The following is a 56,335-nucleotide window of genomic DNA, read 5'->3' on the forward strand; positions in this document are numbered from 1 at the left end:
GGGCCCCGGGTGATGCGGCCCCGGGGGACGCGCTGTGGGCGCTGACCGAGCTGGAGCGGCGCGCACCCGGCGCGGTCCTGATGGCAGGCAGCGTCGACGTCCCGGACGCCGGGCCCGTGCGCTGGCAGTACGGCCTGTCCGGGGACGCGCTGCGTGACACCGACTGGACCGAGCTCGCCGGCACCCTCGACGCGCTGGCCCACCCGGCGCGGCTGAGCATCCTGCAGCTCGTGCTCAACGGCGTGCGCACCACCGCGGAGCTGCTCGAACAGGAGTCCGTCGGGACGACCGGGCAGCTCCATCACCACCTGCGCCAGCTCGTCGCCGCGGGCTGGCTCGCCTCCGCCCGCCGCGGTCACTACGAGGTGCCCGCTGCCCGCGTCGTCCCGCTGCTCGTGACCGTTCTCGCCGCCCGGCGCTGAAGGAGCCCGTCATGGCCGACCGACCCGTCACGTCCGATCCCGCCGAGCCCGACCAGGGGGCCGTTCCCGAGCACGATCCCGTGACCGGGAACGGTGCCGATCCCGGGACCGGCGTCGACGCGTCCGGGGCCGGTCCGGCCGCCGGCCGGGGCCGCGTGACCAGCCTCGGCGCCGTGCTCGCCGCCGTGGCCGCATTGGCCGGGCTGCTCGCCGGGACACTGTTCGGTCCGCAGCACCAGGTGCTCGGCCCGCAGATCTCCGGTGACGTGGCCCTGGCCGAGCGGGTGCGCGCCGTCGTCGGGGACCGGGGCGGGTTCCGTGCCCTCGCGGTCGCCGAGGTCACCCCGGACGGGATCACCACGGCCGGGCTCGGGAACTCCGGCCCCGGCCGCGACGGCCCGCCGCCCGCCCCGGACGCCCGGTTCGAGCTCGGCTCGATCACCAAGACGTTCACCGCCGCGCTGTTCGCCGACGCGATCCGCCGCGGTGAGGTCCGTGCCGACGACCCCCTGGCGCGGCATCTCCCGGATCTGGCGGGGACCCCGGCGGGCGGAGTCACGCTCGCCTCGCTGGCCCAGCACCGCTCCGGCCTGCCGCCGCTCGGGGCGACCGCCGCCGTGCAGAGCCTGCTCGCCGGCGTGCTGAACGACAACCCGTACGCCTCGACGACCACCGCGCAGCTCGTCGAGGACGCCCGCGCCGCCCCCGTGGACGCCGCGCAGCCGCCGACCTACTCCAACTTCGGCGTCTCGCTGCTGGGCACCGCGCTGACCCGGGCGGCCGGGGCGCCGGACTACCCGGCCCTGGTCGCGCAGCGGATCACCGGCCCGACCGGGATGGCCGCGACGTCGTTCGGGCCCGGCGACGCCGACGTCCCGCAGGCCGCGCTGCCGGGCTTCCTCGCCAACGGCACGCCCGCGCCGCGCTGGAACGGGGAGGGCTACCTGCCCTCGGGCAACGCCACCTTCACCACGATCGGCGACACCGCCCGCTGGGCGCAGGCCCAGCTCACCGGAACCGCCCCCGGGAACGAGGCACTGACCCCGACCGCCGACGACGAGCCCGGCGCACGGATCGGCTGGATCTGGGTCACCAGCGAGGAGACGGGCCCGGACGGGGCGCGGCACCCGATGGTCTGGCACAACGGCGGCACCGGCGGTTTCCGGACGATGCTCGCCCTCGACCGGGAGCAGCGGCGCGCGGTGGTCGTGCTCGGCAACACGACCACCGACGTCGACGACATCGCCCCCGCCCTGCTGTGGGGCACGCCGCTGCCGTCCCGCCCGGTGCTCGACACCGTCCCGGCGTGGGTCGCGTTCGCCGTCGCCCTGCTGTTCTCGGCGACGGCGCTGTGGCGGGCACTGCGCCGGACCACCCTGCTGCCGATCGCCGAGGCACTGGTTCTCGCGCTCGCCGGGCTCGTCCTGCTGTGGCTGCGCGGGCCCTGGGCCGACGTCGGCGGCTGGGCCTACGGGGTGGTGCTCGCCCCGGCGGCCGCCGCACTCGCGGTCACGCTGCTGCGGGCACGCGGCCTGCGCACGAGACCGGAACGACGCGTCCTCGCGGCGTGGGGAGGACCGGTCGTCGCGGTGCTGTTCCTGGTGGTGACCGTCGCGATGGCCTGACCGGACCTCAGGCCTTGCGCAGCCGGTCCAGCACGGCGTCGAGCACGGTCCGGACGTCCGGCGCCGCCATGACCCCGACCGCGGGCAGGTCCGCGGCGTCCGGTGCCGTCAGCTGCGGCACGGTCGCCCCGCGGGCCGGCCCGAACCCGGTGTCGACGGCCAGCGGGATCGGCCGGGCCACCAGCGAGTTCGGCTCGACGCACTCCAGCAGCGCGACGGCGTCGTGCAGGGCGACGGCGTCGTGGCCGTAGCGGGAGCGGTAGACGGCCCGCACCGGCTCGATCATCGCGGCGAGCTCGGCGCACACCGGGTCGGCGTCGGCGAGCGCGCGCAGCCAGTCCGGCCCGGCGGAGCAGGCCAGCGTCGTCTCCAGCGGGACCAGCGCCACCGGGACCCGGTCCTGGGTGAGCACCCGCTGCGCGGCCTCCGGGTCGGCGTGGATGTTGAACTCGGCGGCGCCGGTGACGTTGCCGCCGCCGATCGACCCGCCCATGACGACGATCCGCTCGATCCGGTCGGCCAGGTGCGGGTAGGTCGCGAGCAGCAGCGCGGTGTCGGTGAGCGGCCCGATCGAGGCGATCGTGACCGGCAGCGTCGTCTCCTCCAGGACCTGCGCCATCAGCGCGATCCCGGACCCGGGCCGCGGCGCGACCGGGTCCGCAAGCCCGGCGGCCCGGCCGCCGAGCCCGTCCTCGCCGTGCACGAGCGTGGCGCGCCGGTCGAGCCGGTGCACCAGCGGCCGGTCGGCGCCGATCCCGAGCGGCACGTCGGTGCGCCCGGTCAGGGCAAGCAGCCGTCCGGCGTTGCCGAGGGTGTGGTCGAGGTCGACGTTGCCGTAGGAGGCGACGACGGCGCGGACGTCGGCCTCGGTGCTGCGCAGCGCCAGGACGAGCGCGACGGCGTCGTCGACGCCAGGGTCGGTGTCGATGATCAACGGTCGGGGCACGGGCGCAGCGTAACGGTCCTACTCGCTGCGGGTGGGCTCGTCGTCGTCCTCGGTGTCGAGCTCGCGGGCGGCGGCCGTGGTCGCCCCGGCGTCGTTCGTGGTGCCGCCGGGGCGCGGGTTGCCGGCGTGGTCGAGGCTCTCGCGCACCGTGTCCGCTCCGGAGGCCGCACCGGATCCGCCGGTCAGCTCGTCGGTGCCGACCTCGGTGCCGCCGTCGGGGGCGGGGGAGTGCGGGGTCTCGCTCATGCGGATCGCTCCTCGGTTCGGGATGGGGGGCGGGACGGACCGGGATCACCCGGTCCGGTCACGAGGTACCCGTCACGGCCGCGCCGACACCCGGGCCTATCGTCCCCGTCGTGCGAGCCCGACCCGAGCGCGATCCCGAGCAGGCGCGGCTGTTCGGCTGGACGTCGCTGCGCTGGATCCTGCGCCACCGCGCGATCACCCCCTGGTACCTCAAGCGGTACTGGCGGCTGCTGGTGCTGCGGATCCGGCATCCGCACGTCGTGCTGCGCGGGATGGTGTTCCTCGGCAAGGGCGTGACGCTGGAGGCCCGCCCCGGCTTCGGGCGCCTGGAGATCGGCCGCTGGGTGCACATCGGCGACGGCACCGCGCTGCGCTGCCACGAGGGCTCGATGCGGATCGGCGACAAGGTCGTCTTCGGCCGGGACAACACCTTCAACTGCTACCTCGACGTCGAGGTGGGCGCGACGACGCTGGTCGCGGACTGGGTCTACGTCACCGACTTCGACCACCGCACCGAGGACGTGCACCGCCCGATCAAGGACCAGGGCATCGTGAAGTCGCCGGTGCGGATCGGTGAGGGCTGCTGGCTCGGGGTGAAGACCTCGGTGCTGCGCGGTGCCCGGATCGGCGACGGCGTCGTGCTCGGTGCGCACGCGGTGGCTCGCGGCGACGTCCCGGCGTACACGATCGCCGTCGGCGCCCCGGCCCGGGTGGTGCGCGACCGGCGCGCCGACTACGAGGCCGCCGCCGCGGAGCGGGCGGCCGTCGCGGACATGGCCCGCAAGGCGGACAAGGCCCTCAAGGAGCGGCTCGACCGGGTCTGAGCCGCGGCGCTCGCTGCTGCCGGTCGGGTCACCGCTCCCGGTCGAACAGGTTCCCGGTCGGGATCTTGGGCCGGGCGAGCTCCTGCGGCCCGCCGGTGCGGGCCTCGGCGTAGATCCGGGCGGTGCGTTCGGCGATCACCGGCCAGGCGAAGTCGGTGCGCAGCCGGGCCTTCGCCACCCGGGCGCGCCGTGCGGCGCCGCGCGGGTCGGCCAGTGCGCGGTCGACGGCGTCGGCGATCCCCGCGACGTCGCCGGGGGCGAAGCCGATCCCGGTCTCGCCGTCGCGCACGACCTCGCCGAGCCCGCCTGCGGTGGAGGCCACCAGGGTCGCGCCGACCGCGGCCGCCTCCAGCGCGACGATCCCGAACGGCTCGTAGCGGCTCGGCAGCACGACGGCGTCGGCGGCGCGCAGCAGCGCGCCCAGCTCGGCGTCGGGCAGGTGGCCGAGGAACCGCACCGAGGTCTTCACCCGGTGCTCCGCGGCGCAGTGGGCCAGCATGTCGCGCTGGGTGCCGGTCCCGGCGACGAACAGCTGCGTGCCGCGGTGGCGGCGCCGGATCCGCGGCAGCGCGGCGATGAGGTCCTGGACGCCCTTCTCGTACTCCAGGCGGCCGAAGTAGACCAGGCGGGGGCCGGGGGTCGCGGGCAGCGGGGAGGACCTCCGCGCGCGCCATCGCCGCAGGTCGATGCCGTTGTGCACGACGTGCACCCGTTCCGGGGCGAGGTCGTAGAGCGCGCACACCTCGGCGCGCATCGCCGACGAGCAGGTGATCACCTCGTCGGCCCGGTTCGCCAGCCACCACTCGGTGGAGTGCACCTGGCGGTTCATCGGGCCGGGCAGCCAGCCGGTGTGCCGGCCGGCCTCGGTGGCGTGCAGCGTCGCGACCAGCGGGACGCCGAGCACGTCGGCCAGCGCGATCGCCGGGTGCGCGACCAGCCAGTCGTGGGCGTGCACGACGTCCGGGCGCCAGCCGGGCAGCACCGCGGACAGTGCGTGGCGCAGCAGCCCGTGGCCCATCCCGAGCGTCCAGGCGACCATGTCGGTGGCGAAGTCCAGGTGCGGCGGGTCCTCGGCGACGCGCAGCACGCGCACGCCGTCCACGGTCTCGTCGACGGTGGGGTGGGTGCCTGCGTCGGTGCCGGTGGGGGCACGGGAGAGCACGACGACCTCGTGTCCCGCGGCGACGAGCTCGCGGGCCAGGGCGTGCACGTGCCGCCCCAGCCCCCCGACGACGACCGGCGGGAACTCCCAGCTGATCATCAGCACCCGCATCGCACGATCCTGGCAAACAGCGGAGCTCCCGGGATCCGCGGGGTGCACCGGGGTCACGGGTGCGCCAGGTCCCGGGCGTCGATCCCGCCGAAGGTCGGCACCCGCGCGTCGGCCCAGTGCCCGGTCCGCCGTGCGGCCCTGCGGCGGCGCCCGTCGCGCAGCAGCCCGGCCAGCTCAGCGACGCGGCCTGCGTGCGTGGCGAACCGGGAGCGGGCGTACTCCGCGGCGGAGTCCTTGCTGACCATGAACGCCCAGTCGCTGGACAGTGCGTGCAGTGCCTGGTCGACGAGCAGGTCGGCCAGCGGGTCCCGCGCGTCGCGGCGCAGCGCGGGCCCCGAGCCGGGGACGACGGCGTCGACGGCGGAGAGCAGGTCGTCCTGCACGGTCGCGTTGCCCGCCACGAACTCCGCGACCTGCGGCCCGGCCCACACCCGCCAGTCCTTGCCCGAGCCCCACGAGCACTCCGGCAGGGTCACCGGCTCGCCGACCAGGCCGTCGTCGATCGCGCCGCGCAGGGTGCGCACCGACACACCGGCCTCGGGCAGCCGCCGCAGCACCTCGCCCAGCCAGGCGGGGCCCTCGTGCCACCAGTGCCCGAACAGCTCGGTGTCGAACGCGGCCACGGTCAGCGCCGGGCGCCCGTGCGTCGCACGCAGGTCCCGCAGCCGGGCGACGACGGTGTCGACGAAGTCCGCGGCGTCGCGCCGCACCGCGCGGTCCGCGAGCTCCGGGTCGTAGGGCTTCTTGTCGTGGCTCGGGACGCGGCGGCCGGTCACCCGGGCCGGTTTGAGCCCGGAGTCGTGGTCCCAGGTGTGGAAGTCGCGGTACTCGGCCGAGCCGGGGTAGCCCTTGCGCGGTGACCACACCCGGTAGGTGACGTCGAGGTCGCGGCCCACACACACCACGCCGGAGTCGCCGACCGGGCGGGCCAGCGCGGTGTCCCCGCGCAGCGCCGGGCCGTCGACGAGGAACCGCGACACCCCGGCGGCGGCGTAGCCGGTCTCCATACCGGGCGCGTAGCCGCACTCCGGCGCCCAGATCCCGGCCGGGCGCGAGCCCAGGCGCAGGGCGTGGTCGTCGAGCCCGGCGCGCAGCGAGAACGCCCGCACCCGCGGCGTCAGCAGCGGCTGGAACGGGTGCGCCGCAGGGCCGCCGAGCAGCTCGACGGCGCCGGAGTCGCGCAGCCCGCGCAGCACCGGCGACGCGCCATGGCACCAGTGCGCCTCGAACTCCGCGGTGGCCGCGGCCGCGACCCGGTGCTCGTGCGCGGCCAGGTCCGGCAGCCGGTCCGCGGCCGAGCGGGCGCGCAGCGACCAGCCACCCAGCCAGTCGTGCACCCCGCGCAGGCAGTGCGGGTCGTCGAGCTGCGCGGCCAGCACCGGGGTGATGCCCAGCGTCGCCAGCTCGCCGCGGCCCTCGGCGGCCAGCTCGCGCAGCGTCGCCACCACCGGCAGGTACGACGCCGCCCAGGACTGGTAGAGCCACTCCTCGCCGACCGGCCAGCGTCCGTGGTGGGCCAGCAGCGGCAGGTGCGAGTGCAGGACCAGGCAGAACGTGCCCTCGGAGGTCACCTGGTGGCCGTCACGAGCAGGTCGAGGGAGTCGTCGAGGGTGTGGCCGGGCTCGTCGCCGTACAGCTCGAAGTCCGCGGCGCGCACGGCGGCGACGTCGGTGACCAGAGCCTCCGGCCAGGCCTCGCCGGACAGCGCGAGCCGGGTCTGCTCGGCGATCAGCCCGCCGTGACGCTCGTCCATCTCACGCAGCCGCGGGCCGTGGTGCAGCCCCTGCACGACGACGTCGCCGAACCCGGCGTCGCGGACCAGCCCGGCCAGCTCCCCGGGGTCGAGCTCGCGGGTGTGGAACGGGTTGAGCGGGGTGTCGCTGTCCGGGGTGAAGGTGATCCGGTTCGGCGTCGACACGATCAGCCGCCCACCCGGGCGCAGCACCCGGCGGCACTCGGTCAGGAACCGCTCCTGGTCCCACAGGTGCTCGATGACCTGCAGCGACACCACGACGTCGATCGACTCGTCGGGGACCGGCAGCGTCACCAGGTTGGCCCGGGACACCTCCACCCGCGGGTAGCGGGCGCGGACGTGGGCGACGGTCTGCTCGTCGTAGTCGAGGGCCTGCACCGAGCGGGCGACGCCGGCGAGCAGGTCCGCGCCGTAGCCCTCACCACAGCCGGCCTCGAGCACGTCCGCGTCCGCGCACGCGTCGGTGATCGCGTCGTAGACGACCTCGTGGCGGCGGAACCAGTAGTTCTCGTGGTCGATGCCGGGGATGGTGCGCTCACCGGTGAGGGGCAGGTTGCTGGACACCCGCCGACCTCATCACGACGACCGCACGGCGCGCACATCGCCCCGGACGCGTCGATTCCGCGCCAACGGGTAACCCGGCGAATCACTCACCGTGGCCGGAAGGAGCCGATCATGAGCGAACGGACGGAGGACGACGAGACGTTGTCGCTCAACATCACCGGGCGGAACGGGTCGTGGATCGTGTCCGGCGTGGTCGGCGACGAGCCGGTCGAGCCGCGTGCGATGGACGACGAGGCCCTCGGCGAGGTGCTGTCCCTGGTCGTCGCCCCGGAGGAGGACCTCGAAGCGGCGGACGGCCACCGGAACTGATCGTCACCGGAACCGAGGTTCACCGGCACCCCGTGCCGTGACCGGCGGGCATGATCGGGGCATGACCACCGCGACCGTCGTCGGATCGGGGCCGAACGGGCTGGTCGCCGCGGCTCTGCTGGCCCGCGCGGGCGTCGACGTCACCGTGCTGGAGGCCGCGGACGTCCCGGGCGGCGGCTGCCGCACGGTCGAGGCGATCCTGCCCGGGCTGCGGCACGACCACTGCGCGGCGGTGCACCCGATGGCCGTCGGCTCCCCGGCGCTGACCGGGCTGGGCCTGGAGCGGCACGGGCTGCGCTGGCGGTTCCCCGAGGTCGACTGCGCCCACCCCCTCGACGACGGCGACGCCGGTGTCCTGGTCCGCTCGGTGCGCGAGACGGCCGAGGGCCTGGGCCCGGACGGGCGTGCCTGGACGGCTCTGTTCGGCGCACCCGCCGCGCACTGGGACTCCCTGCAGAGCTCCGTGCTCGGCCCGCCGCTGCGCGTGCCCCGCCACCCGCTCGCGATGGCCCGCTTCGGCGCGGTCGCCGCCCCGCCCGCCGAGCTGCTGGCCCGCGCGCTGCGCACCCCGCGCGGGCGGGCGCTGTTCCTCGGGACGGCCGCGCACGCGTTCCACCCGCTGGACCGGCCGCTGTCCTCGGCGATCGCGGCCGGGCTGCTCGCGGCCGGGCACCGGCACGGCTGGGGCGTCGCCGAGGGCGGCACCGGTGCGCTGGTCGACGCGCTGCTGGCCGTGCTCGCCGAGGCCGGAGCCCGGGTCGAGACCGGGGTGGTGGTGACCTCGGCGGACGCGCTGCCGCCCGCGGACGTCACGATCTGGGACGTCGCACCGGACCGGCTGCCGGACCTGCTCGGGCACCGGCTCCCGCCGCGGGTCGCGCGGGCCTACCGGCGGTTCCGGTTCGGCCCGGCCGTGTTCAAGGTCGACTACGCGGTGCACGGCGGCGTGCCCTGGACCGCCGATCCGGTCCGCCGCGCCGGCACCGTGCACGTCGCCGGGCCCGCCGAGCACGTCGCGTACGTCGAACGCGAGGTGCACCGCGGTCGGATGCCGGAACGCCCGTTCGTGCTGGTCGGGCAGCAGTACCTGGCCGACCCGACGCGCTCGGCCGGTGACGTCCACCCGGTCTACGCCTACGCCCACGTCCCGAACGGGTACGCCGGCGATCCGCGGGTCACCACCGAGCTGGTCACCGCGCAGATCGAACGGTTCGCCCCCGGCTTCCGGGAGCGCATTGCCGGCACCGCGGTCACCGGACCGCAGGACTTCGCCGCCAACCTCAACTTCGCGGGCGGCAACATCCTGACCGGCGCCAAGGACGTCCGGCAGCTCGTGTTCGGGCCGCGCACGACCCTGCAGCCCTACGACACCGGCGCACCCGGGCACTACCTGTGCTCGGCGGCCACCCCGCCGGGCCCGGGCGCGCACGGCATGGGCGGCGCGCACGCCGCGGACCGCGCCCTGCGATACCTGCGGCGCTGATGGGACCCGCTCAGGACTGGGCGGCGGGCTCCCCGGTCACACTCACGACCCCGCCCACGTCCTGGCGCAGCCAGGCCAGCACGGTCGCGTCGTCGAGGGTCAGCGGCACCTCCGGCCCGCCCCACCCCATCCGGGTGGTCGGCCGGAACGCCAGTGCGTCCTCGAGCATGATCGCCAGGCCCTCGGTGGCGCGGACGGTCACTCCGCCGTGTGTCACCGTCCGGCTGCCCGGCACGTTCTCGTCGGCATGCGCTCCCGTGCTCAGGACATATCCCGTCCCGAGTCGGTCGTCGAACCCCGTCACCTGCACGACGGCTCCCTCCTGCCGGTGCCTGGGCCGTCGACCGTAGCGAAGTCCGCGGTCCGGCGAGGCGCCGCGCAGTGTGACCTGATGCGCGCGTGGCGTGATGGTCCCCGCACCCGGGTAGGCGGGTGAGTACGGTCACGGTTCAGTTGGTTTGCCCGATGGCTACTCGCTGGTAACAATCAACGTCACAACGACCCGACGTGCCGGAACGGCATGCCGGCTGGCAAAGTCGTCGCCGATCCGACGGGCGCGACGCCGCGACCCGCCCCTGCCGGGGACAGCGAGCGGCGCAGGCCCCGTCACGGTGACGCGAGGCGGTCCCGGGACCCGGTTCCGGTCCGCCACAACGGACGATGCGGCACGCATGCGGTGCGTGCCCCACGGCAGGGAGGTCGAAGAGGTCCCATGAAGATCCTCGCACTCGTGAAGCAGGTCGCGGACACGTACTCGGAGCGGAAGCTGTCCGACTCCGACCACACCCTCGACCGTGAAGGCACCGACTCGGTGATCGACGAGATCAACGAGCGCGCCGTCGAGCAGGCCCTCCAGCTGAAGGAGGCCAACGACGGCTCCGAGGTCGTCGTGGTCACCATGGGCCCGGACAGCGCGACCGACGCGATCCGCAAGGCCCTGTCGATGGGCGCGGACTCCGCGGTGCACCTCTCCGACGAGGCCATCCACGGCTCGTGCGCGGTGCAGACCGCGAAGGCGCTGACCAAGGTCATCGGCACCCAGGACGGCTGGGACCTGATCATCGCCGGTAACTCCGCCTCCGACGGCCAGATCGCCGCGGTCCCCGCGATGATCGCCGACCTGCTCGGTGTCCCGGCCCTGACCTGGGCGAACGAGATCTCGGTCGACGGCACGACGGTCACCGCCAAGCGCGAGACCGACGACGGCGTCACGAACCTGACCGCCGAGCTCCCCGCGGTCGTGTCGGTGGGTGAGAAGGCCACCGAGCCGCGCTACCCCTCGTTCAAGGGGATCATGGCGGCGAAGAAGAAGCCGGTGGAGACGCTCGACCTGGCCGGCGCCGGGATCGACCCCTCCGAGGTGGGTCTGGCGAACGCGCTGACCTCGGTCACCTCCTCGGCGCCGAAGCCGCCGAAGCAGGCAGGCGAGAAGGTCACCGACGAGGGCGACGGCGGCGCGAAGATCGCCGAGTTCCTGGTCGGCCAGAAGCTGATCTGACGTACGTCGACGAACAGACCACCACTTTTCTTTCAGGAGAGATCCATGGCTGAGGTTCTGGTCCTCGTCGACCACGTCGACGGTGACATCAAGAAGACCACCTACGAGATGCTGACCGCCGCCAAGGCGCTCGGCGAGCCGTCGGCCGTCGTCGTCGGCCCGGCCGGTGTCGCCGACAAGCTGGCCGACGGTCTGGCCGAGCACGGCGCCGAGAAGATCTACGTCGCCGAGACCGACTCGACCGACTTCCTCGCTCCCGAGGTCGGCGTGCTCGAGTCGCTGGTGAACAGCGTGAACCCGGCCGCGGTGCTGGTCGTCGCGGCCGCCAACGGCAAGGAGATCGGCGGCCGGCTGGCCGTCCGGACGAACTCGGGCCTGCTGTCCGACGTCGTCGGCGTCACCGCCGACGGGGTGCAGCACTCGCTGTTCGGTGGCTCCTACACCGCCGAGGCGAAGTCGAACACCGAGCACCCGGTCATCACCGTGCGCCCGGGCTCGGTCGAGATCGCCGCGTCGGCCGGTGCCGGTGCCCGCGAGACCGTCGAGGTCCCGGCCGCGGCAGGCCGCGACTCGGTCGTCACCGGCCGGGAGCCGATCGAGGGCGGGTCGCGTCCGGAGCTGACCGAGGCGACCGTGATCGTCTCCGGTGGCCGCGGTGTCGGCTCGGCCGACGACTTCACCGTCGTCGAGGGCCTGGCCGACTCCCTCGGTGCCGCCGTCGGCGCCTCGCGTGCCGCGGTGGACTCCGGCTACTACCCGCCGCAGTTCCAGGTCGGCCAGACCGGCAAGTCCGTGTCGCCGCAGCTCTACATCGCCCTCGGCATCTCCGGCGCGATCCAGCACCGCGCCGGCATGCAGACGTCGAAGACGATCGTCGCGGTGAACAAGGACGAGGAGGCGCCGATCTTCGAGATCGCCGACTACGGCATCGTCGGCGACCTGTTCAAGGTCGCGCCGCAGCTGCAGGACGAGGTCGCCAAGCGCAAGGGCTGAGCCCACGCGCGGTGACTCCGCGATCACCCCCGGCGACGCCCGGGTGCCTTCCGGCACCCGGGCGTCGTCGTGTGTGGGGGGCCTGTTCACCTGCTCCTACCTGCGACGACACGTGTTCGGGGCCGTTCACCCCGATGCCACCGACACGTCGACGCGGCACCGTCGCGGTGTCGCACCCGGCCGGTACCAACGGCACCCGTGACCCAGGTGATCGTCTCGACCCCGGAGACCGCGGCCAAGCGGTACTCCCTGCTGCTCACGACCGACGCCGACGACGTCGCCGCGGCGCAGGCGCTGCGGTACCGGGTGTTCGCCGGAGAGATCGGCGCGCACATCGACACGCCCGTCCCCGGCCTCGACATCGACCGGTTCGACGAGTTCTGCGACCACCTCGTCGTCCGGGAGGACGCCACGGGGGAGATCGTCGGGACCTACCGGATGCTCCCGCCCGAGCGCGCCCGCGCGGCCGGTGCGCTCTACACCGACGGCGAGTTCGACCTGAGCCGGCTGGACCCGCTGCGCGACTCGCTGGTCGAGACCGGCCGATCCTGCGTGCACCCCGACCACCGCGCCGGCTCCGTCGTCGGGCTGGTCTGGGCGGGCCTGGCCCGCTACATGCTGCTGTCGGGCAACCGCTGGCTGATCGGCTGCGCCAGCGTCCCGCTCGCCGACGGCGGAGTGCAGGCCGCGGGCGTGCGGGAGCGGGTGCTCGCCAAGCACCTCGCCCCCGCCGAGTACCGGACCACCCCGCACCGCCCGTGGGACGCCTCGGACGCGCCCAAGCACCGCACCTCGACGGTCCCGCCGCTGCTGCGCGGCTACCTGCGCCTGGGCACCTGGGTGTGCGGCGAGCCCGCGCACGACCCGGACTTCGGCGTCGCCGACTTCCCGGTGCTGCTCGGCCTGGACCACATCGACCAGCGCTACCTGCGGTTCTTCCTCGGTGAGGGCTCCGGCGCGCCGGGGGTCCCCGCATGACGCTCCCGGCGTTCCGGCGCCCGGCGCCGCACCGGGCGGCCCGGGCGGCGCTGCGGACCCCGGTTCCGGGATCCGCCCCGTCCGCCGCCGACACCGGCGTCGCGGCCGGGGCCACCGCCGACGCCGAGCTCGCCGGGCCCGGCACCGGGCTCGCCACCCCGGGGCCCACCGCCGGGGCCGTCACCCCCGCGGACGAGGTGCCGGCGGTCGCCGGGCCGTCTCCCGCCGGGGGCGTGCTGCCCCCGCCCGCCGCTGCGGCCCAGGCCGCTCCGGCGTCCTCGGCGCCGCCCTGCGCGGCGCCGGAGATCGGGCACCCGACCCACCCCGTCGACCCGCCGGCGTCGCAGCGCCCGGGCGGGCCGTGGGCCATCTGGTCGCCCTGCACCCCCGACACCTGCCTGCCGCCGCGCGCGAGCACCGGACGGCTGCGGATGCTGCGCCGCACCACCGTCCTGCTCGCGGTGCTGTTCGCGGGCACCGCGCTCATCCCACCGGCCGCGCTCGCCGGCCCGCGGCTGCTCTCCCCGCTGCTGCGCAGGCTGCACGCCGCGGTCCTGAGCGCAGCGGGCGTGCGGCTGGTCGTCCGCGGCGGCCCGCTGGCCCCCGCCGACGGGCGCGGCGCGCTGGTGGTCTCCGACCACACGTCCTGGCTGGACGTCCCGGCCCTCGGCACGCTCGGCCCGCTCACCATGCTGGCCAAGCGCGAGGTGCGGGACTGGCCGCTGATCGGCGTGCTGGCCGCCCGGATCGGCACGCTGTTCGTGCACCGCGAGGGGTTGTCCCGGCTTCCCGCGACCGTCGCGCAGACCGCGGACGCGCTGCGGGCGGGCACGCTCGTCGGAGTGTTCCCCGAGGCCACCACCTGGTGCGGCGCCGTCGGCGGCGACTACCGGCGCGCCCCGTTCCAGGCCGCGATCGACGCCGGCGTCCCGGTCCGCCCGGTCACCGTCACGATCACCACCCCCGACGGGAGGCCCAGCACGGCGGCGGCGTTCGTCGGCGACCAGACCCTGGGCGACACCGTCGGGCGGGTGCTGCGGCTGCCCGGGCTGGTGTGCACGGTGACCGTCGGGGAGCTCGTCGAGCCCTCCGACCCGGCCGCCGCGGACCGCCGGACGCTGGCCCGTACGGCCCGTGACCGGGTCCGGCACGGGCGCTGACGCCCGGGTCGGCGGCCGGAACCCCGGTGGACGGACTATCCTGGCCGTCGATGACGTACCTGGACCACGCGGCGACCACTCCGATGGTGCCCGCCGCCGTCGACGCCCTCAGCGAGGCGCTGAGCCGTACCGGCAACGCGTCGTCGCTGCACTCCTCGGGCCGTCGCGCCCGCCGCGAGGTCGAGGAGTCGCGCGAGCGCATCGCCGCGGCCGTCGGCGCGCGCCCGTCCGAGGTCCTGTTCACCACCGGCGGCACCGAGAGCGACAACCTCGCGGTCAAGGGCATGTTCTGGGCCCGCCGCGCCGCCGACCCGCGCCGGAACCGGGTGCTGGTCTCCGCGACCGAGCACCACGCGGTCATCGACGCCGCGGAGTGGCTGGCCACCCACGAGGGCGCCCGGCTGCGCATCCTCGAGGTCGACGAGGCCGGCCGCGTCCGCCCCGAGACGCTGCGGGCCGCGCTGGCCGAGGCCCCGGACGAGAACGCCGTCGTCTCGGTGATGTGGGCGAACAACGAGGTCGGCACGGTCAACCCGATCGCCGAGCTCGCCGGGATCGCGCACGAGTTCGGCGTCGACTTCCACACCGACGCCGTCCAGGCCGTCGGGATCCTCGACGTCGACTTCGCCGCGTCCGGTGCCGACGCGCTGACGCTGACCGGGCACAAGCTCGGCGGCCCCTACGGCGCCGGCGTCCTGCTGCTCGGCCGCGAGGTCGAGTGCACCCCGCTGCTGCACGGCGGCGGCCAGGAGCGCGACGTCCGCTCCGGCACCCTCGACGTCCCGTCGCTGGTCGGGCTGGCCACGGCCGTCGACATCGCGGTCGCCGAGGCCGCGACCCGCCGCGCCCGGATCGCCGAGCTGCGCGACGAGCTCGTCCGCACCGTGCTCGCCGAGGTCCCCGAGGCCACGCTCAACGGCGACACCCTCACCTCCCGCGTCGCCGACGGCCCCGGCCGGCTGCCCGGCAACGCGCACCTGTCGTTCCCCGGCTGCGAGGGCGACTCGCTGCTGATGCTGCTCGACGCGCACGGCATCGAGTGCTCCACCGGCTCGGCGTGCAGCGCCGGGGTCGCCCAGCCCAGCCACGTCCTGCTGGCAATGGGCGCCGACGAGGAGACCGCCCGCGGATCGCTGCGGTTCTCCCTGGGGCACACCAGCACCCGCGACGACGTCCGCGCCGTCACCGACGTCATCGCGTCCGTGGTCGAGCGGGCCCGGCGCGCGGGGCGGCGGACGCCAGCGGTCGCGGGCTGAGCCGTGCGCGTCCTCGCCGCGATGAGCGGCGGCGTCGACTCCGCGGTGGCCGCCGCCCGGGCGGTCGCCGCCGGGCACGACGTCGTCGGGGTGCACCTGGCGCTCTCGCGCACCCGCGACGCGATCCGCTCCGGCTCGCGCGGCTGCTGCTCCAAGGAGGACTCGGCCGACGCCGCGCGCGCCGCCGACGTCCTGGGCATCCCGTTCTACGTCTGGGACCTCTCGGCCGAGTTCGCCCGTGACGTCGTCGACGACTTCCTCGACGCCTACGCAGCGGGGGAGACCCCGAACCCCTGCCTGCGCTGCAACGAGAAGATCAAGTTCGAGGCGGTGCTGGACCGCGCGCTCGCGCTCGGGTTCGACGCCGTCTGCACCGGGCACTACGCCCGCCTCGACGCGTCGGTGCCCCGGCTGCGCCGTTCGGTCGACCCGGGCAAGGACCAGTCCTACGTCCTCGCCGTGCTCCGCGCGGACCAGCTGCGGCACGCGATGTTCCCTGTCGGAGACACCCCGAAGCCGGAGATCCGCGCCGAGGCCGAGCGGCTCGGGCTGCGCGTGGCCTCGAAGCCGGACAGCCACGACATCTGCTTCATCCCCACCGGCGACACCCAGGGCTTCCTGCACGAGCGCCTCGGCTCCACGCCCGGTGACCTGGTCGACGACGCCACCGGCGAGGTCCTCGGCAGCCACGACGGCGTGCACGGCTTCACCGTCGGCCAGCGCAAGGGCCTGGGCATCGACCGTCCCGCCGACGACGGCCGCCCCCGCTACGTCCTGGGCATCGAGCCGGTCAGCGGCACCGTCCGGGTCGGCTCGGAGGCCGCGCTCGACGTCCACTCGATCACCGCGCGGACCCCGGTCTGGACCTCCGGCGAGGCACCGGCGGGCCCACTGCGCTGCGTGGTGCAGGTGCGCGCGCACGGCGGGATCGCCCCCGCCTCGGTCGTGCCGGGGCCGTCCGGGGTGACCGTCGACCTGGCGGAGCCGCTGCGCGGGGTCGCGCCGGGGCAGGCCGTCGCCTTCTACCGCGCCGACGACGACGGCGACGAGGTCCTCGGCTCCGCCACGATCAGCGCCGCCGCCTGATCCCGTTCCCGGGCTCCGGGGCTCGCGGCCACCGGCCCCGGCCGGCTCCGCCGCTCCGCTCCGCCCGTTGCCCCGAGGGGCACCCTCGCTGCCACCCGCGTCCACCAGGGTGCCCCTCGGGGCGTCCGGCGGGGCCCGGCCGACCGGTCGGCGCGGTGTGCTCCGCGAAAGAGAGAGCAGTGCTCTTGCCTTCGTCGCCCTTCGAGTGAACACTGCTCTCATGCAGAAGCAGCGCTCTCATTATCTCGATCCCGGCCCTGTCACCCGCCACGTCATGAACCCGCTCGTCGCGGGGCTCACCAGGCTCGGCCTGCCGCTCGCCGGGTCCGCAGTCCTCGGCGTCCGCGGCCGCCGCTCCGGTGAGCTGCGCACGACGCCGGTCAACCCGCTGACCGTCGACGGCACCCGCTACCTCGTCGCCGCCCGCGGCGAGACCCAGTGGGTGCGCAACCTCCGAGTCGCCGGGACCGCCGAGCTGACGGTCGGCCGCCGGACCGAGCAGCTCGCGGCCACCGAGCTGACCGACCCCGCCGCCGTCGTGCCGGTGCTGCGCGCCTACCTGCGCCGATGGGCGTGGGAGGTCGGTGCCTTCTTCGACGGCGTCGCCGCGACCTCCACCGACGCCGAGATCGCCGCGGCGGCGCACCGGCACCCGGTGTTCCGGCTGTCCTGAGGAAACGGGGCGGCGGAGCGTCGAGGCCACGGACGCAGGCGGAGCCCGGCGGCGGACGCGGAGCCCGGCGGGGGAGACTGGCCACGTGAGTTCCGAGGACCCGCTCGCCGCCGCGCTCGCCGCCGCCGGGCTCGGCGACGTCCGCCCCGGCGAGAGCCGCCCGCCCGAGCCGCGCATCGAGGTCGTGGACAGCACCCCGGAGGAGCCCGCGGCGCCGCGCGAGCTGTGGCCCGAGGGCGTCGGCACCGGGGTCGGGTCGCTGCCCGGCACCGACCCGGTGGACGCGTCCGCGCTGGTCACCGGGGAGACCCCGGGCATGCCGGCGTTCCCGGAGCTGCCCGCCCGCGGCGTCGGCGCCGACATGATCGGCCGCACCGTCGGGCTGCTCGTGGACCTCTCCGCCGAGGTCGTCCCGACGGGCTGGCGGGTCACCCCGCGTGCCGGACGGGACCTGCGCCGCGCCCGCGACCTCATGTCCACCGACCTGGACGCGTTCGGCGACGCCTGCGACCGCAGCCGCCCGTCGTGGGTGAAGGTGCAGGTCACCGGCCCGTGGACGCTCGCGGCGGCCGTCGAGCTGCCCACCGGGCACCGGGTGCTCACCGACCACGGCGCCGTCCGTGAGTTCGCTGCCAGCCTCGGTGAGGGGCTGCGCGCGCACGTCGCCGAGGTGGCCGCGCGGACCGGCGGACGCGTCGTCGTCCAGCTCGACGAGCCGGGCCTGCCCGCCGTGCTGGCCGGGTCGCTGCCGACGGCGTCGGGCTACGGCACCGTGCGCGCCGTCCGCGCCCCGGACGCCGAGGAGGTCCTGCGCGAGCTGATCGCCGGGATCGACGCCCCCGTCGTCGTGCACTGCTGCGCGGACACGCCGCCGATCCGGCTGCTCGCCGCGGCCGGCGCCGCCGCCGTCGGGATCGACGCGACCCGGCCCGCCTTCCACGGTGCCACCGCCGAACCCCGCGCCCTCGACGCGATCGGCGAGACCTGGGACTCCGGCGTCCCGCTGCTGCTCGGGCTGGTGCCCGGTCTCGCGCCGGCCCGTGAGCCGGGCATCGGCGAGCTGGTGCGTCCCGCCTACGAGCTCGCCGACCGGCTCGGCTTCGACCGGCGCCGTCTCGCCCGGCTCGCCGTCCCGACGCCCGCCTGCGGCCTGGTCGGTGCGACGCCGGCCTGGGCCGAGCGGGCACTGGGGCTGTCCCGGGAGCTGGGCCGCGCGTTCGCCGACCCCGACGAGAGCTGACGACAACGGTCACCCACCGCACTGGATCACTCGCACCGCGTACCCAGAACTGTTGATCCGGTGCGTGTGCGGCGGGCGTTCCGGGCGCCGGACCCCGATGCTGGGCCGATGAACGGGACCCACGCACCGCCACGTGCCACTCCCTCCGGGGGCTCGGGCACGTCGGCACTGGTGCTGGGGGCACTGGGCCTGCTGCTGGTCCTCGCCGCGATCGGGCTCGCCGCGATGCACGGCCTGGTGGTGACGGGCTTCGTGCTGGCCGCCGCCGGAGCCGGGCTCGCGCTGGCCGGTCTGGTGGTCGGGATCCTGGCGGTGCGGCCCGCGGCCCGGCCGTCCCGGGCGGCGCTGTCCGGGGCCGGGCTCTCGGTCGCCGGTCTCGCCGCCGGTCTGGTGTGGGTGGCCGCGTTCGTGGTCAGCACGCTCGCCGTGCCGGCTGCCCATGATCCGGGGGCCGGGAGCGGTCGGACGGTGTGCGCGGCGGCGTACTGCGCGCCGGGGCGCTGAGCCCGGGCCGGCCGAGCTCGCGGGTGTCGGCGGGCCGAGCGCCCCGCCGGGTCAGTGGATCGACGACCCGGCGGGCATCGCCTCGAACCGCAGGTCCGGGAACTTCCGCTGGATGATGTCCATCCGCCACTTGTTCGTGAACAGGGCCAGGTACGCGCCGTCGGAGTCGCGGCGCAGCACCTCGCACTCGGACTGGCCCGCGAGGGCCTCGGCGGCCTCGGCGTCGACCAGGCGGGCGATCTGGAACGGCAGCCGGTCGAGCGTGACCGGGGCGTTGAACTCGGTCTCCAGCCGCCCGGTCACCACGTCGAACTGCAGCGGGCCGACCGCGGCGAGCACCGGCGCCTGGTCGCCGCGCAGGTCCGAGCGCAGGATCTGGATGACCGCCTCGTTGCCGAGCTGCTCGATCCCCTTGCGGAACTGCTTGTACTTGCCTGCGTCCTTCGCGCGGACCACCGCGAAGTGCTCCGGTGCGAACGCCGGGATCGACGGGAACTCCACCGGGTCCGCGGCGTAGAGCGTGTCGCCGGGGCGCAGGGCGGTCGCGTTCACCAGGCCCACGATGTCGCCCGGGAACGCCTCCTCGACCGTCGTGCGGTCCGAGCCGAACACCGACTGCGCGTACTTGGTGGCGAACGGCTTGCCGGTCTCGGCGTGGGTGAGCACCATGCCGCGCTCGAACCGGCCCGAGCAGATCCGCAGGAACGCCATCCGGTCTCGGTGGGCGCGGTCCATGCCGGCCTGCACCTTGAACACCAGCCCCGACGTCGGCGCCTCCAGCGGGCGGTCGTGCCCCTCGGCGTCCGGGCGCGGGCCGGGGCACGGCGCCAGGTCGACCAGGGTGTCGAGCAGCCGGGCGACGCCGATGTTGGACAGCGCGGACCCGAAGAGCACCGGGGTGGCCGCGCCGGACAGGAAGTCCTTCTCGTCCCAGATCGCGCCGATCTCGTCGAGCAGGCCCAGCTCGTCCTGCGCGTCCTGCCAGAACTCCGGTTCCTGCGCGGCGGCGGTCGCGGCGTCGACGGCGGTCGCGGTGGCCTTCGTCGCGCCACCGGCGGCGCGGGTGAACGCGGTGTACTCGCCGGTGTCGCGCTCGATGAGCCCGCGGAACTGCCCGGCGATGCCCAGCGGCCAGGTCAGCGGCATGGGGCGCAGCCCGATCGTCTGCTCCACCTCGTCGAGCAGCTCCAGGGCCTCGCGGCCGGGGCGGTCCCACTTGTTCACGAAGGTGATGACCGGGACGCCACGGGAGCGGCAGACGTCGAACAGCTTGAGGGTCTGCGGCTCGAGGCCCTTGGCCGCGTCGAGCAGCATGACCGCGGCGTCGACGGCGGCGAGCACCCGGTAGGTGTCCTCGGAGAAGTCGCCGTGGCCGGGGGTGTCGAGCAGGTTGATCACGCAGTCGCGGTAGGCGAACTGCAGCACCGCCGAGGAGACCGAGATGCCGCGGGCACGCTCCATCTCCATCCAGTCCGAGGTGACGCCCTTGCGGCCGGACTTGCCGTGCACCGCACCGGCGGAGTCGATGACCTCGGCGTGCAGCGCGAGGGCCTCGGTGAGCGTGGACTTGCCCGCGTCCGGGTGGGAGATGACGGCGAAGGTGCGCCGCCGCTCCGTCTGGGCCACGATCCGGGCGGCGTCCTGGTGTTCACTCACCGCACCAGGGTAGAACCGACCCCTGACAGTTCGACGGCCCGGCCGCAACCTGTGCGACCGGGCCGTCCGTCCCGAACTGACGCGCCGCTCCCACCACGAAGCGACGTGGATAAAGTTAGGGAAGGCTGACCTAAGTGTCAAGCCGTCGGTCGAGAAGTTCCCGCATGTCGGGAAGATCGAAGTGCTCGACGGTCGCGCGGGCGCTCGGGCTGCCCAGCTCCGGGTCGGCGCCGGCGTCGAGCAGTGCGGTGACCGACGCCGCCGACCGGGCGAACAGCGCGGCCGCGATCGCCGTCTGCCCGCGGTCGTTGGTGCGGTTCGGGTCCGCGCCACGGGCGAGCAGGTCGCCGACGATCGCCTCGTTGCCGTAGTAGGCGGCCAGGATCAGCAGGGTGTCGCCCTTGGGGTCGGTGATCTCCACCGGGACGCCGGCGTCGAGGTAGTCCCGCAGCTGGGCGGCGGCGCCCTCACGGGCCAGGTCGAACATCCGGTGCGCGAGTTCCACCGCGGCGTCTTCCATGGCCGCCACGGTAGGTGAGCCCGCGGCCGGACGCCCGGGTGCGCGGGTGCGAATAACTGTCGGACCCCACGGATAACCTCTCGTCCGTGAGTTCCGAGTCCGAGCGCCACGCCCACGAGCGTCACGCGCAGCTGGCCGCCGAGGTGGCCGACCACCAGTTCCGGTACTACGTGCTGGACGCGCCGGTCGTCGCCGACGGCCAGTTCGACGAGCTGTGGCACGAGCTGCTCGCCCTGGAGGAGCGCCACCCGGGCCTCGTCACGCCGGACTCGCCGAGTCAACGCGTGGGCGGCACGTTCTCCACCGAGTTCGCCGCGCACGACCATCTCGAGCGGATGCTGTCGCTGGACAACGCGTTCTCGCCGGAGGACCTGCGCACCTGGCAGGAGCGGGTGACCAGGGAGGTCGGCGAGAACCTGCACTACCTGTGCGAGCTCAAGATCGACGGGCTCGCGGTGAACCTGCTGTACGAGGACGGGAAGCTCACCCGCGCGCTGACCCGGGGTGACGGGCGCACCGGCGAGGACATCACGCTCAACATGCGCACCCTGGCCGAGGTGCCCGAGCGGCTCACCGGCAGCGAGGAGTTCCCGGTCCCGAATCTGGTCGAGGTCCGCGGCGAGGTCTACTTCGCGCTCGAGGACTTCGAGAAGCTCAACGCCTCCCTGGTCGACGCGGGCAAGCCGCCGTTCGCGAACCCGCGCAACACCGCCGCCGGGTCGCTGCGCCAGAAGGACCCGCGGGTCACCGCGTCGCGCAACCTGCGGCTGATCTGCCACGGCATCGGCAGACGGGAGGGCTTCACGCCCACGACCCAGTCCCAGGCCTACGACGCGCTGGTCGCCTGGGGCCTGCCGATCTCGCCGCGTACCCGGGTCGTGCAGGGCATCGACAAGGTGATCGAGTTCGTCGAGTACTGGGGCGAGCACCGCAACGACGTCGAGCACGAGATCGACGGCGTCGTCGCCAAGGTCGACGAGGTCGCGCTGCAGCGCCGCCTGGGGGCGACGTCGCGGTTCCCGCGCTGGGCGATCGCGTTCAAGTACCCGCCCGAGCAGGCCACCACCCGGCTGCTCGACATCCGGGTCAACGTCGGGCGCACCGGGCGGGTGACACCGTTCGCGGTGATGGAGCCGGTCAAGGTCGCCGGGTCGACCGTCGAGATGGCCACCCTGCACAACGCCGACGAGGTGCGCCGCAAGGGCGTGCTGATCGGGGACCGGGTGGTCATCCGCAAGGCCGGCGACGTGATCCCCGAGGTGCTCGGCCCGGTCACCGACGTGCGCGACGGCAGCGAGCGCCCGTTCGTCATGCCCACGCACTGCCCCGAGTGCGGCACCGCGCTGGTGCAGCAGAAGGCCGGCGACGTCGACCGGCGCTGCCCGAACGCGCGCTCCTGTCCCGCGCAGCTGCGCGAGCGGCTCTTCCACGTGGCCGGGCGCGGCGCGTTCGACATCGAGGGCCTCGGCTACGAGGCGGCGGTCGCGCTGCTGACCTCCGGGGTGCTCACCGACGAGGGCGACGTCTTCGCCCTCACCGAGGACGACCTGCTCGAGACCGAGCTGTTCCGCACCAAGGCGGGCGCGCTCTCGGCGAACGGGCGCAAGCTGCTGGAGAACCTGGAGAAGGCCAAGGACCGGCCGCTGTGGCGGGTGCTGGTCGGGCTGTCGATCCGGCACGTCGGCCCGACGGCGGCGCAGGCGCTGGCCCGCGAGGTCGGCTCGATGGACGCCCTGCAGGACGCGGCCGAGCAGGCCCGCGAGGGCACCGAGGCGGCCGGGGTCGCGATCGTCTCCGACGGGTCGGCGGGCGACGAGCCTGCCGGTGACGAGCAGACCGGTGACGAGCAGACCGGCGACGCAGCGGCCGATGACGAGGTGACGGCTCAGGTCACCGCGGCCGAAGCCGCCGGGGACGCCGACGCGGCCGCCGAGGCCGTCGCGGAGGCCGAGAAGCAGGAGAAGGCTGCGGCGCGCGCCCGGGCCAAGGCCGTCGCCGAGGCGCTGGCCCCGATCGCCGGGGTCGACGGCGTCGGCCCGACGATCGCCGCGGCCGTGCGCGACTGGTTCAGCGTCGGCTGGCACCGCGAGGTCGTCGACAAGTGGCGGGCCGCCGGTGTCCGGATGGAGGACGAGATCGACGACTCGGTCCCGCGCTTCCTGGAGGGCCTGTCGATCGTGATCACCGGGTCGATGGACGGCTGGTCCCGCGACGAGGCCAAGGAGGCGGTCATGGCCCGGGGCGGGCGGGCCGCCGGGTCGGTGTCGAAGAAGACCGCGTTCGTCGTCGCGGGGGAGGCGCCCGGCTCGAAGTACGAGAAGGCCGTCGAGCTCGGGGTGCCGGTGCTCGACGAGGCCGGCTTCGGGGTCCTGCTCGACCGGGGCCCGGACGCGGCGCGCGAGCTGGCCGCTGCGGAGTAGCGAGGGACGGCGCCGCTGCGGAGTGGCGAGAGGCGGCGCCGCTGCCGAGTGGCGAGAGGCAGCGCCGCTGCGGAGTAACGGGGGCAGTACCGGACGGCGGAGCAGGGGCAGTTGCGGCACGCCGCCGGTGACCGGCCGCTCACCGGGCGTGTTCCCGCCCGGCGCTCCCGGACACCCGGACGGCGACGATCCCGGCGTGCGGGCGCGTCCACCCGGTCGCGGCGGCGGTCGCTCTCCTAATGTCTGACGGGTCGGCCCGACGGGCCGGCACGTCCGGAACGGCCGGGCCCCGTGCTGCCGCGGGGGAGCCGCCGTGGCCGGGCGCAGGTCGGGGCGAATCGGGGGACAGCGTGCTGCAGGCGGTACTCAACGGATCACGTCCGTCGGACGCGCATCCCGCGCTACCGGTCCTGCCACGGCACCTGGCCCGCGACGCCCGCGCGGTCGCCCGGCTCGGTGTCACCTCGGTGCACGTCCACCCGCGCGACGACAACGGCAACGAGACGATCGAGCCGGCCGTCGTCGGCGACGTCGTGTCGCTGATCCGCCAGGAGGCCCCCGGCGTCGAGATCGGCATCCCGACCGGCCGCTGGATCCAGCCGAACACCCAGGCCCGCATCGAGACCGTGATGGCGTGGGGGCGGCTCGGCGCGGGCAAGCCCGACGTGTGCGGGGTCAACGTGCACGAGCAGGGCTGGACCGACGTCTGCCAGGCCGCCGCCTCGGTCGGCATCGCCGTCGAGCTCGGGGTCTGGACCAGCGGTGACGCGGTCACTCTGCGTCAGAACGGCCTGCCGCCGGGCACCCGCCGGGTGCTCGCCGAGTCCACGGTGACCGACCCGGAGACCGCGGTCGCCGAGGGCATCCGGATCCTGCGCGCGCTCGGTCAGCCCCCGGTGCCGGTGCTGCTGCACGGGGAGGAAGAGGGCGCCTGGCCGGTGCTCGAGTACGCCACCCGGGTCAACATCGACTCCCGGATCGGCTTCGAGGACGTCCTGGTCCGCCCGGACGGCTGGCTCGCCACCGGCAACGACGACCTCGTCCGCACCGCCCTGTCCATCCGGGTCTGACGCGCGGCGAGAGCTCAGGCCTTGAGGACCGTGGCCACTATCCCGGCCAGGTGCGCCAGCCGCGCCAGCTCCGAGGGCCGGAACACCGGCCCGCCCGGGCGCGCCACCACCAGCGACTTCGGCGGCTCCCCGGACCCGAACGGCGCGGCGGCCAGCTCGGTGTCCATCGCCCGCCACGGCTCGGGCACCCAGTGCGACTCGTCGAGCGCGATCGCCCGGTCCAGCGGCAGCCACGGCAGATCCCCGGTCCGGGTCTCCGGAGCCGCGGAGGACTCGGCGATCCGGTAGGACCGCCCGTCCTCGCTGACCGCGACCAGCGCCCAGCCCGCGCGGAACAGCCGCGGCACCTCCGCGGCGAGCCGGTCCAGCCCGTGCCGCGGGTCGCCGGCGATCTCGTCGAGCAGCTCCAGCTCGCGGTGCGTGTCGAGCATCCCGGTGTGCGGGCGTACCGACTCCACGGTCACGCCGGGCACCGACTCCGCGGCGGTGATCAGCACGTCCGGCGGGCGGTGCGTGGCCAGCTCGATCGCGATGTCGTCGACAGCCTGGCCGTCGTCGCGCTCGACGACGTCGACGCTGAGGATGTCCGCCCCGGCCCCGCCGAGGGCGGACGCCACGGCGCCCAGGGTGCCGGGCTCGTCCGGGAGGATGACCCGGAGCAGGTACGACACGGGCGGACCTCTCTGCTCTGTCGTGCTGGGTGCGGACGCGCGACCGGGCTCGGCCGGACGGGTGCACCGCCCGGCGCGGGCGGGGCCCGGGAGATCCTGCCACCCCGTCGCCCCCGGGGAACATCGTCTCCTGTGTCACGGCTCGGCCACACCGGGTCACCGGGTGCCCGACCGGGCTGCGGACCGGCCGGAATAGACTGGGATGCACACCGGCGCACAGGTCCCCGCGCGGGCGCGTCGCCGGTGGTTCGAGCGGGCCGAGGAGGCCGACGCGGAGTCGCGTCCGGCCCCGGTCCCGCGGAGTGAACCATCCCGAGGAGGGGCATGACCGCCGATTCCGCCGGCCCGACGGGCACCGGTGGGGCCATCACCCGGGACGAGGTCGCGCACCTCGCCCGGCTGGCCCGGCTGGCCGTCACCGAGCAGGAGCTGGACACCTTCGCGGGCCAGCTCGACGTGATCATCGGGTCGGTGGCCCGGGTCGGGGAGGTCGCCGCCGACGACATCCCGCCGACCTCGCACGCCGTCCCGCTGGAGAACGTCTTCCGGCCCGACGAGCGCCGCCCGGGGCTGACCCAGGAGCAGGCACTCGCCGGTGCCCCCGCGGCCGAGGACGGCCGCTTCCGCGTCCCGCGCATCCTGGGGGAGGAGCAGTGAGCACCCCGAGCAGCGGGCTCGTCCGGCTGACCGCCGCCGAGCTGGCCCAGAAGATCCACTCCGGTGAGGTGTCCTCGGTCGAGGTCACGCAGGCGCACCTGGACCGGATCGCCGCCGTCGACGGTGGCGAGCAGGGCGTGCACGCGTTCCTGCACGTCGGTGCGGAGTCCGCGCTGGCCGCGGCCGAGCTGGCCGACGCCCGGATCGCCGCCGGTGAGCAGCCCGCGTCCCCGCTGGACGGGGTGCCGCTGGCTCTCAAGGACGTCTTCACCACCACCGACATGCCCACGACGGCCGGGTCCCGGATCCTCGAGGGCTGGCAGCCGCCGTACGACTCCACGGTCACCGCGCGGCTGCGCGCCGCCGGGATCCCGGTGCTGGGCAAGACGAACATGGACGAGTTCGCGATGGGCTCGTCGACCGAGCACTCGGCGTACGGCGTCACCCGCAACCCATGGGACCGCACCCGCGTGCCGGGCGGCTCCGGCGGTGGCTCCGCGGCCTCGCTGGCCGCGTTCGAGGCGCCGCTGTCGATCGGCACCGACACCGGCGGCTCGATCCGCCAGCCGGCCGCGTTCACCGGCACCGTCGGCGTCAAGCCGACCTACGGCCAGGTGTCGCGCTACGGGCTGATCGCCTGCGCGTCGTCACTGGACCAGGGCGGGCCGTGCGCCCGCACCGTGCTCGACGCGGCGCTGCTGCACGAGGTCATCGGCGGCCACGACGAGCGCGACTCCACCTCGATCGACCGGGAGCTCCCGGCGGTGGTCGAGGCCGCGCGCCAGGGTGCGACCGGGGACCTGACCGGGCTGCGCGTCGGCGTCGTGCGGGAGCTCGGCGGCGAGGGCTACCAGCCGGGCGTGCGCGCGGCGTTCGACGCGTCGCTGCGCCGGCTGGAGAAGCTGGGCGCCGAGATCGTCGAGGTGTCCTGCCCGAACTTCGAGTACGCCATGGCCGCGTACTACCTGATCCTGCCGAGCGAGGTGTCGTCGAACCTCGCCCGGTTCGACGCCATGCGCTACGGCTTGCGCGTGGCCGAGGGCCGCAGCGCCGAGGAGGTCATGGCGAACACCCGCGAGCAGGGGCTGGGCCCCGAGGTGAAGCGCCGGATCATGCTCGGCACCTACGCGCTGTCCAGCGGCTACTACGACGCCTACTACGGCCAGGCGCAGAAGGTCCGTACCCTGATCGGGCGGGACTTCGCGAACGCGTTCGCCCAGGCCGACGTGCTCGTCTCGCCGACCGCGCCGACCGTGCCGTTCCCGATCGGGGAGAAGGTCGACGACCCGCTGGCCATGTACCTCAACGACCTGGCAACGATCCCGACGAACCTGGCCGGTGTGGCCGGGATGTCGCTGCCTGCCGGGCTGTCCGAGGGGCTGCCGGTGGGCCTGCAGGTCATGGCGCCCGCGCTGGGCGAGGCCGTGATGTACCGCGTCGGGGCCGCCTTCGAGGCCGCCCGCGACGCCGACGAGGGCGGTCCGCTGATCGCGCGCGTTCCGGAGGTGGTGTCCGCATGACCGCGTCGACCGAGGAGCTCGTCGACTTCGACGACGTCGTCGCCCGCTTCGACCCGACGCTGGGCATCGAGGTGCACGTGGAGCTGTCCACGAACACCAAGATGTTCTGCAGCTGCCCGACCGGGTTCGGCGCCGAGCCGAACACCCAGGTCTGCCCGGTCTGCCTGGGCCTGCCCGGCGCGCTGCCGGTGGTCAACCGGACCGCGGTGGAGTCCGCGATCCGGATCGGGCTGGCGCTGAACTGCTCGATCGCACCGTGGGGCCGCTTCGCCCGGAAGAACTACTTCTATCCGGACATGCCGAAGAACTTCCAGACCTCCCAGTACGACGAGCCGATCGCCCACGACGGGTTCCTGGACCTGACCCTCGACGACGGCGAGGTCGTCCGGATCGGCATCGAGCGCGCGCACATGGAGGAGGACACCGGCAAGTCGCTGCACGTCGGCGGGGCCGACGGCCGCATCCACGGTGCCGACCACTCGCTGCTCGACTACAACCGGGCAGGCGTCCCGCTGATCGAGATCGTCACCAAGATGGTCCCGGACACCGGGGCGCGCGCCCCGGAGGTGGCTCGCGCCTACGTCACCGCACTGCGTGACCTGGTGAAGTCCCTCGGCGTCTCCGACGTCCGGATGGACCAGGGCTCGATGCGTGCCGACGTGAACCTGTCGCTGTCGCCCAAGGACACCGGCGAGCTGGGCACCCGCACCGAGACCAAGAACGTCAACTCGCTGCGGTCGGTCGAGCGGGCCGTCCGGTTCGAGATGAGCCGCCAGGCAGGCGTGCTCGACGCCGGCGGCGAGATCGTGCAGGAGACCCGGCACTTCGACGAGGCCACCGGGCACACCCGCGCCGGGCGCAAGAAGGAGACCTCGGAGGACTACCGGTACTTCCCGGAGCCCGACCTGGTCCCGATCGCGCCGTCGGAGGAGTGGGTCGAGGAGCTGCGCGGCACGCTGCCCGAGCTGCCGTGGGAGCGCCGCAAGCGGATCCAGACCGAGTGGGGCGTCTCCGACGAGGAGATCCGCGACCTGGTCAACGCCGGTGCGCTCGACCTGGTCGAGGCCACCGTCGCCGCGGGCGCGTCGTCGCAGGAGGCCCGCTCCTGGTGGGTCGCCTACCTCGCGCAGCAGGCCAACACCCGTGCCGTGGAGCTCACCGATCTGGCGATCACCCCGGAGCAGGTGGCGCGGGTGATCGCGCTGGTCACCGACGGCGAGCTGACGAACAAGCTGGCCCGCCAGGTCGTCGACGGCGTGCTCGACGGCGAGGGCACGCCCGACGAGGTCGTCGCCGCCCGCGGGCTGAAGGTCGTCTCCGACGAGGGCGAGCTGGTTGCCGCCGTCGACGCGGCCCTGGCCGAGCAGCCCGACGTCGCGGAGAAGATCCGTGGCGGCAAGGTGCAGGCCGCCGGTGCGATCGTCGGTGCGGTCATGAAGGCGACCAAGGGCCAGGCCGACGCCAAGCGCGTGCGGGAGCTGGTCGTGGAGCGCTGCAACGGCTGAGCGCGTTCGTCCCGCGGGGGCGGTTCCGGGATCCCCGGGGCCGCCCCCGCGCCGTTCACCCGGTGTCTCGCCCGGTGATCGCCACGTTCGTGACGCAGCGTTCGCCCGGCGGCCGCCTGGTCACAGACGTGGCGATCTCCAGGGGCGGCGATCGTGCAGGGGCGGCGGTCAGTCCATGGAACGGACCCAGTTCGTGGCGTCGACGAGCGAGGACTTCGGCCGGTGCCGGCGCAGCTCGCGGATGGCAGCGACCTCGCCGTCGGCGTCGCGGCGGGCACGCAGGGCATCGGTCAGCTCGGGATCCACCTCACCGATCGGCTCCTGGTTGCGTTGCCGGAGCAGGCTCGCCGTCAGCGACACCCCCGACGACAGCAGCATCAGCACGAACGGCCAGCCGGTGTAGCCCACGAACCACAGCACCACGGCGATGGCCAGGATCACGAGCAACAGCACGTTCCCTGCGATCTCGGCCTTGCGGGTCATCCGATCCCCCGGTTCGAACGGTCCGTCAGGACGTGTCAGGACTTGTCGCCGCCCCCACCACCGGGCGCCAGCGGCATCCGGACGACGACGTCGTCGCGGGCCGCGGGCTTACCGTCCCTCTTGTTGGTGCTCGCTGTCCAGAGCAGCCCGTCCTGGGCGACGGCGGCCGGCCGCAGCCGGCCGAAGTCCTTGTCCAGCACACTCTTCGGCTGCTCGCTGACGGTGCCGTCCGGGTTGAGCTGCAGCAGCAGCACCGAGGTCAGCGCGGGCTGGACGACCGCCAGGTACCCCGAGGACAGCGCGCACCCGGCGACTCCGGGCCGGGCAGGCCACGTCCACAGCGGACTGCCGAGGGCGCCCTTGCCGATCGGGGCGACGACGTCACGCCGCTCCTGCCGGTCGGTGACCCAGGCGCGCCCGGTCGCCGGGTCGCTGCACACCCCGCCCGGGCTGGTGACCCCGGTGGTGAACACCGGCGACCCCGGTGCGGTGTTGCCCGGTGCCGGACGGCCGAGGGTGTCGACCCGCAGCACCGCGCCGGCGAGCCGGTCCGCGGGCTTCGCCGCCGACCGTCCCGTCGCGACCAGCAGGTACCCGTTCCTGTCGAGCCCGAGCGCGCCGCCGCGGACGTCCTTCGGGATCCCGGCCAGCACCGGTTTCGCGGGCTCGCCCTGGGCGATCCGCACGACGCGCACGTCGTCCCGGGTGCGGACGAGCGCGTAGATCAGCCGGTCCTCGGGGTAGGCCGGCGACAGGGCCAGCCCGAGCAGTCCCTCACCCGCGGACCGGTCGACGTCGACGGTCGCGACGACCACCGGCTTCTCGTCCCGGTGCACCCGCAGGATCCGGCCGGTCGTCAGCTCCCCGGCCAGGGCGGACTCGCCGTCCGGGAGCACCACGAGACCCCCGACCGCGCCGAGGCAGGCGGTGACGATCCGCTCGTCGGGATCCTGGCAGGGGCCCGTGGGCTGCTGCTTGCCGTCCTCGCCGGGCTTCTCCGGCTTCTCGGAAGGCTGCTGCTGCTTCGGCTCCGGCGGCGCGATCGACGGCGGCCCGCCCAGCTCGCCCTCGCCATCGGCCTGCGGGCGCCAGTCGCGCGGACCCTCCTCGGGGAACGTCGCGCACCCGCTCACGAGCAGCACGAGCGCCGCGACGACGAGCAGCAGACGGGCCTTCACGATCGCCCAGGCTAGGCGCCGCGGGGTGAGCACCCGGTGAGTACCGTCGTCGACCATGAGCGAGTCGAGCCTGACCGTCCTGGTGCCGCACGACGTCGGCGCGGAGATCGTCGGGGAGGTCGAGGGCGTCACCCCCGTCGTCTACGACCCGGACCGGCCGCTGCCGGCCGAGGCCGCCGAGGCCCGCGCGCTCGTCGCCCCGTTCCTGGCGAGCTCCGACGCGGTCGCGATGACCGAGAAGATGCCGCACCTGGAGCTGGTGCAGCTGCTCACCGCCGGGGCCGAGGCGTGGATCGGGCGGCTGCCCGAGGGCGTGCAGCTCTCCGACGGGCGCGGCGCGCACGGCGGCGCGACCGCCGAGTGGGTCGTCGCGGTGCTGCTCGCCGTCTACCGGCACCTCGACCGGTTCGTCCGCGCGCAGGACCGCGGCGAGTGGGACTACCACCAGACCGAGGAGCTGGCCGGGAAGAAGGTCCTCGTGGTCGGCGCCGGGGACGTGGGGGAGAAGATCCGCGCCCGGCTCGCCCCGTTCGACGTCGAGATCACCATGGTCGGCCGCACCGCCCGCGAGGGTGTGCACGGCTGGGACGAGCTGCCCCGCCTGTTGCCCGCCCACGACGCGTGCGTGCTGGTCGTCCCGCTGACCGACGAGACCCGCGGCATGGTCGACGCCGCGTTCCTCGCCGCCATGCCCGACGGAGCGCTGCTGGTCAACGGGGCCCGCGGGCCCGTCGTCGACACCGATGCGCTGCTCGCGGAGCTGACCGCCGGCCGGCTGCGTGCCGCCGTCGACGTGACCGATCCGGAGCCGCTGCCCGAGGGGCACCCGCTGTGGTCGGCGCCCGGACTGCTGCTCACCCCGCACGTCGGCGGGAGCGTGCCGCTGGCGATGCGCCGCGCGTACGGCGTGGCCGCCGAGCAGATCGCCGCGTTCGCCCGCGGCGAGGAGCCGCCGAACCTGGTCACCGGGGCGTACTGATCCCGGCGCCCACGACCGGGGACCACTAGGGGAAACGCCGGGGAAAACCCCCAGGTGGCGCGGCGTCGCGCCGGTAGGGTCCGGTGCCATGAGCACGCAGCAGTACGACTGGGGCAGCCTCGGCGGGGACGAGCCGCCGGAGCACACGCGCCCGGAGCGGCTGCCCGTGCCGGCGCACGTGTCGTCGGACATCGGGCTGCTCGTGCTGCGCCTGGTCGTCGGCGTGCTGTTCGCCGCGCACGGTGCGCAGAAGGTGTTCGGCACCCTCGGCGGGCTCGGCCCGGCCGGGACCGACGGCGCGTTGCAGGCGCTCGGGTTCGCGACGTTCTCCTCGCCGCTGGCCTGGGTGCTCGGCGTCGGGCAGCTGGTGTTCGGCGTGCTGCTGGTGCTGGGGCTGCTCACCCCGTTCGCGGCGTCCGGGCTGCTCGCCTCGAAGATCGTCGCGGTCGCGCTGGCGGTGACCCCGGCCGGGATCTCCGCACCGCTGTTCGCCTCCGGCGGGCCCAACTCCGTCGAGCTGCACCTGCTGCTCGGTGCGGGCGCCGCGGCGCTGGTGTTCACCGGCGCCGGGCGGATCGCGCTCGACGCGGGCCGCACCTACCAGCGTCGTCCGCTGCCGTGGGCGGTGCTGTCGCTGGTCGTCGGGGTCGGCATCGCGCTGCTGGTGCTGTTCGTGCTGCGTGGCTGAGCCGCCCGTGCTCCCCGACGACGACTGGCTGGGCCCGCTCGCCGCCAAGCTGCGCCGCCCCGTCCGGGTCGCCTCCCGTGCCGCGCTGACCGGTGGCGTCGTCGCCGGCTCTGTTGAGCGGATCACCCTCGACGACGGTACCGACGTCGTCCTCAAGACCGGCGACCGCGAGAAGAACGCGGCCGAGGCAGCCGCGCTGCGGGCGGTCGCGGTGGTGAACGGCCCGGTGCGGGTGCCGCGGATGCTCGCGCACGGTGACGACTGGCTGGTCCTCGCACACGAGCCGGGCGAGCCGCTCGGCCCCGGTGACCCGGTGCCCGACGAGGTATGGCGCAGCCTCGCGCTGGTGCACGCGCACTGGCGCCGCAACCGGCCGCGCGGTGTCCCGGTCGTCGATCCGCGCTGGTGGGAGGGGCTGTGCGCGCAGGCCGCCGACGCGCTCGACCGCGCCGGCGCCGACTCCGTGCACGATGGCGCGGACAGCGGCGCGGCGGACCGCATCGGGGCGCTGGCGACGGACCCGCGGATCGGCACCGCCCTCGCCGCGCTGCCGCGCACGCTCTGTCACGGCGACGCGCACCGCGGCAACGTGCTGCGGACCCCCGGCGGCGGGATCCTGCTCGACTGGGGCAACGCCCGCGTCGCCCCCGGGTCGCTGGACACCGCCGTGCTCGCCGCGCCGCCCGTCGACGGCCCCGCCGACGCTCCCGCCGCGCCGGTCCCGGAGATCTACCGGGAGACGCTGCACGCCGCGACCGGCGCCGCCGACCCGCCGCGCATGATCGCCGCGGAGACCGCGTGGGCGCGGGTGCAGGCCCACGTGCAGTACCTGCCGTACTCCGCCGAACACCTGGGCGCGGACCGCGCTGCGTCGATGGTGCGAGTGGTCGACGAGGCGCTGGCCGAGCTGGGTGCGGCGCTGGGGATGTGAGCGCCGGCTGCGCGACGCCCCGCTCCGCGCGGGGACGGGACGCCGCGCCGCAGCTCAGCCCTTCGGCGCCGCGATCCGGCGGAGCCGGGTGTTGACGAACTCGCCCATGCCCCAGCGGCCGAGCTCGCGCCCGAAGCCGGAGCGCTTCACCCCGCCGAACGGCAGCCCGGGCAGTGTCGTGCCGTGCTCGTTGACGAAGGCCATGCCGACGTCGAGGCGGTCGACGACCTCCTGCGCACGCTCCAGGTCGCTGCTCCACACCGAGCCGCCGAGCCCGAACTCGACGTCGTTGGCCAGGTCGACGGCCTCGTCGACCGAGTCGACGCCGTAGACCACGGCGACCGGGCCGAAGATCTCGTCGTGGTAGGCGTCCATGTCCTTGGTGACGCCGGTGAGCACGGCCGGGCGCATGAACGCGCCGTCGCCGTCGACGGCGTCGCCGCCGGTGTGCAGGGTCGCGCCCTGCTCCACGGCGCGGCGCACCTGCTCGACGACGCCGTCGCGCGCGGCGACCGAGGACAGCGGCCCGAGGCGGGTGTCCGGGTCGGTCGGGTCGCCCGGCTCGGCGCCCTCGAACGCCGCGACCAGCCCGGACACGAACTCGTCGAGCCGGTCGTTGGACACGATCATGCGCTTCGGGGAGTTGCACGCCTGCCCGGCGTTGGACAGCCGGGCGCGGCCCGCGGTCTTCGCGGTGGTCGCGACGTCGGCGTCGTCGAGCACGATGAACGCGTCCGAGCCGCCCAGCTCCAGGACCGCCTTCTTCAGGTGCCGGCCCGCGTTCTCGGCGACGGCGGCGCCGGCGCGCTCGCTGCCGGTCAGCGAGATGCCGCGCACCCGCGGGTCGGCGACCATCTCCGCGACCTGGTCGTTGGTGGCGAAGACGTTGACGTAGACGTCGGCGGGGACGCCCGCGTCGTGCAGGATCTCGGCGACGACCTCCGCGGACGCCGCGCAGATCGGCGCGTGCTTGAGGACGATCGTGTTGCCCACCATCAGGTTCGGCGCGACGAAGCGGGCCACCTGGTAGTAGGGGTAGTTCCACGGCATGATCCCGACGAGCGGGCCGACCGGCTCGGTCTGCACGACGGACTCGGCCGCGCCCTGCGGGTCGAGCTCCTCCTGGACCAGCAGGTCCGGGCCGTGCTCGGCGTACCAGCGGTAGATCGACGCGGACAGCGCCACCTCGCCCGCGGCCTCGCGGACCGGCTTGCCCATCTCGGTCGCGATCAGGGTGGCCAGCTCGTCGCTGCGGGCCTCGTAGGCGTCGGCGACGGCGTGCAGGATCTTCGCCCGGTCGGCGGCCGGGGTGGCGCGCCAGCCGGCGTAGGCGTCGAAGACCCGGGTCAGGACACCGTCGACCTCCGCGTCGGTGAGCTCCGGGAACTCCTTCTCGGTCCGGCCGGTGGCCGGGTTGGTCGTCACGTAGGCGCTCATGGTTCCTTCCGGTGTCGCGTTCGTGCCGCGTCGGACCACGCCGGATGTCCGGGTGGTGAGCACGGCAAACATGGCTCACCCGGGCCGGTGGCCCGCGGCGGCACATGTGCGGCCCGGGCCGGCCGAGGTGATTGCCGATGCAATCAACGTGGCGGTCCGTCGATTTCTTCCAGCCGTGCGTGCAGGAACTCGATCGCCGGAGGCTGGAACCGGTCCCGTGCCTCGCCCATCGCCCGCAGCAGCCGGGGGAACGGCCAGCCGGGAGGGCGCAGCTCGGCCGGGAGTCGCGGGTCGCGCAGCAGGTCGAGGAACACCCCGTTGAACAGATCCGACACGTGGCGCAGCGCCGCTCCGCCGGACGGTGGGTCGCCGGGCTCGCACAGTGCCGCCTCCAGGTTCTCCGCGTGCCGGGTCAGGGTGGCGGCGAGGTCGTCGAGATCCCAGGCCGGGACGGCGACCCGGGCGGCCTCGTCCGCGTCCATCGCGAGCGTCGCGCGGGTGACGCGGGCGTCGGCGGGGCACTCGGCCAGGACGTCGTCGATCCGGGCCGCCAGGTCGGTGACCGCGATCAGCACCCCGGGCTGGAGCTGGCCGTAGCCGACGAAGGTCGCCATGCGCCGCAGGCGGTCCCGGTACGCGCGGCGGGGCTCGGGGACGGCGAACAGCAGCGCGTGGAAGTGGCCCTCCCACGGCGGGGGCGGGGCACCGAGGCCGGCGCCGATGCTGCGGGCGCGCTCGCCGAACCGGCCGATCATCCGGTAGCGGGTGGACCGGCCGTCGCGGGTGCCGGCGAGCATGTCGTCCTCGCGCATCCGGGCGAGGTGCCTGCGCGCCGCGGCCTCGCTCAGCCCGAACTCGCCGAGCAGCGCGACCAGGGCCGTTCCGGATATCTCCGACCTTCCGGACAACGGGAACAAAGAGGCCACGATTCCGCTCGTCGGGTTGCGGCGCGGCCGTCCTCCGGAGGATTCTGGCGCCACATCGTCGTTCACGACCGTGAACAATAACGTCATACGTTGGGGCGGTATCCATGGCAGCAGGCACGGTGTCCCCGAACGAGTCCTCCCGTGGCGCCCGGCCGCCGACCGAGGAGAGCGTGGGCATGCAGATCCTGGGCTGGGTCCAGCTGGGCCTGCTCACGGTGGTCGTCCCGATCGTGGTGTACGACCTGCTCACCGACGCCGGGGTGGCCCCGGTGTGGGCGCTCATCGCGAGCTCGGTGGGGCCGCTGCTCGATCTCGGGGTCACCTGGCTGCGCCGCGGCCGCCTCGACGAGTTCGCCGTGATCGTGCTGATCCTGATCGGGATCGGCGTCCTGACCTCGCTGTTCTTCGACGACCCGCGGCTGCTGATGCTCAAGGAGACGGTGCTGACCATGCTGTTCGGCCTGGTCGCGCTCGGCTCGCTGGTGCTGGCCCCGAGACCGCTGATGTTCTACTACGGGCGTCGCTTCGCGACCGGTGGCGAGCCGGAGCGGATCACCTGGTGGAACGGCCTGTGGCGCTATCCCGGATTCCGCCGCACCCAGATGGTGCTCACGGCGGTCTGGGGCGTGGTGTTCCTGGCCGAGGGGATCGCCCGCGCGGTGCTCACCTGGCTGCTGCCGGTCGACACCATGGTCGTGGTCAACAACGTCGCGCCGTTCGTGATCCTCGTGGCGCTGGTGGTCTGGACGATCCTCTACGCCCGCCACGCCCAGCGTGTCGGCGAGGCCCGCTCCCGCGCGGCAGGCGAGGTCCCCGACCCGCCGATCGAGCCCACCGGGCCCGACCATCCCGTGACACGGCCCAGCGTCCCCTGACATGCCTGTGGGGTGCCGGCCGACGGGCGGCACCCCACAATCAGGACGGAGAGATCAGGACGGCAGCTTGCGCACCGCGCCCTTGTCGGCCGAGGTGGCCATGTAGGCGTAGGCGCGCAGGGCCTTGGACACCTCGCGCTGCCGGTCGACCGGCTGCCACGGGCGCTCGGAGGACTCCATCTTGCCGCGCCGGTCGGCCAGCACCTCCGGCTCGACGAGCAGCTCCAGCGAGCGGGCCCGCACGTCCAGGCGGATCCGGTCACCGGTCTCGACCAGGCCGATCGTGCCGCCGTCGGCGGCCTCGGGGGAGATGTGCCCGACCGAGATGCCCGACGAGCCACCGGAGAACCGGCCGTCGGTGATCAGCGCGCACGCCTTGCCCAGGCCCGCGCCCTTGAGGAACGCGGTGGGGTGCAGCATCTCCTGCATCCCCGGCCCGCCGGACGGGCCCTCGTAGCGGATGACCAGGACGTCGCCGGGCTTGATCTGCTTGGTGAGGATCGCCGAGACGGCCTCCTCCTGGCTCTCCAGGACCACGGCCGGGCCCTCGAACTCCCAGATGTCCTCCGGGATGCCGGCGGTCTTGATCACCGCGCCGTCCTCGGCGAGGTTGCCGCGCAGCACGGCGAGCCCGCCGTCGGCGGAGTAGGCGTGCTCGGCGTCGCGGATGCAGCCGCCCTCGGCGTCGGTGTCGAGGGAGGACCAGCGGTTCTCGGTGGAGAACGCCTGCGTGGTCCGGACCCCGCCCGGCGCCGCGTGGTACAGCTCGATCGCGGTGTCGGTGGCCTTGCCGGAGCGGATGTCCCAGTCCGAGAGCCACTGCTCCAGCGACGGCGAGTGCACGGAGTGGACGTCCTCGTGCAGCATCCCGCCGCGGTAGAGCTCACCGAGGATGGCCGGGATTCCGCCGGCCCGGTGCACGTCCTCCATGTGGTAGTCGGAGTTCGGCGCGACCTTGCTCAGGCAGGGCACCCGGCGGGAGACGGCGTCGATCGCCTCGAGGTCGAAGTCGATCTCGCCCTCCTGCGCCGCGGCGAGGATGTGCAGGACGGTGTTGGTCGAGCCGCCCATCGCGACGTCGAGCGCCATCGCGTTCTCGAACGCGTCGCGGGTCGCGATGGAGCGGGGCAGGGCGCTCTCGTCGTCGTCGCGGTACCAGCGGGTGGCCAGGTCCATCACGGTGCGCCCGGCGTCGAGGAACAGCTCCTTGCGCGCCGCGTGCGTGGCGAGGGTGGAGCCGTTGCCCGGCAGCGAGAGCCCGAGCGCCTCGGTCAGGCAGTTCATCGAGTTCGCGGTGAACATGCCCGAGCAGGAGCCGCAGGTCGGGCAGGCGGAGCGCTCGACCTCGGTCAGCCCGTCGTCGTCCACGTTCGACGACGCCGACGCCGAGATCGCGGTGATCAGGTCGGTCGGCGCCTGCGCCACCCCGTCGACGACGACGGCCTTGCCTGCCTCCATCGGGCCGCCGGAGACGAACACGGTCGGGATGTTGAGCCGCATCGCGGCGTTCAGCATGCCGGGCGTGATCTTGTCGCAGTTGGAGATGCAGACCAGGGCGTCCGCGGCGTGCCCGTTGACCATGTACTCGACGGCGTCGGAGATGACCTCGCGGCTGGGCAGCGAGTAGAGCATCCCGCCGTGGCCCATCGCGATGCCGTCGTCGACGGCGATCGTGTTGAACTCGCGCGCCACGCCACCGGCCTCGGCGACCGCGCCCGCGACGAGGTCACCCATGTCCTTGAGGTGCACGTGGCCGGGCACGAACTGGGTGTAGGAGTTCGCGATCGCGACGATCGGCTTGCCGAAGTCGCTGTCGCCCATGCCGGTCGCGCGCCAGAGCGAGCGCGCTCCGGCGGCGTTGCGGCCATGGGTGGTGACGCGGGAACGGAGGGCGGGCATGTCGTCGGGTCTCCAGCCGGGTCTTGTCGTGCGGTGGTGCTGTCGGTGCTGCTGTCCGTGCTGCCGTGCTGCCGTGCTGCCGTGCTGTCGGCAGTGTCGGTGCTCGGTCGCCGGCGCGGTCCGGATGCCCCGAGGGGCACCCTCGTCGCCGCCGGTGTCCACCAGGGTGCCCCTCGGGGCGGTGTTATGAACCCCGGAGCCGTGAACCCCCGGAGCCGCGGACGAGCATCGCGTGCGGGCTCTTCCCGCCCGGCGCGTCGCAGGTGTGGTGGGCGCGGGCCGGGCCGGTCGGGACGCGACGGGCGGGGCGGATCGCACTCCGGGACGTCGCGCGCGGGTCCGCACGGTCGTGTCCAACCGTACGCGCCGTCGCCGCCTCCGTGCCGCCCGACCTGGACCGGCGTCTCGGCGGGCGAGCGCTCAGGACTCCGCCGGGTCCGGGATCCGCCCGCCGCTGGCCAGCGACACCATCGGCAGGTCACGGACCTTCACCGCGGGCAGTGTCAGCCTCGTGGCCGGCGGCTTCGCGGCCGGCTCCGTGCCCTCGGCGAGGACGGCGACCACCGAGGACCGCCGTCCCAGCTCCAGCCCGCGTACGTCGTCCCAGGAGACGGACCGCGTCCCGCGCACCGAGCGGACCTGCACGTGCTGCGGGGTCACCGTCGTGCGCACCCACAGCACCCAGGCGATCACCGCGACCGGCAGCAGCAGCGCCACCCAGAAGAACGGCACGCTGAACAGCAGCGGCAGCGCGCCGACCACCACGACCAGCACGACGGCGATCGTCAGCCGCGAGTGCGCGAACACGATGGCCCGCCCGCCGACGCCGGTCAGCCTGCCCTCGTCGCGGACCCGGGCCGCAGCGGCCACGATCTCGTCCGCCCGGGCGTCCACATCCTGGGACGGCGCCTGCGGTGCCGCGGCTCCCGCCTGCGGTGTGGCGTGGTCGTCGCTCCGGTCGTCGGTGCTGCTCACGGCCCCAGTGTCGCACTCCCGCACGCGGCGCGCGGGCGCCCGGTGGGGCCTCGTCGCGGTGAGACCGTTGACGTCCGGCGCGGGCACCGTGCTAGCGTCATGGTCATGTTCGCCGTTCGAATTCTCGTACTTCCCGGGCGCGTCGCCGCCTGAGTCAGACGTACTCGGACGACGCGCGCTCACCCTCGCACCAGCCCAGCACCGGGCGGCGGGGGTTTTTTCATGTCCGGCACCTGATCGCGACCGATCTCCAGTGAGGCAGACCTCATGACCACCGCCCCCTCCCGGTCCGGCACGTCCGGCCCGAAACCGGGCCCGCCGCCCGGCCGGCCCACGGCCCCGCGCGGCGAGACGACGTCCCGGAGCAACGCTCCCGCCACCCAGGACACCACGGTGCCCGGCGAGCGGGTCGTCGACGAGCCCGCGACCGGGGCGCAGTCCCTGGTCCGCTCGCTCGAGGAGATCGGGTGCGAGGTCGTCTTCGGGCTTCCCGGGGGGACCATCCTCCCGGCGTACGACCCGCTGCTCGACTCGACGAAGGTGCGCCACATCCTCGTCCGCCACGAGCAGGGCGCGGGCCACGCCGCGACCGGCTACGCGCAGGCCACCGGCAAGGTCGGGGTCTGCATGGCGACGTCCGGCCCGGGGGCCACGAACCTGGTCACCCCGATCGCCGACGCCCACATGGACTCGGTGCCGCTGGTGGCCATCACCGGCCAGCAGACCCGTTCGCTGATCGGCACCGACGCCTTCCAGGAGGCCGACATCACCGGCATCACCCTGCCGGTGACCAAGCACAACATGCTGGTGACCGACCCCGCGGAGATCCCGCAGGCGATCGCCGAGGCCTTCCACCTGGCGTCCACCGGCCGGCCCGGCCCGGTCCTGGTGGACATCCCCAAGGACGTGCTGCAGGAGCAGACCACGTTCAACTGGCCCCCGGAGCTGCACCTGCCCGGCTACCGGCCGACGACCCGGCCGCACGGCAAGCAGATCCGCGAGGCCGCGCGGCTCATCCGCGAGTCCCGCAAGCCCGTGCTCTACGTCGGCGGCGGCGTCCTCAAGGCCGAGGCCGCCGAGGAGCTGCGCGAGCTGGCCGAGCTGACCGGCGCACCCGTCGTCACCACCCTGATGGCGCGCGGCGTGTTCCCGGACAGCCACGACCAGCACCTGGGCATGCCCGGCATGCACGGCACGGTCGCGGCCGTCGCCGCCATGCAGAAGGCCGACCTGCTCATCGCGCTCGGCGCCCGGTTCGACGACCGGGTCACCGGCAAGCTGGAGAGCTTCGCGCCGGACGCGAAGATCGTCCACGCCGACATCGACCCGGCCGAGATCTCCAAGAACCGGCGGGCCGACGTCCCGATCGTCGGTGACTGCAAGGAGGTCATCGGTGAGCTGATCGAGGCCGTGCGTGCCGACCACGCCGAGTACTCCGCCCCGGACCTGAGCGCCTGGTGGCGGCAGGTCGGCGGGCTGCGCGACCGGTACCCGCTGGGCTGGAGCGAGCCGGCCGACGGCTCGGTCTCGCCGGAGTTCGTGATCGAGCGGATCGGCGCGATCGCCGGCCCGGACGCGATCTACACCGCAGGCGTCGGGCAGCACCAGATGTGGGCGGCCCAGTTCGTCCGCTACGAGAAGCCGCGCACCTGGCTCAACTCCGGCGGCCTGGGAACCATGGGCTACGCGGTCCCGGCCGCGATGGGCGCCAAGGTCGGGCAGCCGGACACCGTGGTCTGGTGCATCGACGGCGACGGCTGCTTCCAGATGACCAACCAGGAGCTCGCCACCTGCGCGATCGAGGGCATCCCGATCAAGGTCGCCGTGATCAACAACGGCAACCTCGGCATGGTCCGCCAGTGGCAGAACCTGTTCTACGGCGAGCGCTACTCCAACACCGACCTCAAGACCCACAAGCTGCGCATCCCGGACTTCCCGATGCTGGCCGAGGCCATGGGCTGCGTGGGCCTGCGGGCGGAGTCCAAGGAGGACGTGGACCGGGTCATCCGCGAGGCCATGGAGATCAACGACCGTCCGGTGGTCGTGGAGTTCGTGGTCGGAGCCGACGCCCAGGTGTGGCCGATGGTCGCCGCGGGCACCAGCAACGACGAGATCAAGGTTGCCCGGGACATCCGTCCCGAGTTCGAGAACGACGAGCTGGCGGCGTCGGTCGACGACGTCGCCGAGGTGACCGAGCAGGCCCTGGAGGGCGACAAGTGAGCGAGCTGCACACCCTCTCGGTCCTGGTCGAGGACAAGCCGGGTGTCCTGGCCCGGGTGTCCGGGCTGTTCTCCCGCCGCGGGTTCAACATCAACTCGCTGGCGGTCGGCCCGACCGAGCATCCGGACATCTCCCGGATGACGATCGTGGTCGAGGTCGAGGAGCTCCCGATGGAGCAGGTCACCAAGCAGCTGAACAAGCTGGTGAACGTGATCAAGATCGTCGAGCTGGAGCCGGACGTCTCGGTCCAGCGCGAGCTGCTGCTGGTCAAGGTCCGGGCCGACGCCACCGTGCGCAGCCAGGTGCTGGAGACCGTGCAGCTGTTCCGCGCCAAGGTCGTCGACGTCTCCCCGGAGGCGCTGACCATCGAGGCCACCGGCACCTCCGACAAGCTGAACGCGCTGCTGCGCATGCTCGAGCCCTACGGGGTCCGCGAGATGGTCCAGTCCGGGATGGTGGCGGTCGGGCGTGGCCCCCGCTCCATCACGGCCGCGGCCGTCCGCTAGACACCCTTCCGAACCGCTGTACGTGTTGAGAGGAACCTCTTCCCCATCATGAGTGTCAACATCTACTACGACGCCGACGCCGACCTGTCGATCATCCAGGGCCGTAAGGTCGCCGTGATCGGCTACGGCTCCCAGGGCCACGCGCACTCGCTGTCCCTGCGGGACTCGGGCGTCGAGGTCAAGATCGGTCTGCCGGAGGGCTCGAAGTCCCGCCAGAAGGCCGCCGACGAGGGCCTCGAGGTCGTCACGCCTGCCGAGGCAGCCGAGTGGGCCGACCTGATCATGATCCTGGCGCCGGACACCAAGCAGCGCTTCATCTACGCCGACGACATCGCCCCGAACCTGAACCCGGGCGACGCGCTGTTCTTCGGGCACGGCTTCAACATCCGCTACGACCTGATCCAGCCGCCGTCGGACGTCGACGTCGCGATGGTCGCGCCGAAGGGCCCGGGCCACCTGGTCCGCCGCCAGTTCGTCGACGGCAAGGGCGTGCCGTGCCTGATCGCCGTCGAGCAGGACGCGACCGGCAACGCCAAGGCGCTCGCGCTGTCCTACGCGGCCGCGATCGGCGGCGCCCGCGCCGGCGTCATCGAGACCACCTTCACCGAGGAGACCGAGACCGACCTGTTCGGTGAGCAGGCCGTCCTCTGTGGTGGCGCGGCCGCGCTGGTCCAGACCGGGTTCGAGGTGCTGACCGAGGCGGGCTACGCCCCGGAGATCGCCTACTTCGAGTGCCTGCACGAGCTGAAGCTGATCGTCGACCTCATGTACGAGGGCGGCATCACCAACGAGCGCTTCTCGATCTCCGACACCGCCGAGTTCGGAGACCTCACCCGCGGCCCGCGCGTGATCACCCCCGAGGTGAAGGAGAACATGCGCTCCGTGCTCAAGGAGGTCCAGGACGGGACCTTCGCGCGCGAGTGGGTCGCCGAGGACGAGGCGGGCCGCCCGAACTACACCAAGCTGCAGCAGCAGGGTGCCGAGCACCCGCTCGAGCAGGTCGGTGAGAAGCTCCGCGGCCTGATGAGCTGGGTCGGCGAGAAGGCCAAGTGAGCTGAACCCGCGTGATCGTCCGCCGGAGCGGTCCGGCAGGATGAACGCGCCACGGGCCGAGAGGCCCGTGCCGTCTCCCTCCCGGTACACCCACCGGTGAGCAGGGATCGTCGAACCCCCGTCCGGCACGACCGGGCGGGGGTTCGACGCGTGACGGGCCGGGTTCGCCGCGACGGGTTCACCGCTCGTCGCGCGGCTCACGCCGAGGGAGCCCTGCGGCCGTGCGCCCGCCCTACGATGGGTCACGGCCCGGGGACAACGGGCCATGATCGACCGCCGACCCGGGAGCACCCGCACACCGTGAGCAACGCCGCCTACCACCGTCCCGTCGTCCTGCTCGCCGAGAAGCTCGCGCCGTCGGCGGTGGAGCTGCTGGGAGCCGACGTCGAGGTCCGCCACGTCGACGGGACCGACCGGTCCGCGCTGCTGGCGGCGGTCGCCGATGCGGACGCGCTGATGGTGCGCTCCGCCACGCAGGTCGACGCGGAGCTGCTCGCGGCCGCGGGCCGGCTCAAGGTCGTCGCCCGGGCCGGGGTGGGGCTGGACAACGTCGACGTCGCGGCGGCCACCGCGCGTGGGGTGCTGGTGGTGAACGCACCGACGTCGAACATCGTCTCGGCCGCCGAGCACGCCGTCGCGCTGCTGCTGGCGACCGCGCGGCACATCCCCGCCGCCGACGCGTCGCTGCGGGCCGGGCAGTGGAAGCGCTCCGCCTACGCCGGTACCGAGCTCGACGGCAAGACCCTCGGCGTCGTCGGGCTGGGCAAGATCGGCCAGCTCGTCGCGCAGCGGCTCGGCGCGTTCGGCATGCGGTTGGTCGCCTACGACCCCTACATCTCCCGGTCGCGCGCGGCGCAGCTCGGGATCGAGCTGATGGAGCTCGAGGACCTGCTGCGGGTCGCGGACGCGATCACCGTGCACCTGCCGAAGACGCCGGAGACCGCCGGGCTGATCGGCAAGGACCAGCTGGCGCTGACCAAGCCCGGGGTGCTCGTCGTCAACGCCGCCCGCGGGGGCCTGGTCGACGAGGACGCGCTGGCCGAGGCGGTGCGCTCCGGGCACGTCGGCGGGGCCGGGATCGACGTCTACGTCACCGAGCCGACGACGTCGAGCCCGCTGTTCGAGCTCGACGAGGTCGTCGTGACACCGCACCTGGGTGCGTCGACGGCCGAGGCGCAGGACCGCGCCGGTACCGACGTCGCCCGCTCGGTGCAGCTCGCGCTGGCCGGGGAGTTCGTGCCCGACGCGGTGAACGTGCAGGTCCACGGCGGGGTCGGCGAGGAGGTACGGCCGTGGGTGCCGCTGGTGCAGAAGCTCGGCACCACGCTCTACGCCGTCGCCGGGCGGACGCCGACGTCGGTGACCGTCGACGTGGCAGGCGAGCTCGCCGCCGACGACGTCGAGGTGCTCGGCCTGGCCGCGCTCCGCGGGCTGTTCACCCACGTCGTCGAGGACCAGGTCACGTTCGTCAACGTGCCGCAGCTGGCCGAGGAGCGCGGGGTCACCGTCGAGCTGACGACGGCGCCGGAGAGCGTGAACCACCGCAGCGTCGTGCAGCTGCGCGGCGCCATGCCCGACGGCGAGGTCGTCACCGTCTCCGGCACCCTCACCGGGCGCGCCGAGGTGCAGAAGCTCGTCGAGATCAACGGGCGGCACTTCGACCTGCGCGCCGAGGGCGACCTCGTGGTGCTGGAGTACACCGACCGGCCCGGCGTCATGGGCCGCGTGGGATCGCTGCTCGGCGAGGCCGCGGTGAACATCGAGGCCGCCCAGATCTCCCAGACCACCGACGGCGCCGACGCCCTGATGCTCCTGCGCGTCGACCGCCGCATCGACCCGGCCGTGCTGGAGCCGATCGGCGCGTCGGTCGGGGCACGGACCATCCGGCTGATCAGCTTCGACGAGTAGGGGTGCTGCGGCGCCGGGGTGCTGTGGTCGGCGAGCCTGCCGGCGGCGTGCGGTCCACGGGCCCGCCGACGGCGGGAGCACGGGTCATGGGCGCGCGAAGTACCTCAGCTACTGAGACATCTCCGCGAGATGTTTCAGCTGGTGAGGCATCTGCGGGACGGCCACCTGGTGCGGTCGGCCTCGAAGCACCCGGCTCACCCGGCTCACCCCCGCGGCGCCCAGCCCAGTGCGGGCCCCAGCTTCCCGGCGATGTCGGTGAGGATCTGCACGTAGTCCTCCTCCGGGAACCCGAAGGGCAGCGCGAAGACGGCCTCGCGCACCTCGCGGAAGCCGGCGTCGGCGTGCAGGGCCTCGGCGATCTCGTCCGAGGTCCCGACCAGGTCGCGGGCGAACAGCAGCCCGGCCGGGCCCTGCGGCACCCCGACGCGGGCGTCGCGGGCGGCGGCGTAGTCGGCGTAGCGGGCGCGCTGCTCGGGCGTCGCGGAGTCGGTGGGCACGACGACCAGCCCCTGCGAGACCCGGCCGTCCGGCCTGGCCTGCTTGTAGGACCGGATGAGCCGGCTCTGGATCGCGGCGAAGTCGGTCTCGCCGTCGGCGGCGCGCACCACGTTGCTGGTCAGCAGGTTCAGCCCCTGCTCGGCGGCCCAGACCGCGGAGCTCCCGCTGCCCGCGCCGTACCACATGCGGCCCGCCAGACCGGGGGAGTGCGGCTGCACCGCCCGGGAGAACGTCTCGATCCCGACGGTCCCCTCGAACGCGCTCGCCGGCTCCCCGCGCAGGAACGACAGCAGCCGCTCGATCCGGGTCCGGCTGAAGTCCTCGGCGTCGGCGGTGTCGGGGTAGAGGGCCTCGCGGACGTCGTCCCACCGCATCGGCGGACCGATCGAGATCCCCGGGTTCAACCGCCCGCCGGAGAGCACGTCGACCGTGGCCAGGTCCTCGGCCAGGCGCAGCGGGTTCTCCCACGCGAGCGGGATCACCGCGGTGCCGAGGTCGATCCGCGACGTCCGCTGGCTCGCCGCCGCGAGCACCGCGACCGGCGAGGAGATGCCGTACTGGAAGTGCCGGTGCCGGACGAAGGCGCTGTCGAAGCCGAGGCGCTCGCCCAGCTCGATGACCTGCAGCGTCGTCTCGTGCCCGGCGGCGGGGGCGTCGCCGTCGAACGAACCGATGGTCAGGAAACCGAGCCGCTCGAGGGGCTCCGCGGACGTGGGCATGACCACTCCAACGTCGTTGTGCGCGTGGCTCTTCCCGGTCCGTCCACTCCCGAATGTCCCCCGGTTGCGCGGTCGTACCCACCCCGTCGGGTGGCCAACCGATGACCCTGCGTCCGCGGACGGTAGCGTGCAGTGCGGCAAGTCGACGAGAGGACGAGGTCATGCGTCTTGCGGTCATCCCCGGTGACGGCATCGGCCCGGAGGTCACGAACGAGGCGTTGAAGGTCCTCGGCGAGGTCGTCCGGGACGTCGAGACGACCGAGTACGACCTCGGCGCCGCCCGCTGGCACTCCACCGGCGAGCTGCTGCCGGAGTCCGTGCTGAGCGAGATCAAGCAGCAGGACGCGATCCTGCTCGGGGCCGTCGGTGACCCGTCGGTGCCCAGCGGCATCCTGGAGCGCGGTCTGCTCCTGCGGCTGCGCTTCGAGCTCGACCACCACGTGAACCTGCGGCCCGCGCGGCTCTACCCGGGCGTGCGCAGCCCGCTGGCAGGCAACCCGGAGATCGACCTGGTCGTCGTCCGGGAGGGCACCGAGGGGCCGTACGTCGGCACCGGTGGCCTGCTGCGCAAGGACACGCCGTACGAGATCGCCACCGAGGTCAGCCAGAACACCGCGTTCGGCATCGAGCGGGTCGTGCGCGACGCGTTCGCCCGCGCGCAGCGGCGCCCGAAGAAGCACCTGACCCTGGTGCACAAGACCAACGTGCTGACCTACGCCGGTGCACTGTGGTCGCGGATCGTCGAGGAGGTGTCGCTGGAGTACCCGGAGGTCTCGGTCGCCTACCAGCACGTCGACTCGACCACGATCCACCTGGTCACCGACCCGGGCCGCTACGACGTGATCGTCACCGACAACCTGTTCGGCGACATCCTCACCGACCTGGCGGCCGCGGTGACCGGCGGGATCGGGCTGGCCGCGTCGGGCAATCTGGACGCGAGCCGGGTCAACCCGTCGATGTTCGAGCCGGTGCACGGCTCCGCGCCGGACATCGCCGGGCAGGGCGTCGCCGACCCGACGGCAGCGGTGCTCTCGGTCGCGCTGATGCTCGACCACCTGGGCCACACCGACTCGGCACGGCGCATCGAGGCCGCCGTCGCGTTCGACCTGGCCACCCGGGACCACTCGGCGACCGGCAGCACGTCCTCGATCGGGGACCGGCTCGCCGCGCTGGTGTCCAGCCGCGAGGTCGCAGCTCCCTGAGCCGCACACCGACCACGACCACGGGGGCCGTCGCGCACGTCGCGGCGGCCCCCGTGGTCGTTCGGTGAAGGTCGTCGCGGATCAGGGGGTCGACGACGGCCCGGTCAGCATCGTCACCCCGCCGGTCGCGAAATTCTCGATGTCGGCGGCCGCAGCCTTGCCCTCCTCGCTGGAGAGACCGGTCACGAACGCCTGCTCGTCGGCGAACTCCAGTGCCGCGATCAGGTGGTACGCCGGCTGCAGCCCGTCCGGGCCCGGCTTCGGACGCGTGACGGTCAGCCGCTGCAGCCCGGGGACCTTCTTCGCCAGCGGCGTGTGCGTCTGGTCGTAGTAGCTGTCGAACTGGGCCACGTCCGCCGGCGGGTGGTATAGGACGGTGAGCTGGTACACGGTGTGCAGATCCTCCTCGTGCGTGGCCGGCGCACCTCGGACGGCGCCGTCGCCGTCCCCACCCTGACGCATCGCCGCCGGTCCCGCACCGTCCGGCGGGGGAGCCTCGATAGGCTGGCCCCACCATGAGTACTCCAGCCCCCGTCCGGGCGCGGTTCTCGCCGTCCCCGACCGGCACCCCGCACGTCGGCCTCATCCGCACCGCCCTGTTCAACTGGGCCTTCGCCCGCCACCACGGCGGGCAGCTGGTCTTCCGGATCGAGGACACCGACTCGTCCCGCGACTCCGCCGAGTCCTACCAGTCGCTGCTCGACGCGCTGGGCTGGCTCGGCCTGGACTGGGACGAGGGCGTCGAGAAGGGCGGCCCGCACGGTCCGTACCGGCAGAGCGAGCGCGGCGAGATCTACGCCGACGCCCTGCAGCGCCTGATCGACGCCGGGGAGGTCTACGAGTCCTTCTCCAGCCCGGAGGAGACCGAGGCCCGGCACAAGGCGGCCGGCCGGGACCCCAAGCTCGGCTACGACAACTTCGACCGCCACCTCACCGACGAGCAGCGCTCGGTGTACCGCGCGGAGGGCCGCAAGCCCGTCTACCGGCTGCGGATGCCTGATCGCGACATCACCTTCACCGACCTCGTCCGCGGCGAGATCACGTTCCGCCAGGGGCAGGTGCCGGACTTCGTGCTGGCCCGCGCCGACCGGACGCCGCTCTACCCGCTGACCAACCCGGTCGACGACGCGCTGATGGAGATCACCCACGTCCTGCGCGGGGAGGACCTGCTCCCGTCGACGCCCCGGCAGATCGCGCTGCTCGAGGCGCTGCAGCGGGTCGGGATCGGCAACGGGCCGTTCCGGTACGCGCACCTGCCGCTGGTCACCGGTGAGGGCAACCGCAAGCTGTCCAAGCGGGACCCGCAGTCCAACCTGTTCCACTACCGCGACGCCGGCTTCGTGCCGGAGGGCCTGCTCAACTACCTGGCCCTGCTCGGCTGGTCGATCGGCGAGGACCGCGACGTGTTCTCCCTCGACGAGATGGTGGAGGCCTTCGACGTCTCCCGCGTCTCGGGCAACGCGGCCCGCTTCGACCTGAAGAAGGCCGAGGCGATCAACGCCGCGCACCTGCGGCTGCTCGCCCCGGACGACTTCGCCGAGCGCGTCGTGCCGTACCTGCAGGCCGAGGGGGTCGCCGAGCCGGACCGCGCCGTGCTCGCCGCGGCCGCGCCGCTGGTGCAGGAGCGCAGCCAGGTCCTCGCCGACGCGGCCCGGATGCTCGCGTTCCTGTTCCGCGACGAGGAGACCTTCACCCCGGACGAGGACGCCGCGGCGAAGAACCTGAACGCCGACGCCGCGCCGATCCTGGAGGCCGCGGTCAAGGGCCTCACCGAGCTCGACGAGTGGACCGCCGCGGCCATCGAGGAGTCGCTCAAGGCCTCGCTCGTCGAGGGGCTGGGGCTCAAGCCGCGGAAGGCGTTCGCGCCCGTCCGCGTCGCGATCAGCGGCCGCACGGTCTCCCCGCCGCTCTACGAGAGCATGGAGCTGCTGGGCAGGGACCGGTCGCTGGCCCGACTGGGGGCCGGTGTCCGCCGCTCCCAGGGCATGGTTTAGAGTATCCACATCAGCGGAGAGCGGGCCTCGCTCCGGAACGGGGCCCGCTTTTCGATGGGGTATGGTGTAATCGGCAGCACGACTGATTCTGGTTCAGTTAGTCTAGGTTCGAGTCCTGGTACCCCAGCGGAGATCGTTTTCGATCTCTGACAATTCGGCATCGTCTCGTCCAAAGGTCCCGTCGTCTAGCGGCCTAGGACGCCGCCCTCTCAAGGCGGTAGCGCGGGTTCAAATCCCGTCGGGACTACCACGGCTCCCTCGCGGAGCCTGCCAACCGAGTCGATGCCGAATGTCCTGGTCCCGTCGTCTAGCGGCCTAGGACGCCGCCCTCTCAAGGCGGTAGCGCGGGTTCAAATCCCGTCGGGACTACTCACGAAGGCCCCGCTCCACCGGAGCGGGGCCTTCGTCGTGTCCGGGGCTCCTCGTCCGGGCTGTCCGGGCCTCGTGTCCGGGAGGCCCGGCGGCGCGCTCAGAGGCCGAGCATCCCGGCCAGCCGGTCCGACGTCGTCACGGTGGCCTGGGCGGGCAGGACCTTCTCGACCAGTGCGTCGTGCACCTCGGGGGAGCCGTCGGCGCACGCGTCGGACAGGACGACGATCCGGTAGTCCCGGTCGGCCGCGTCCCGCACGGTGCTGAGCACCACGCCGCTGGTGGCGATGCCGGTGAGCACCAGCGTCGTCACGCCTGCGGCGCGAAGCTGCTCGTCGAGGTCGGTGGTGGAGAACGCGCCGATCCGCGACTTGCGGACGACGATGTCGCCGGGCTGCGGGGCGATGCGGTCGTCGACGGCGGTGGTGGCGGCGTCCGGGGCGAGCCCTGGCGCGGCACCGGCGGCGACCATCTTCCCGAACTGGCTGTGCGCCGGGGCGGCCTCGGCCTCCTCGGGCGTCAGGGCGACGCGGACGTAGCCGACGGTCGTACCGGCCTTGCGGGCGACGTCGAGGACGTCGACGACGGTGTCGATCGGAGCCGGGGCACCGGAGCGCTGCTCGATCGAGGCCATGATCCCGGGCTGGAAGTCCATGGCGAGCACGGCGGTGGAGCGCGGGTCGAGGGCGGGGAGGGTCAAGCGGGGCTCCTTTGTTCGAGACGCTCGCCGAGCGTGCGGGGGCCGGGCGCGGGTCACGCCGTACGGAGCGCGCCGGGATGGATCACGGGGCCGGGGCGGGCATGGTGTTCGGGACGCCCTCGGTACCGCGGCCGCCTCCGTGGTTGCCGCCCCCTCCTTGGTTTCCGCCGCCCCCGTGGTTGCCTCCGCCTCCGTGGTTGCCGCCTCCGCCGTTGCCTCCGCCGTCGCCGGGTGGGTTCGGCTTCTTCGAGGTGGTCGTCGTGGTGGGCCCCTGCGGTGGGTCCGGCGGTGCCGGGGGAACGGACGGGTCCTTCGAGGGATCCTTGGTGACGCCGGGATCGTCCGTCGGGCCGGACGGGTCGTCGGTGGGGGTGGTGCCCGGGTCCTGGGTGGGACGGTCCGCGGGCGGCGGGGCGGCGACCTCGGTCGTCTGCTGCGACTCCCGGGTGCGCGCCGGTGCCTGGTCCTGGGTGGCGGGGGTGTCGTCCCGGGACGTCGTGGGTGCCGGCGGTGGCGGTGGGGCCGCCGGCGCCGTCGTCGTCGGCACGGCCGGGAGCGCAGGCGTCGCGTCGTTCACCGAGCGGTCGCTCGGCCAGACGAGCACCGCGCCGACGACGGCGATCGCCGCGACCACACCGCCCGCGCCGATGAGCACGGCGGGGGAGCGGACGCCGCCGCGCGGGGCGGGGGTGTCCGGGGAGACCGCCGTGGCGCCCTCGGGGTAGCCGTAGTTCCCGGGCGCGTAGGGCGCGCCGTAGCCGGACGCGGTCGTCGGCGCCTCGTACGGCGGGCTGATCGCGGTGAGCCGCTCGGTGGGCGGGTCGACGTAGTGCGGCTGCGGCTGCGACGACTGCGCGGTCCGCGGACCCGAGTCGTACACCCCGCCCTGCTCGTGGATGCCGCCCTGCGGCGGCTGCCCGTCGGACTGCTGCACGGTGCGCGGGTCCCCCCGGTCCTGCAGGTTCCGGTCCTGCGAGCCCTGCGGTGCCTGGCCCTGGGACTGCTCCGGGGGCTGGGCCGGCGAGCCGCCGGTGCCGTTGTTGTGGGCGGCCGCGGCGGCGCCGATGGCGGCGGCCCCGGACGCGGCGACCGGGGCCCACGGCACCGGGCCGGGGTCGGCGGCGAGCGAAGCACCGGGCTCGGTCGCGCGGCGGCGTCCGGAGTCGGTCGTGCCGGGTGTGGCGGGCGATCCGGCGTCGGCGTTCTCGGCGGCACCGGCGTCCGGGCCGGGGGAGTACGCGGTCTGCGGGCCGCTGTCGTACGGGCCGTACCCGCCGCTCGCGTACGCGGTCTGCGGCCCGCTCGCGCCCACGGCGCCGTGCGGCCCCGAGTCCAGCGGCGCAGGCGCGGTCGCCTGCTCGCCCGGCGCCGCAGCCAGGACGGCTCCGAGCGAGAGCGCGTGCTCGGGGTCCCCGTCGACCTGCACCGGCAGGTCCAGCTCCGCATTCAGCGTCCGCGACACCAGCGGTGCCTGCGCCGAGTCCCCGACGACGAGCACGGTCGTGTCCTCGCCGCCGTTGTCGCGCAGGTAGTCCACGACGGCCTCGTCGAAGTCGGGTCCACCGGCGCGCGGCAGCCGGGCGGTCGGCCCGAGCAGCGCGAACGCCGACCCGCCCTGCTCGGCGCGCAGCACCGCGGCACCGCAGTCGTCGTCGGTGAGGTCGAGGACGGCCAGCGTCGCGCCCGGCGGGACCGGCTCGACCGACGCGTGGTGCAGCGCCGCGGCCTGCGGGCCGGAGACGAGCGTCGCGGTCAGGCCGCGGGCGGCCAGCGCCCCGGCGGCGCGGTCGCGTACCTCCGGCTCCCAGGCCGCGGGGCAGGTGACGGCGACGGCGTCGGGCACGGCGCCCTCCGCGGCGAAGGCGAGGTCGGCGGTGTGGCAGACGAGCGTCGCCCAGAGGTCCTCCGCCGGGTAGCTGTGTCCACCGAGCGTGACCGGGTCCGGGTTCTCCACGAGACCGGCGACGTCCTGTGCGGCACCGTGCGGGTCGGACGCCGCGGCGTGTTCGGCCTGGTCACCGGCGGACAGCGTGCCGTCGGCGGCGGCGTGCACGACCGAGGGGATGCCGTAGGGCGAGTCACCCAGCGCGAGCGGCTCCGGGTACGCGTGGTCACCCGGACGGCCGACCGCGGCCGTGGTCCGCGCGCCGCCGACGTCGATGCCCAGCAGGTAACCCATCGTCTCCCCGGTGTGCGTCCGGAATCGCCCGGAGCAGGTCACACCGGGCCCCCGTCACGTTAATCGTGGGCAGGGTCCCGGGCGTTTCCGGGGCAGGTCAAACGGGGTGCCGGGCCCGGTGGCGGCCGCCGGTCAGGTCAGGCGGTGCTGCAGCGCGTCGGCCGCGGCCAGCAGGTCCGCGGCCCAGCGCACGCCGGGCCGGCGTCCGATGCGTTCCACCGGCCCGGACACCGACACGGCCGCCACGACCTGGCCGGACGCGTCGCGCACCGGGGCCGACACGCTCGCGACGCCCGGCTCGCGCTCGGCGACGCTCTGCGCCCAGCCGCGCCGGCGGACGTCGACCAGGACGCGCTCGGAGTAGGTCGCGTCGGACAGCACGAGCCGCTGGGTGGCCGGGTCGCACCACGCGGCGAGCACCTTCGCCGCGGAGCCGGCGGTCATCTGCAGCCGGGAGCCGACGGGCACGGTGTCGCGCAGCCCCGACGGCGGCTCGGCGTGCGCGATGCAGATGCGGTGCACGCCGTCGCGCCGGTAGAGCTGCACGCTCTCCCCGGTGATGTCGCGCAGCCGCGGCAGGACCGCGGCCGCCGCGTCGAGCAGCGGGTCCGCGCGGCCACCGGCGAGCTGGCCCAGCGTGGGGCCGGGGTGCCAGCGGCCGTCCGGGGTGCGCAGCAGCATTCCGTGCGCCTCGAGCCCGACGGCGAGGCGGTGCGCGGTCGCGCGGGGCAGTCCCGTCCGCTCACAGAGCTCGGCCAGCCCACAGGGCCCTTCCGCCGTCGCGCGGAGAACCCCCACCGCCTTGTCGAGCACGCCGATCCCGCTAGACTGTCCCACGACGCGATACTAGCTTCCCATTATCTGGGAAGTCCACCACGCAGTGACATCAGTGACACTCAGTGCATTCCGGCGCGAGACCGGGGTGAGGAAGGGAGCGAGCGTGACCTCCGAACGTCCACGCACGCTGGCCGAGAAGGTGTGGGACCGCCACCTGGTCCGCAAGGGCGAGGGTGACGAGCCGGACCTGCTCTACATCGACCTGCACCTGGTCCACGAGGTGACCAGCCCGCAGGCCTTCGACGGGCTGCGGCTCGCCGGCCGCAAGGTCCGCCGCACCGACCTCACGCTGGCCACCGAGGACCACAACGTCCCGACCCTCGACGTGCTCGCCCCGATCGCCGACACCGTGTCTCGCACCCAGGTCGACACGCTGCGGCGCAACTGCGAGGAGTTCGGCGTCACGCTGTACCCGATGAACGACCCCGAGCAGGGGATCGTGCACGTCGTCGGGCCGCAGCTGGGGCTGACCCAGCCGGGCACCACCGTGGTCTGCGGGGACTCGCACACCTCCACGCACGGTGCGTTCGGCGCGATGGCGTTCGGCATCGGCACCTCCGAGGTCGAGCACGTGCTGGCCACGCAGACGCTGCCGCTCAAGCCGTTCAGGACCATGGCGATCAACGTCAACTCCTCCGACGGCACGCTGCGCCCCGGCGTCACCGCGAAGGACGTCATCCTCGCCGTGATCGCCGAGATCGGCACCGGCGGCGGGCAGGGCCACGTCCTGGAGTACCGGGGCAACGTCATCGAGAACCTCTCGATGGAGGCCCGGATGACGATCTGCAACATGTCGATCGAGGCCGGCGCCCGCGCGGGCATGATCGCCCCGGACCGGACGACGTTCGACTACCTGGAGGGCCGCGAGCACGCGCCGAAGGGCGCGGACTGGGACGCCGCCGTCGAGGACTGGCGCAGCCTGCGCACCGACGAGGGTGCCGAGTACGACCGGGTCGTCGACATCGACGCCGACGCGCTCACCCCGTTCGTGACCTGGGGGACCAACCCCGGTCAGGGGCTCCCGCTGGGCGAGCGCGTGCCGGACCCGGAGCAGATCGCCGACGAGGGCGAGCGCGCGTCGGTGGAGAAGGCGCTGCACTACATGGGCCTGACCGGCGGCACCCCGCTGCGTGACGTCGCCGTCGACGCGGTGTTCGTCGGCTCCTGCACCAACGGCCGGATCGAGGACCTGCGCGCCGTCGCCGGGATCCTCGGCGGGCGCACGCTGGCCGACAACATCCGGATGCTCGTCGTCCCGGGCTCGATGCGGGTGCGCCTGCAGGCCGAGGAGGAGGGCCTGGACAAGGTCTTCCTCGACGCCGGTGCCGAGTGGCGTTCCGCGGGCTGCTCGATGTGCCTGGGCATGAACCCCGACCAGCTGGCGCCCGGTGAGCGCTGCGCGTCGACCTCGAACCGCAACTTCGAGGGGCGTCAGGGCAAGGGCAGCCGTACCCACCTGGTGTCGCCGCTCGTCGCGGCCGCGACCGCCGTGCGCGGCACCCTGAGCTCTCCGGAGGACCTGGACTGATGGAGAAGTTCGAGACCCACACCGGGATCGGCGTGCCGCTGCGCTGGTCCAACGTGGACACCGACCAGATCATCCCTGCCGTGTACCTGAAGCGGGTCACCCGGACCGGCTTCGAGGACGGCCTGTTCTCGGCCTGGCGCCAGGACCCGACGTTCGTGCTCAACACCGAGCCCTACGACCGCGGCTCCGTGCTCGTCGCAGGCCCGGACTTCGGCACCGGGTCCTCGCGCGAGCACGCCGTCTGGGCGCTGATGGACTACGGCTTCCGCGTCGTGATCTCCGCGCGCTTCGCCGACATCTTCCGCGGCAACTCGGCCAAGGCCGGGCTCGTCGCGGCGCAGGTGGAGCAGCCCGACGTCGAGCTGATCTGGAAGAAGCTCGAGACCGAGCCGGGTACGCAGGTGACCGTCGACCTCGTCGAGAAGACCGTGCAGGTCGGCGACCTGACCGTGCCGTTCGAGATCGACGACTACGCCCGCTGGCGGCTGCTGGAGGGGCTCGACGACATCGGGCTCACCCTGCGCCACGAGCAGGAGATCACCGAGTTCGAGGCGACGCGTCCGGCGCGGATGCCCCGGACGACGGCCTGATTCGTCTGTTCGCGCGCCGCTGCGTCCTGAGGGCGTAGCGGCGCGCACCCGTTCGGACCTGTACCGCCGGAGGGTATGCGTCCCCGTCGCCCAGCGGATCTGGTGCGGGGCAGGGCCGGAGCCCTACCGTTCGCGACCATGAACAAGGCCCAGCTCGTCGACGCGCTGACCGCCCGCCTCGGGGACCGTCGCACCGCGACCGACGCCGTCGACGCGCTCGTCGACACCATCATGGACACGGTCGGCTCCGGGGAGACGGTCACGCTCACGGGCTTCGGCGTCTTCGAGGCCCGCCGACGCGCGCCCCGGACCGCCCGCAACCCGCGCACCGGCGAGACCGTCCCGGTCGCCGAGACCGTCGTGCCGTCGTTCCGCCCGGGCGCGGCCTTCAAGGAGCGCGTCGCGGAGAGCGAGGCCGCCGCAGCCGGGGCGAGCAGCGCGCCGCGCCGGGCCGCCAAGGCCTGAGCAGCCTGATCCGTTCTCTCGAGAGGTACACGAGAGCTGCGGAGGCATGATCGAACAACCCTCATGTACCTCTCACCGACCGGGCTGTGCCGAGCCGCCGCTCCCGCAGGCTCCGCACCAGGTGCACCGTCCGGTCCGGTGTCCGGGGCAGCCCGGCGTTCGTGAAGCGGAGCGTGTGCCACCCGAGGGCCGACGTCCTGACGTCGCGGTCCCGATCCAGCTCGTCGTCGTGATCACCGCCGTCGTACTCGATCGCGAGCAGAGCTTCGGGGTAGGCGAGGTCGAAGTGCACGTCGCGTCCGTACGGCGGCCGTACCCAGTGCTGGACCGCAGGGCTCGGCAGC

General features: G+C 74.0%; 53 protein-coding genes and 3 tRNA genes (2 of these 56 running past the window's edge). 35 read left to right on the forward strand and 21 right to left on the reverse strand.

Translation table 11 applies throughout. From position 1 onward, the window contains the following. A protein-coding gene (locus ACLE50_RS05050) for an ArsR/SmtB family transcription factor (RefSeq protein ID WP_410942154.1) crosses the window boundary here: on the forward strand, nt 1–422 show its 3' portion. Its footprint begins 109 nt before the window's first position; 422 of the gene's 531 nt are visible here — the last part of the coding sequence; its start codon lies beyond the left edge, outside the window; its stop codon occupies nt 420–422. A gap of 11 nt (nt 423–433) precedes the next feature. Next, nucleotides 434–2,047, forward strand: coding sequence for a serine hydrolase domain-containing protein (locus ACLE50_RS05055; RefSeq protein ID WP_410942155.1), 1,614 nt, complete (start codon nt 434–436; stop codon nt 2,045–2,047). Between the two features lie 7 nt (nt 2,048–2,054). Here the strand turns inward: ACLE50_RS05055 and ACLE50_RS05060 are convergent, their stop codons facing one another. Next, on the reverse strand, nt 2,055–2,993 hold the full coding sequence (locus ACLE50_RS05060; RefSeq protein ID WP_410942156.1) for a nucleoside hydrolase: 939 nt from the start codon (nt 2,991–2,993) through the stop codon (nt 2,055–2,057). Between the two features lie 18 nt (nt 2,994–3,011). Next, entirely contained in the window at nt 3,012–3,239 is a 228-nt protein-coding gene (locus ACLE50_RS05065) for a hypothetical protein (RefSeq protein WP_410942157.1), read from the reverse strand. 110 nt (nt 3,240–3,349) lie between these two features. Here ACLE50_RS05065 and ACLE50_RS05070 point away from each other — a divergent pair, with 110 nt between their 5' ends. Then, entirely contained in the window at nt 3,350–4,063 is a 714-nt protein-coding gene (locus ACLE50_RS05070; RefSeq protein ID WP_410942158.1) for an acyltransferase, read from the forward strand. A gap of 28 nt (nt 4,064–4,091) precedes the next feature. Here the strand turns inward: ACLE50_RS05070 and ACLE50_RS05075 are convergent, their stop codons facing one another. Genes ACLE50_RS05075 through ACLE50_RS05085 form a run of 3 tightly spaced genes read right to left on the reverse strand, consistent with a single transcriptional unit; the run spans nt 4,092 to nt 7,653 of the window. Further along, the gene (locus ACLE50_RS05075) at nt 4,092–5,336 is read right to left on the reverse strand and encodes a glycosyltransferase family 4 protein (RefSeq protein WP_410942159.1); all 1,245 of its coding nucleotides are present in this window, start codon (nt 5,334–5,336) and stop codon (nt 4,092–4,094) included. Between the two features lie 53 nt (nt 5,337–5,389). Then, nucleotides 5,390–6,907: a 1,4-alpha-glucan branching protein domain-containing protein gene (locus ACLE50_RS05080; RefSeq protein WP_410942160.1), complete on the reverse strand. Its 1,518-nt coding sequence runs from the start codon at nt 6,905–6,907 to the stop codon at nt 5,390–5,392. Beyond that, complete coding sequence (locus ACLE50_RS05085) at nt 6,904–7,653, reverse strand: class I SAM-dependent methyltransferase (RefSeq protein WP_410942161.1); 750 nt, start codon at nt 7,651–7,653, stop codon at nt 6,904–6,906. The genes ACLE50_RS05080 and ACLE50_RS05085 overlap by 4 nt, the downstream gene beginning before the upstream one ends. 111 nt (nt 7,654–7,764) lie before the next feature. Between ACLE50_RS05085 and ACLE50_RS05090 the strand changes: the two genes are divergently transcribed. Both ACLE50_RS05090 and ACLE50_RS05095 read left to right on the forward strand, forming a co-directional pair. Then, nucleotides 7,765–7,962 carry a hypothetical protein gene (locus tag ACLE50_RS05090; RefSeq protein ID WP_410942162.1) on the forward strand — a complete coding sequence of 66 codons (198 nt, stop codon included), beginning with the start codon at nt 7,765–7,767 and terminating at the stop codon, nt 7,960–7,962. A 61-nt stretch (nt 7,963–8,023) separates the two neighbouring features. After that, complete coding sequence (locus ACLE50_RS05095) at nt 8,024–9,445, forward strand: phytoene desaturase family protein (RefSeq protein WP_410942163.1); 1,422 nt, start codon at nt 8,024–8,026, stop codon at nt 9,443–9,445. A 10-nt stretch (nt 9,446–9,455) separates the two neighbouring features. Here the strand turns inward: ACLE50_RS05095 and ACLE50_RS05100 are convergent, their stop codons facing one another. Beyond that, nucleotides 9,456–9,755, reverse strand: a complete 300-nt coding sequence (locus ACLE50_RS05100; RefSeq protein ID WP_410942164.1) for a hypothetical protein — start codon at nt 9,753–9,755, stop codon at nt 9,456–9,458. Nucleotides 9,756–10,157: 402 nt separating this feature from the next. Between ACLE50_RS05100 and ACLE50_RS05105 the strand changes: the two genes are divergently transcribed. From ACLE50_RS05105 to ACLE50_RS05145, 9 genes are all read left to right on the forward strand, one after another. Beyond that, nucleotides 10,158–10,943 (forward strand): electron transfer flavoprotein subunit beta/FixA family protein, encoded by a 786-nt coding sequence (locus ACLE50_RS05105; protein ID WP_410942165.1) that lies wholly within the window; start codon nt 10,158–10,160, stop codon nt 10,941–10,943. 45 nt (nt 10,944–10,988) lie between these two features. Further along, nucleotides 10,989–11,936 carry an electron transfer flavoprotein subunit alpha/FixB family protein gene (locus ACLE50_RS05110; protein ID WP_410942166.1) on the forward strand — a complete coding sequence of 316 codons (948 nt, stop codon included), beginning with the start codon at nt 10,989–10,991 and terminating at the stop codon, nt 11,934–11,936. A 198-nt stretch (nt 11,937–12,134) separates the two neighbouring features. Beyond that, entirely contained in the window at nt 12,135–12,914 is a 780-nt protein-coding gene (locus ACLE50_RS05115) for a GNAT family N-acetyltransferase (RefSeq protein WP_410942167.1), read from the forward strand. Next, nucleotides 12,911–14,074 carry a lysophospholipid acyltransferase family protein gene (locus tag ACLE50_RS05120; protein ID WP_410942168.1) on the forward strand — a complete coding sequence of 388 codons (1,164 nt, stop codon included), beginning with the start codon at nt 12,911–12,913 and terminating at the stop codon, nt 14,072–14,074. The genes ACLE50_RS05115 and ACLE50_RS05120 overlap by 4 nt, the downstream gene beginning before the upstream one ends. Before the next feature lie 50 nt (nt 14,075–14,124). Next, nucleotides 14,125–15,330 carry a cysteine desulfurase family protein gene (locus tag ACLE50_RS05125; RefSeq protein ID WP_410942169.1) on the forward strand — a complete coding sequence of 402 codons (1,206 nt, stop codon included), beginning with the start codon at nt 14,125–14,127 and terminating at the stop codon, nt 15,328–15,330. Nucleotides 15,331–15,333: 3 nt separating this feature from the next. After that, nucleotides 15,334–16,416, forward strand: coding sequence for a tRNA 2-thiouridine(34) synthase MnmA (gene mnmA / locus ACLE50_RS05130; RefSeq protein WP_410942170.1), 1,083 nt, complete (start codon nt 15,334–15,336; stop codon nt 16,414–16,416). A gap of 220 nt (nt 16,417–16,636) precedes the next feature. Further along, complete coding sequence (locus tag ACLE50_RS05135) at nt 16,637–17,089, forward strand: nitroreductase/quinone reductase family protein (protein ID WP_410942171.1); 453 nt, start codon at nt 16,637–16,639, stop codon at nt 17,087–17,089. 85 nt (nt 17,090–17,174) lie between these two features. Further along, nucleotides 17,175–18,329: a uroporphyrinogen decarboxylase/cobalamine-independent methonine synthase family protein gene (locus ACLE50_RS05140; protein ID WP_410942172.1), complete on the forward strand. Its 1,155-nt coding sequence runs from the start codon at nt 17,175–17,177 to the stop codon at nt 18,327–18,329. Between the two features lie 108 nt (nt 18,330–18,437). Beyond that, entirely contained in the window at nt 18,438–18,833 is a 396-nt protein-coding gene (locus ACLE50_RS05145) for a hypothetical protein (RefSeq protein ID WP_410942173.1), read from the forward strand. Nucleotides 18,834–18,884: 51 nt separating this feature from the next. Here the strand turns inward: ACLE50_RS05145 and ACLE50_RS05150 are convergent, their stop codons facing one another. Together ACLE50_RS05150 and ACLE50_RS05155 are read right to left on the reverse strand one after the other, a co-directional pair. Continuing rightward, nucleotides 18,885–20,489, reverse strand: a complete 1,605-nt coding sequence (locus ACLE50_RS05150) for a peptide chain release factor 3 (protein ID WP_410942174.1) — start codon at nt 20,487–20,489, stop codon at nt 18,885–18,887. Nucleotides 20,490–20,619: 130 nt separating this feature from the next. Next, nucleotides 20,620–21,009 carry an ankyrin repeat domain-containing protein gene (locus tag ACLE50_RS05155; protein ID WP_410942175.1) on the reverse strand — a complete coding sequence of 130 codons (390 nt, stop codon included), beginning with the start codon at nt 21,007–21,009 and terminating at the stop codon, nt 20,620–20,622. Between the two features lie 86 nt (nt 21,010–21,095). On the opposite strand from ACLE50_RS05155, the gene ligA reads away from it, so the two are divergent. Both ligA and ACLE50_RS05165 read left to right on the forward strand, forming a co-directional pair. Next, the gene (gene ligA / locus ACLE50_RS05160) at nt 21,096–23,429 is read left to right on the forward strand and encodes an NAD-dependent DNA ligase LigA (RefSeq protein WP_410942176.1); all 2,334 of its coding nucleotides are present in this window, start codon (nt 21,096–21,098) and stop codon (nt 23,427–23,429) included. Nucleotides 23,430–23,779: 350 nt separating this feature from the next. After that, nucleotides 23,780–24,499 (forward strand): 3-keto-5-aminohexanoate cleavage protein, encoded by a 720-nt coding sequence (locus ACLE50_RS05165; RefSeq protein ID WP_410942177.1) that lies wholly within the window; start codon nt 23,780–23,782, stop codon nt 24,497–24,499. Between the two features lie 14 nt (nt 24,500–24,513). Here ACLE50_RS05165 and ACLE50_RS05170 read toward each other — a convergent pair whose 3' ends face one another. Next, nucleotides 24,514–25,170: an ACT domain-containing protein gene (locus ACLE50_RS05170; protein ID WP_410942178.1), complete on the reverse strand. Its 657-nt coding sequence runs from the start codon at nt 25,168–25,170 to the stop codon at nt 24,514–24,516. Between the two features lie 324 nt (nt 25,171–25,494). Between ACLE50_RS05170 and gatC the strand changes: the two genes are divergently transcribed. Genes gatC through gatB form a run of 3 tightly spaced genes read left to right on the forward strand, consistent with a single transcriptional unit; the run spans nt 25,495 to nt 28,852 of the window. Next, nucleotides 25,495–25,827 carry an Asp-tRNA(Asn)/Glu-tRNA(Gln) amidotransferase subunit GatC gene (gene gatC, locus ACLE50_RS05175; protein ID WP_410942179.1) on the forward strand — a complete coding sequence of 111 codons (333 nt, stop codon included), beginning with the start codon at nt 25,495–25,497 and terminating at the stop codon, nt 25,825–25,827. Then, entirely contained in the window at nt 25,824–27,347 is a 1,524-nt protein-coding gene (gene gatA / locus ACLE50_RS05180) for an Asp-tRNA(Asn)/Glu-tRNA(Gln) amidotransferase subunit GatA (RefSeq protein WP_410942180.1), read from the forward strand. Before gatC ends, gatA begins: the two co-directional genes overlap by 4 nt. After that, the gene (gene gatB / locus ACLE50_RS05185) at nt 27,344–28,852 is read left to right on the forward strand and encodes an Asp-tRNA(Asn)/Glu-tRNA(Gln) amidotransferase subunit GatB (RefSeq protein WP_410942181.1); all 1,509 of its coding nucleotides are present in this window, start codon (nt 27,344–27,346) and stop codon (nt 28,850–28,852) included. Before gatA ends, gatB begins: the two co-directional genes overlap by 4 nt. A 168-nt stretch (nt 28,853–29,020) precedes the next feature. Here the strand turns inward: gatB and ACLE50_RS05190 are convergent, their stop codons facing one another. Next, nucleotides 29,021–29,335 (reverse strand): hypothetical protein, encoded by a 315-nt coding sequence (locus tag ACLE50_RS05190; RefSeq protein WP_410942182.1) that lies wholly within the window; start codon nt 29,333–29,335, stop codon nt 29,021–29,023. A 35-nt stretch (nt 29,336–29,370) separates the two neighbouring features. Next, nucleotides 29,371–30,513 carry a PQQ-dependent sugar dehydrogenase gene (locus tag ACLE50_RS05195; protein WP_410942183.1) on the reverse strand — a complete coding sequence of 381 codons (1,143 nt, stop codon included), beginning with the start codon at nt 30,511–30,513 and terminating at the stop codon, nt 29,371–29,373. 55 nt (nt 30,514–30,568) lie between these two features. Here ACLE50_RS05195 and ACLE50_RS05200 point away from each other — a divergent pair, with 55 nt between their 5' ends. The 3 genes from ACLE50_RS05200 (at nt 30,569) to ACLE50_RS05210 (ending at nt 33,111) form a co-directional block, all read left to right on the forward strand. Next, nucleotides 30,569–31,492, forward strand: a complete 924-nt coding sequence (locus ACLE50_RS05200; protein ID WP_410942184.1) for a 2-hydroxyacid dehydrogenase — start codon at nt 30,569–30,571, stop codon at nt 31,490–31,492. Nucleotides 31,493–31,580: 88 nt separating this feature from the next. Further along, entirely contained in the window at nt 31,581–32,180 is a 600-nt protein-coding gene (locus ACLE50_RS05205; RefSeq protein WP_410942185.1) for a DoxX family membrane protein, read from the forward strand. After that, nucleotides 32,173–33,111: an aminoglycoside phosphotransferase family protein gene (locus ACLE50_RS05210; protein WP_410942186.1), complete on the forward strand. Its 939-nt coding sequence runs from the start codon at nt 32,173–32,175 to the stop codon at nt 33,109–33,111. Before ACLE50_RS05205 ends, ACLE50_RS05210 begins: the two co-directional genes overlap by 8 nt. 54 nt (nt 33,112–33,165) lie before the next feature. Here the strand turns inward: ACLE50_RS05210 and ACLE50_RS05215 are convergent, their stop codons facing one another. After that, on the reverse strand, nt 33,166–34,548 hold the full coding sequence (locus ACLE50_RS05215) for an NAD-dependent succinate-semialdehyde dehydrogenase (RefSeq protein WP_410942187.1): 1,383 nt from the start codon (nt 34,546–34,548) through the stop codon (nt 33,166–33,168). Between the two features lie 143 nt (nt 34,549–34,691). Beyond that, entirely contained in the window at nt 34,692–35,474 is a 783-nt protein-coding gene (locus tag ACLE50_RS05220) for a hypothetical protein (RefSeq protein ID WP_410942188.1), read from the reverse strand. 104 nt (nt 35,475–35,578) lie between these two features. On the opposite strand from ACLE50_RS05220, the gene ACLE50_RS05225 reads away from it, so the two are divergent. Beyond that, on the forward strand, nt 35,579–36,349 hold the full coding sequence (locus tag ACLE50_RS05225) for a VC0807 family protein (RefSeq protein WP_410942189.1): 771 nt from the start codon (nt 35,579–35,581) through the stop codon (nt 36,347–36,349). A 54-nt stretch (nt 36,350–36,403) separates the two neighbouring features. On the opposite strand, the gene ilvD is transcribed toward ACLE50_RS05225, so the two are convergent. Both ilvD and ACLE50_RS05235 read right to left on the reverse strand, forming a co-directional pair. Further along, nucleotides 36,404–38,248: a dihydroxy-acid dehydratase gene (ilvD, locus tag ACLE50_RS05230; protein WP_410942190.1), complete on the reverse strand. Its 1,845-nt coding sequence runs from the start codon at nt 38,246–38,248 to the stop codon at nt 36,404–36,406. 420 nt (nt 38,249–38,668) lie between these two features. Further along, nucleotides 38,669–39,223, reverse strand: a complete 555-nt coding sequence (locus tag ACLE50_RS05235) for a PH domain-containing protein (protein WP_410942191.1) — start codon at nt 39,221–39,223, stop codon at nt 38,669–38,671. Between the two features lie 267 nt (nt 39,224–39,490). On the opposite strand from ACLE50_RS05235, the gene ACLE50_RS05240 reads away from it, so the two are divergent. The 4 genes from ACLE50_RS05240 to serA all read left to right on the forward strand — a co-directional run bounded on the left by ACLE50_RS05240 (nt 39,491) and on the right by serA (nt 44,910). Then, nucleotides 39,491–41,443, forward strand: coding sequence for an acetolactate synthase large subunit (locus tag ACLE50_RS05240; RefSeq protein ID WP_410942192.1), 1,953 nt, complete (start codon nt 39,491–39,493; stop codon nt 41,441–41,443). After that, nucleotides 41,440–41,949: an acetolactate synthase small subunit gene (ilvN, locus tag ACLE50_RS05245; protein ID WP_410942193.1), complete on the forward strand. Its 510-nt coding sequence runs from the start codon at nt 41,440–41,442 to the stop codon at nt 41,947–41,949. The genes ACLE50_RS05240 and ilvN overlap by 4 nt, the downstream gene beginning before the upstream one ends. A gap of 48 nt (nt 41,950–41,997) precedes the next feature. Beyond that, entirely contained in the window at nt 41,998–43,002 is a 1,005-nt protein-coding gene (ilvC, locus tag ACLE50_RS05250) for a ketol-acid reductoisomerase (protein ID WP_410942194.1), read from the forward strand. Nucleotides 43,003–43,302: 300 nt separating this feature from the next. Further along, complete coding sequence (gene serA, locus ACLE50_RS05255; RefSeq protein WP_410942195.1) at nt 43,303–44,910, forward strand: phosphoglycerate dehydrogenase; 1,608 nt, start codon at nt 43,303–43,305, stop codon at nt 44,908–44,910. Between the two features lie 203 nt (nt 44,911–45,113). Here serA and ACLE50_RS05260 read toward each other — a convergent pair whose 3' ends face one another. Then, on the reverse strand, nt 45,114–46,127 hold the full coding sequence (locus tag ACLE50_RS05260) for an LLM class flavin-dependent oxidoreductase (protein WP_410942196.1): 1,014 nt from the start codon (nt 46,125–46,127) through the stop codon (nt 45,114–45,116). A 161-nt stretch (nt 46,128–46,288) separates the two neighbouring features. Between ACLE50_RS05260 and ACLE50_RS05265 the strand changes: the two genes are divergently transcribed. Next, nucleotides 46,289–47,329 (forward strand): 3-isopropylmalate dehydrogenase, encoded by a 1,041-nt coding sequence (locus tag ACLE50_RS05265; protein WP_410942197.1) that lies wholly within the window; start codon nt 46,289–46,291, stop codon nt 47,327–47,329. An 81-nt stretch (nt 47,330–47,410) separates the two neighbouring features. Here ACLE50_RS05265 and ACLE50_RS05270 read toward each other — a convergent pair whose 3' ends face one another. Continuing rightward, a complete protein-coding gene (locus ACLE50_RS05270; protein WP_410942198.1) occupies nt 47,411–47,719 on the reverse strand; it encodes an EthD family reductase in 309 nt (102 codons plus the stop codon). Between the two features lie 125 nt (nt 47,720–47,844). Here ACLE50_RS05270 and gltX point away from each other — a divergent pair, with 125 nt between their 5' ends. The 4 genes from gltX to ACLE50_RS05290 all read left to right on the forward strand — a co-directional run bounded on the left by gltX (nt 47,845) and on the right by ACLE50_RS05290 (nt 49,692). Then, nucleotides 47,845–49,323, forward strand: coding sequence for a glutamate--tRNA ligase (gene gltX / locus ACLE50_RS05275; RefSeq protein WP_410942199.1), 1,479 nt, complete (start codon nt 47,845–47,847; stop codon nt 49,321–49,323). A 55-nt stretch (nt 49,324–49,378) separates the two neighbouring features. Next, a tRNA-Gln gene (locus ACLE50_RS05280) sits at nt 49,379–49,450 on the forward strand. A gap of 47 nt (nt 49,451–49,497) precedes the next feature. Continuing rightward, nucleotides 49,498–49,573: transfer RNA gene (locus ACLE50_RS05285), tRNA-Glu, on the forward strand. A 46-nt stretch (nt 49,574–49,619) separates the two neighbouring features. Beyond that, a tRNA-Glu gene (locus ACLE50_RS05290) sits at nt 49,620–49,692 on the forward strand. A gap of 100 nt (nt 49,693–49,792) precedes the next feature. On the opposite strand, the gene ACLE50_RS05295 is transcribed toward ACLE50_RS05290, so the two are convergent. From ACLE50_RS05295 to ACLE50_RS05305, 3 genes are all read right to left on the reverse strand, one after another. Continuing rightward, on the reverse strand, nt 49,793–50,392 hold the full coding sequence (locus ACLE50_RS05295; protein WP_410942200.1) for a cysteine hydrolase family protein: 600 nt from the start codon (nt 50,390–50,392) through the stop codon (nt 49,793–49,795). An 82-nt stretch (nt 50,393–50,474) separates the two neighbouring features. Continuing rightward, on the reverse strand, nt 50,475–52,571 hold the full coding sequence (locus tag ACLE50_RS05300; RefSeq protein WP_410942201.1) for a hypothetical protein: 2,097 nt from the start codon (nt 52,569–52,571) through the stop codon (nt 50,475–50,477). Between the two features lie 132 nt (nt 52,572–52,703). After that, nucleotides 52,704–53,408, reverse strand: a complete 705-nt coding sequence (locus ACLE50_RS05305; protein ID WP_410942202.1) for an IclR family transcriptional regulator — start codon at nt 53,406–53,408, stop codon at nt 52,704–52,706. A 103-nt stretch (nt 53,409–53,511) separates the two neighbouring features. On the opposite strand from ACLE50_RS05305, the gene leuC reads away from it, so the two are divergent. From leuC to ACLE50_RS05320, 3 genes are all read left to right on the forward strand, one after another. Beyond that, nucleotides 53,512–54,936, forward strand: coding sequence for a 3-isopropylmalate dehydratase large subunit (gene leuC, locus ACLE50_RS05310; protein WP_410942203.1), 1,425 nt, complete (start codon nt 53,512–53,514; stop codon nt 54,934–54,936). After that, a complete protein-coding gene (leuD, locus tag ACLE50_RS05315) occupies nt 54,936–55,526 on the forward strand; it encodes a 3-isopropylmalate dehydratase small subunit (protein WP_410942204.1) in 591 nt (196 codons plus the stop codon). The genes leuC and leuD overlap by 1 nt, the downstream gene beginning before the upstream one ends. Before the next feature lie 138 nt (nt 55,527–55,664). Then, a complete protein-coding gene (locus tag ACLE50_RS05320; protein ID WP_410942205.1) occupies nt 55,665–55,991 on the forward strand; it encodes an HU family DNA-binding protein in 327 nt (108 codons plus the stop codon). Nucleotides 55,992–56,052: 61 nt separating this feature from the next. Here the strand turns inward: ACLE50_RS05320 and ACLE50_RS05325 are convergent, their stop codons facing one another. After that, a protein-coding gene (locus ACLE50_RS05325; RefSeq protein ID WP_410942206.1) for a DUF559 domain-containing protein crosses the window boundary here: on the reverse strand, nt 56,053–56,335 show its end. The gene runs 707 nt beyond the window's last position; the window shows 283 of its 990 coding nt (coding positions 708–990); its start codon lies off the right edge, out of view; it ends in the stop codon at nt 56,053–56,055.

It is taken from the genome of Pseudonocardia phyllosphaerae (assembly GCF_046546475.1).
In the GTDB taxonomy this organism is placed as follows: Bacteria; Actinomycetota; Actinomycetes; order Mycobacteriales; family Pseudonocardiaceae; genus Pseudonocardia; species Pseudonocardia phyllosphaerae.

Bases quoted from the DNA above. Each gene is read 5' to 3' on its own strand.
- ACLE50_RS05055 (WP_410942155.1), top strand. From the start codon at position 434: ATGGCCGACCGACCCGTCACGTCCGATCCCGCCGAGCCCGACCAGGGG.
- ACLE50_RS05065 (WP_410942157.1), bottom strand. From the start codon at position 3,239: ATGAGCGAGACCCCGCACTCCCCCGCCCCCGACGGCGGCACCGAGGTC.
- ACLE50_RS05075 (WP_410942159.1), bottom strand. From the start codon at position 5,336: ATGCGGGTGCTGATGATCAGCTGGGAGTTCCCGCCGGTCGTCGTCGGG.
- ACLE50_RS05090 (WP_410942162.1), top strand. From the start codon at position 7,765: ATGAGCGAACGGACGGAGGACGACGAGACGTTGTCGCTCAACATCACC.
- ACLE50_RS05095 (WP_410942163.1), top strand. From the start codon at position 8,024: ATGACCACCGCGACCGTCGTCGGATCGGGGCCGAACGGGCTGGTCGCC.
- ACLE50_RS05105 (WP_410942165.1), top strand. From the start codon at position 10,158: ATGAAGATCCTCGCACTCGTGAAGCAGGTCGCGGACACGTACTCGGAG.
- ACLE50_RS05110 (WP_410942166.1), top strand. From the start codon at position 10,989: ATGGCTGAGGTTCTGGTCCTCGTCGACCACGTCGACGGTGACATCAAG.
- ACLE50_RS05120 (WP_410942168.1), top strand. From the start codon at position 12,911: ATGACGCTCCCGGCGTTCCGGCGCCCGGCGCCGCACCGGGCGGCCCGG.
- ACLE50_RS05125 (WP_410942169.1), top strand. From the start codon at position 14,125: ATGACGTACCTGGACCACGCGGCGACCACTCCGATGGTGCCCGCCGCC.
- ACLE50_RS05135 (WP_410942171.1), top strand. From the start codon at position 16,637: ATGCAGAAGCAGCGCTCTCATTATCTCGATCCCGGCCCTGTCACCCGC.
- ACLE50_RS05145 (WP_410942173.1), top strand. From the start codon at position 18,438: ATGAACGGGACCCACGCACCGCCACGTGCCACTCCCTCCGGGGGCTCG.
- ACLE50_RS05155 (WP_410942175.1), bottom strand. From the start codon at position 21,009: ATGGAAGACGCCGCGGTGGAACTCGCGCACCGGATGTTCGACCTGGCC.
- gatC (WP_410942179.1), top strand. From the start codon at position 25,495: ATGACCGCCGATTCCGCCGGCCCGACGGGCACCGGTGGGGCCATCACC.
- gatB (WP_410942181.1), top strand. From the start codon at position 27,344: ATGACCGCGTCGACCGAGGAGCTCGTCGACTTCGACGACGTCGTCGCC.
- ACLE50_RS05190 (WP_410942182.1), bottom strand. From the start codon at position 29,335: ATGACCCGCAAGGCCGAGATCGCAGGGAACGTGCTGTTGCTCGTGATC.
- ACLE50_RS05200 (WP_410942184.1), top strand. From the start codon at position 30,569: ATGAGCGAGTCGAGCCTGACCGTCCTGGTGCCGCACGACGTCGGCGCG.
- ACLE50_RS05205 (WP_410942185.1), top strand. From the start codon at position 31,581: ATGAGCACGCAGCAGTACGACTGGGGCAGCCTCGGCGGGGACGAGCCG.
- ACLE50_RS05215 (WP_410942187.1), bottom strand. From the start codon at position 34,548: ATGAGCGCCTACGTGACGACCAACCCGGCCACCGGCCGGACCGAGAAG.
- ACLE50_RS05225 (WP_410942189.1), top strand. From the start codon at position 35,579: ATGGCAGCAGGCACGGTGTCCCCGAACGAGTCCTCCCGTGGCGCCCGG.
- ilvD (WP_410942190.1), bottom strand. From the start codon at position 38,248: ATGCCCGCCCTCCGTTCCCGCGTCACCACCCATGGCCGCAACGCCGCC.
- ACLE50_RS05240 (WP_410942192.1), top strand. From the start codon at position 39,491: ATGACCACCGCCCCCTCCCGGTCCGGCACGTCCGGCCCGAAACCGGGC.
- ilvC (WP_410942194.1), top strand. From the start codon at position 41,998: ATGAGTGTCAACATCTACTACGACGCCGACGCCGACCTGTCGATCATC.
- ACLE50_RS05260 (WP_410942196.1), bottom strand. From the start codon at position 46,127: ATGCCCACGTCCGCGGAGCCCCTCGAGCGGCTCGGTTTCCTGACCATC.
- ACLE50_RS05265 (WP_410942197.1), top strand. From the start codon at position 46,289: ATGCGTCTTGCGGTCATCCCCGGTGACGGCATCGGCCCGGAGGTCACG.
- gltX (WP_410942199.1), top strand. From the start codon at position 47,845: ATGAGTACTCCAGCCCCCGTCCGGGCGCGGTTCTCGCCGTCCCCGACC.
- ACLE50_RS05300 (WP_410942201.1), bottom strand. From the start codon at position 52,571: ATGGGTTACCTGCTGGGCATCGACGTCGGCGGCGCGCGGACCACGGCC.
- leuD (WP_410942204.1), top strand. From the start codon at position 54,936: ATGGAGAAGTTCGAGACCCACACCGGGATCGGCGTGCCGCTGCGCTGG.
- ACLE50_RS05320 (WP_410942205.1), top strand. From the start codon at position 55,665: ATGAACAAGGCCCAGCTCGTCGACGCGCTGACCGCCCGCCTCGGGGAC.